The organism is Lysobacter sp. S4-A87, assembly GCF_022637455.1.
Lineage (GTDB): Bacteria > Pseudomonadota > Gammaproteobacteria > Xanthomonadales > Xanthomonadaceae > Lysobacter_J.
On the sequence record NZ_CP093341.1, the window covers coordinates 3,136,419 to 3,192,686 of the forward strand.

Below are 56,268 nucleotides of genomic sequence, written 5' to 3' on the forward strand. Positions count from 1 at the left end.
TCCCACTACATGGGTAACCGTCGTGGCGTCCCAGCCCTCAGAGAGCATCGCGACGGAAATGATGCAGCGCACATCGCGGCCGGGTGGAACACTCGCATCTATAGTGACCAACCCGTTGTCGTCGTCTTCGAGTGCCTTGTGATTGTGCTTGTCAACTAGAGCCGCGTACTCCTCCGGTACCTGATGGCCCGGCCAAGCGGTCTTGCCAATAGTCTCTAGTACGAACCTGAGGCGTCGAGCTTCGTCATTCTTGCCACCACCTTCGGCGATGTCCTCGGCGACCTTGCTGTCCACGCGCACCGTCCATTCGCGTCCCGGTGCACTGCGAAACTGCTCCGGTGCAGCGCCGTAGAGGCTGTTGCCATTGGCTAGCCAGTCGTGCAGTTCTTTCGCCAAGGCCGTGTCTCGGCAAACAATGATGAAAACCGGCGGCACATTGGATTTGCGATGCCCTGCCGCGTACTGCGCTTCCCATTCCGCAGCAGTCTTGCGCCACTCATCCGCGAGCTGGGTGATGGGTTGGGTGGCGTAACGCATCAGTACATCTGGCGTCAGCTTTCCGCTATTGCCGTCACCCTCTGCCATCTCCTGCACCCAGCGCCAAACGTTGAAGTAGGCGGGGGTCTCGGTGCCGCCGATGTCTTGCGTCGGGAGCTGCGGAATCTTGACCAGTCCAGCCTCAATCGCCTCTAGCAGGCTGAAGTCAGAGACGACCCATGGGAATGGCTTGCCGACTTCATTGCCGCTGCCTTGGATATAAAAGGGCGTGGCGGACAGGTCAACGCAAAGGCGGATGCCATTCGTCTTTCCGCCTAGTGCCTTGTTGATGCGGTCCAAACCTTCAATCCAGACAGTGGCCTCTCGGGCGTCTGCTTCTGCGGTCTCCTCATCGATGGCGAACGCGTCGTCAGCGTCCTGCTTGCCACGTCGGTAGGCATGATGGGCCTCGTCATTCATCACGAGGATGGATGTGCTGCGGCCCTTACGATTGCCAAGTACACGGCGCAGGAACGCAGCGTCGCTCTCGAAATAGCGAGTCTCGCGAACATCGAAGCCGACCAGCTTGCCCTTTGGGTCCCGTAGCTCGCTGACAATCTCAAACGCGCCGGTGACACTCTGTTGCCTCACATCGGCTTCGGACAGGTTGAGCTTCCCACCCAGCTTGATGGTACGGACCCTTTCGACCGGAACGCCACGCTTGACTACTCTCGCGGTAACGCCGTTGACGTCGCCCAGTTCGCGACGCTCAAGGTTGTGCCAATTGGTAATGAAGACTTCACCGCGGCGCAGGTCAGGCATGCGGTGCAGCGGTACCAGTTGACGAGTTCGGTAGAGGCTGAGTTCATCAAGATTGGGGTCGAGTTCCCGCAGCCGGTCACGAATGGTGACGTTGGGGCAGACAATCAGGATGGTGTCCGAGTATGCGGCTGCCTGAGGTTGCGAGACCTTGTTGAGAATGGACCACGCAGCGAGCATGCCCATAACTGTGGTTTTGCCGCTGCCTGTCGCCATCTTGAGCGCGTACCTGACAAAGGCTTTATATCCTTCGGCCTTTGCGTCGTCCCCCGGCTGGTCCATGGGAACCGCAACGCCCTGCTTCAGGTCTTCAGGACCTTCAACCAGAAATAGCACCGACTCGACCGCTTCAAGCTGTGCGAAAAAGAGTCGCTGCGAACGGTCCGGGGAGTGCCATAAGTCCAGCAACTCACGAGTCACTTTGGTGGCACCGGAGTAGTCTCTCTCCCGCCATTCCTTCAGGCGCAGGCGAATCAGATTCGCTAGGTCGAGTAGGTACTCGTTTCCTTTCGATGCATCCTCGAAGAGCGCAGCTTGCTGCTTACCCTTACGGCCACGGGCGGCGCGGTCGGGGACGCGAAAGAAGTAGGACGCTGCGCGTCGGCCGACGCGCTTCTCCGGCTGCTTGGCTTCCTCGATGTGCCAGTGGTGCTTTGGCTCATCGTAGGGCGAGTTGATGATGGGCGCTTCTACCGCGTTGATTTGGCTCATGCGGCGACCTTTTCCGGACTCGTCACATTCTCGGGATTCACGGTCTTGTTGCAGATTTCCCAAATCTTTTCCGCACGCGAATCACGGAAGGTCCGATAAGTCACTGGGTCGAACGCCATGGTGCTAGGGGCGGCCGAGTAGGAGTCTACGAGGAGGTGCTTCTCGATTGGGGTTCCTGCGGTCTTCAGTCGGCCAAAGTAGTCCGCAGGAAGCTCCGCCCGCTTGCGGATGTTGTCGGTAGCGCCAACGAACCGGAAGTTACCAATAGTATTCACTTCACTGCTGGGAAGACCGAGCTTCGTGAGCAGGGCATGACGGGGATAGATGTGGTCGATATGAGGCTCGTTGCCTTTGAATTTCACATCAAACGGCGAGCCGCCCATCTGGTCTACATAGACTAGGTTGAGAAGGATGTAGCGAAGCCTGCTCGTGTGGAGGTGAGTGTCCCTAAGCTCCGTTTCGTTCCCCCGGCTACGGAAGAACGTCTTGACTTCACCCATGGGAAAGCCGATGGGGCAGGCGATTCCGACAATGGAATGGAGTCCGTTGATAACGGAGTCCGTGCTCTGCGAGTACCACCCAAACATCTGCGCTTTGTAGTGATAGGCACGCATCAGCGCCTTGCTACGTTCGTTCGGCTTCGGGTTCGAGTACAGGTAGTCAAACAGGGGTATGAAGCTGTTGTAACTGCGAATGACCTTGTCTGCGTACACCTTGAGGTCTGACTTCAAGAAGTCGCGAAGCTCTTGAAACGCCTGCTCGGCTCGCTCCCAGCCTGCCTTCATTTCTTGTAGCAGCTTTGCGCCGTCTTCCCCGCTGAACTTCTCCGGCGAGGCTTCAGCACCACGCCCATGTACAACGAGCAGGCACTTCAGTGGGAACGATTTGTCGAACTCCAAGTTCGTGCTGTTGAGGAGTTCCGTCGTCTCCTCAATGGCCTCTTCAATCTCGTCCCAGCCTTCCTTCATGGCGGCAAACATGAGGTCAGATGCGTCCAGCTTGGTTCCGCCAGAATTCACGCGGACGAAGATGTCCAGCACTGTTCGGTATGGGTACTTGTTGGCAACGCCGTCAAGTTCTTGAACCCAAAAATGCTTCTCCTCGCGCAACAGGGAGACAAGTTGCGCGAAATTACGACGAACTAGTTTTTGGCGTGCCTTCTGCTCTTCGTCTGTTGGTCTCTGTGCTACTGGCAAGGCTGCGTCGAAGATGTCCAGCAAATCGTTGGCGCTTTCGGACAACTCCTCGGCGTTCTTCTGTGAGTCCTTCCCCAATAGGTCGGCGACTCGGTACCAAGGGGATGGCACCGGTGATGTCGAGAAGGTAAGTGAGTAGCGCAATCCTGAGTCGGCAACGACATCTCCGCTGGTGATGTCGAAATAAGCTTCAGCCCGTTCCTTGCCCTCGGGCTTGATTGCGCCAGCGAAAATCGCAAACAGCGTCTGTAGGCGCTGCTGACCATCTAGGACGAATACCTTTTCGTGCCCTTCTTTGCTCACGTTTGGCTCGTAGTGGTCGCTGAGGTCAGCGTCCCAGTCCACAACCTTCATAAACTGTCGCGCTTTGATTTCGTCCTTGGTGCGCCAGAAGAGAAGAGTTTGAATGGGGTAGTTCCGCATGAGACTGTCGAAGAGCTTCGCCATCTGCTCCTCTTCCCAGACGAATGGACGCTGAATATGCGGCAGGTACAACGATGAATTGATGTCTTCGATGAGGCGGAACAGCGTCTTCGCTTTGTAGCTCATGCTTCGACCTCCAACACGCGCATCAGTTCGTTGCCCCGTTCGTCGATGACCTTGATGGCTATGCGTCTCGAATCGCCGGGCACGAAAGACTCACTGACGGTGCCTGCGAGGTGTTGCCAGACGGACTCATCGAAATCCGCTTTGAGCGACTTCTTGAGGTTGTCCCACGCGGAGGTCTTCGGGAAGAACACCTGCGTGGCGTAAAAGCTCATTCCGTTGTAGTCCGTATCCAACATCCACGCGGGGAGGTTCTGGCCCTCGATGGCTTCCTGTTCCATCGTTGCCGGGTTGAAAATATCCAGTCCCTTGAGTTCCACTTCATAGAGGGGGCAATTGTCTTCGTTCTTCTTGCCTGTCTTTCGCGCCACCGCATCGGGAAGGCCAGTGATTGAGAAGATTTCACTTGCTCGGCTGGTCTTCAGTAGGTCACTCATGGCGACATCCGGAGTGACAGTCACGTAAGTGCAAGGAATTCGAAGCTTGGAACGGTCTTCGAGTAGTTCACGTGCCTTGGCCTGAATCGCAAAGCCAAAGAAGTACAAGTGGTCATACTTTAGGAAGTAAGCCTCACGTGCTCCCTCAAAAACGACCCCAGACGAAATTGCTCCGTCTTCTGGACCAAAGACGATAGCGATTCGATGTCCTTCTATATCCTGTCCTTCCGCATGGAGAATGTCGCTGTCCGCCATGCGTCGAATGTCTGCTAGCACCAGCTCTCGGTTTCCCGGAAGTCGTAGCGTCTTGGATTGGCGCAGCACTTGGGTCATTCGCTCGATGTGGGTAGCGGAGTCCCCATAGGCGGTAACGGGTTGTGCGATATGGTGGGCGTCATCGTCGCTATGTGGCGCTTGGGCGTCTTCCAGAATTTGGGCGGGCGCGACGGTTGCTTCGACAACGAACGGACCTGTGACACGCACAATGCCTGTATTTAAGTGCGGTCTATCAACCAAGACTTCCATTGCCGGTGAATCGTTATTGGCAATCGCCTTCAATGTGATGTGGGGTGCAAGCCCCCCAATCTCTTCCCCCTTTCGATTCTGCTTGCGCTGATAAACGAAGCCGCCCTGCGGGCCGGCCTGCTGGTCTTTAAGTTCATAGTACGGGTAGGTCGCCGTTAGCAGGCGCTGGCGAGCCAGTGCTATCGGTACGCGTGAGGTGTCGCAGGTAATCCAGCGCCGCCCCCATTGCTCAGCAACATATGCGGTTGTGCCCGAGCCGCAAGTTGGGTCAAGGACGAGGTCGCCCGGGTCGGTACACATCAGCATGCAGCGTTGGACGACTGTGGTTGCTGTTTGAACAACGTAGAGCAAGCCAGTACCAATCTGGACAGAATCCCATCGGTCGCTAATTGGAACGAATCCGAAGTCGTCGGCGTAGCGTTTGTACCGCAAGCGGGTACCTTCAATCACAACGCGCTTCTGCTTAACGAGCTGGTCTAAGCCATCCTTGCTTGTCTTCCAATGGCTGTTGCTCGCGCACGGGTAGTCTTTCCCTTGGAAGTGGTACGTAAAGCTTCCACGGTCGGAAGCGCCATCACTGAATAGGCTGGTTGGGCGGAAACGTCTGCCTTCTGGAATTTCGGCGTCGCCTCGGATTTGAGCGGCAGAGAGTCGCTTCACGCTGCCATCGAAAAGCTCGATGTGGTCGTATCGGTCGAGAGACTTGTCGCCTTGGACCCGGGGTGTATAAAGCTGCCGATACTTTAGCGTGCTTATGTCTTTTGCATACCACACGATGAAATCTAGTGTCGTTGCAAGTCGGGTACCTGCTTGGCTACCTGTTTTTTGCACAGCGATAATTGAACAGAAGTTAGCGGCGCCAAAAGTTTCGTCCAAGACGCTTCTGACATGATGTAGGTTCACGTCGGATATCTGCACAAAAACACTTCCGCTGGAATGAAGTAGTTCTTTCGCTAGTCGGAGGCGGTCGCGAAGATATGTCAGGTAGGAGTGGAGGCCAATTTCCCACGTATCTCGGTATGCCTTTACGGTTTCGGGTTCGCGGGTCATATACTCATCCCCGCCGTGCTTTACGTCTCGCTTGCGTACAAAAGGCTGAAAATTCGAGCCAAACTTCACGCCGTAGGGCGGGTCGATATAAATCATCTGGACTTGGCCGCCCAAACCCTCGAACTCCAACAGGGAGTTCATGATTTGAAGGCTGTCGCCCAACACCATGCGGTTTTGCCATGGACCCTTGTGCTGGTATGCGTCCAGCTTGTCGGTGACGTCTAGTTCAGCGTCGCCGAACATGTCCAACGTTGTGCCCTTCGCCTTGCGTTCCCTGATGCCATCGAGAATCGCCTTCGTTGAATGGCGCTCGTGAATGAACATCGGAACGGTGGGCACGTCAATCTCGTGCCGTTCCGCTTTGCCCGCCCAGTTCAAGAAAGGCTGGGACAGGGATTGCAGTAAGTTGGCGGCCGCTTGCAGAGATTGAACCCGTACGCTGCCGCCTGCCCAGACTTGGGCCTCAGCGAAAACTGCGTCACCTTCTGTAGCACATCGTTGCACCAAGCCGATGAGCCATTCGGCCAGCTCGCGGTCACGGTTCTCATCCCAGCTCAGTGCAGGGTCAAGGCTGCTGTCGAAGCGATACGTCTTAGGGGGCTTCCGCGCCTGAAACTGGTCTTGGACCCCGACGTCCGGACGTTGGGTCGCCTCTTGCTTGTGCAGGTAGTCGGTCGCTTGGTTGCGACTGGTCGCTTTCGTCCGCTTGGTAGCCAAAAAGTTCTCCTGCTTCCCCTATGCCATGCTTCGAGGATATCAGCGGACCTGAACGGAAGGCGGCCTGCTCGGCCAAAAGTTGATGGAACTTGATTTGCCCAAAGACCTGAGATACGCTCTCAGGATGGCTAAATCCCTACGCATAGATGCAGTGTCTGGGAAGATGCAGGAACGGGGCTGGACTCAGGCCCATCTAGCGCAGCAGATAGGCGTCAGCAGCCAAACCGTGACCAACTGGTTGAAGGGGCGTGACTTCCCTCGGCCGAATGCGTTGTTGAAGCTGGCTGTGACGTTGGGTCTTGGGTTCGAGAAGCTGGTTGATACTGGCGACCCCACTGAGCCGGTTATTGCCTTCCGTAAGAAGGCAGGCACAAAGACCACCGACCATCACATCAGCAAGGCCCGTGGCATGGGGCATTTGCTGAAGCCGTTGGTGCCTCTGCTTCCAGACACGAGACCGCTTCGCACACTCATTACATCGCCGGTTTGTGAGTACGGCCAATTGCGTAAGGCCGTCGAGCAGACCCGTGCAGAGCTTGGCATCGGTCAGCATGCGGTGCTCTCGTACAGCCACTTGATTGGCCAGTTCCTGCGGAACGCAGCCATCCTAGTGCCGGTACTGTGGGGCAAGAAGGACCGGCACGAGAACGCACTTCACATTCGTCTTCCTGAGGAGGATGTGACCTTCGTGTACCTCAATCTCGACGTGAGGTTGGAGGACTTCAAGTTCTGGATTGCGCATGAGCTGGCGCACGTCTATACGCCAGAACTGGCCGGAACCGATGAGGGGGAGGACTTCGCGGATGCATTTGCGGGTGCGCTTTTGTTTCCCCACGAGTGCGCGGAAGCTGCTTATCGCGAAGCAGTTGGTAAGCCGCGGAGTGGGCTTATCACGGCGTTGACCCGATATGCGCATCAGCATCAGGTTTCGCTCAACACAGTGCATCAGCAGGTCAAGCGTTATGCCAAGAATGCGGGCCTGCCGCTATTGTCCGTGGAAGACAGGACTATCCATCAAGTCCGCAACCGTGGAACGGGGGCAACGGTAAGCGAAGCCCTCTTCGACCCATTGCCTCCGGATGCAAAAAAATACATCTCTGTGGCTAGCTCGGTTTTCCAGTCCGAGTTTTTCATCGCGCTGGAAAGATTGGTCAAAGAGCGAGGCGTCGGAGCGGGCTACGTACAGCAGGTGCTGGATGTTCCCTTGAAGGACTCGGTGTCCATCCATAGGGCACTGGCCGTTTGACACTAGTTCTGCTCGACACAAACGCCTACTTGCGTCTGGCCAAGCGGGTCAGGCCGATGTTGGGCGTGGCGTTCGGCTCCAAGGCATACGTGCTGGCCGTGCTGAAGGATGTCGAGGACGAGGTTCACCGCAGCGCGACGCTCCGATTCAAGTTCCCTTGGTTCGATGAGCAGGTACTGGCCGAGGAGCGGCTTGCCGCGAGAATGCGGCTGACTTCTGAAGAGAAGGCCAGCATCGACGTGGCGGCGGGGGTGCTTCGGGCTTCTGTCTTGGCGGACCCGTTGCGGTTCATGGGAGGCGGCGGCTCCCCGCCCAGCCCAGTGGATTGCCGCGTATTGGCACATGGCTACGTCAGAGAGTGCATCGTCGCTACGGACGACCTGAGCATGCACAAGCTGGCAAGCGAGTTCGACATCCGCGTTTGGCACGGGTATGAGCTGCTGAAGGCATTGCTCAACGCTAAGGCGGTCGATACGGCGCTGGTCAAAGAAATCTATGACGCCTTGGAAGCCAATGGCGACCTGCCTGCAAGCTGGCGGGCGGCGCGGAATATCAAGTTCTCCAAGATATTCGGTGGCGCCAAGAAGTAGTCAGGCCCGCTTAGTCCTGCGTGGTCATCGGGGTATCCTTAGGTCAGCCGCGTCACACCTCCCCGGGTACTAAAGTAAAAACCGGGTACCTAATCGGGTATCAGCCCTAGGATTACCGACGGGCCTCTTTATAAATCAAGGGGTTGCGTAGCATATGCTGCTGATGATCGACAACTACGACAGCTTCACCTACAACCTCGTGCAGTACCTGCAGACGCTCGGGGCGGAAGTGAAGGTGGTCCGCAACGACGAGCTGAGCGTCGCCCAGATCGAGGCGCTGCAGCCGGAGCGGATCGTCGTTTCGCCTGGCCCGTGCACGCCCAACGAGGCCGGCGTGTCGGTGGACGTGATCCGCCAGCTCGGCCCGCGCATCCCGATCTTTGGCGTCTGCCTGGGCCACCAGAGCCTGGGCCAGGCCTATGGCGGCGATGTCATCCGCGCAAAGCGCATCATGCATGGCAAGACCTCGCGGATCCGCCACGAAGGCAAGGGCGTGTTCGCCGGCCTGCCCGACGGATACGAGGCCACCCGCTACCACTCGCTGGTGGTTTCGCGCGAGACCCTGCCCGACTGCCTCGAGATCACCGCCTGGAGCGAGAACTCCGACGACGCGTCCGGCGCGGTCGAGTTCGACGAGATCATGGGCCTGCGCCATCGCGAGTTTCCGGTCGAAGGCGTGCAGTTCCACCCCGAGTCGATCCTGACCGAGCACGGCCACGCGCTGCTGAAGAATTTCCTGGAGCGTTGACCGCCGGGCAACCGGTCCCTTTCAGTCCCACCGTTCCCGTCGCAACCGAGTATCTGGCAGCCCCCCATGCCCATCACCCCGCAAGAAGCCCTGCAGCGCACCATCGAGCATCGCGAGATCTTCCACGACGAGATGGTCGAGCTGATGCGCATGATCATGCGCGGCGAAGTCTCGCCGACGATGACCGCGGCGATCCTGACCGGCCTGCGGGTGAAGAAGGAAACGGTGGGCGAGATCGCCGGTGCCGCCACCGTGCTGCGCGAGTTCGCGCGACCGGTCGAGGTCGCCGATCGCACCGGCCTGGTCGACATTGTCGGCACCGGCGGCGATGGCGCACACACCTTCAACATCTCCACTGCCAGCATGTTCGTCGTCGCCGCGGCCGGGGCCAAGGTGGCAAAGCATGGCAACCGCAGCGTCTCGTCGAAGTCCGGCAGCGCCGACGTGCTCGAGGCGCTGGGAGCGGCGATCGAGCTGCAGCCCGATCAGGTCGCGCGCTGCATCGACCGCTGCGGCATCGGCTTCATGTTCGCCCCGGTGCACCACCCGGCGATGAAGGTGGTGGCGCCGGTGCGCAGCGAGATGGCGGTGCGCACGATCTTCAACATCCTCGGGCCGCTGACCAATCCGGCCGGCGCACCGAGCATCCTCATGGGCGTGTTCCACCCCGACCTGGTCGGCATCCAGGTGCGTGTGCTGCAGGAGCTCGGCGCCACGCGCGCGCTGGTGGTCTGGGGCCGCGACGGCATGGACGAGCTCTCGCTCGGCGCCGGCAGCCTGGTGGGCGAACTGCGCGACGGCGTGGTCCGCGAGTACGAAGTGCACCCGGAGGATTTCGGCATCGCCATGGCCGCCAGCCGCAACCTGCGCGTCAACGACGCCAACGAGTCGCGCGCGCTGGTCCTGCAGGCACTGCGCAATGAGAACGGATTGCCGCGCGAGATTGTCGCGCTCAACGCCGGCGCGGCGATCTATGCCGCCGGCGTGGCCGACAGCATCGCTGAAGGCATCGATTGCGCCCGCGCGGCGCTGGCTTCGGGTGCGGCCCACGCCAAGCTCGAGGAGTTCGTCACCGCAACGCGAGAGCTGGCCGGCCAGGCCGTGGAGGCCTGACATGGACGACGCGTTCGCCCGGTTGCCGCAACCCCCTTATTACGCCGTTATCTTCTCGTCCCGGCGCAACGGCGACGACGACGCCGGCTACGCCGAGGCGGCGCAGCGGATGGTCGAACTGGCCGCGCAGCAGCCGGGCTGCCTCGGCGTGGAGTCCACCCGCGGCGGCGACGGTTTCGGCATCACCGTGTCGTACTGGGAAAGCGAGGCGGCGATCGCCGCCTGGCGCCAGCACGCCGAGCACGCGGCGACCCGCGCCTACGGCCGCCAGCACTGGTACGAGCATTACGAATTGCGCGTGGCGAAAGTCGAGCGCGCCTACGGCAGCGCGAAGAGGGTGGACAGGAACGAGTAACCAGTCCCGGTCGGCGTCATTCCCCCATTCCTTCCGCTTTCTTCCTTGGTTTCCAGCTCATGAGCGACATCCTCAACACCATCCTCGCCCGCAAGGCCGAGGAGATCCAGCAACGCAGCCGCGTGCGTCCGCTCGCGGACATGCGTGCGCGCGCCCTGCAGCAGCCGCCCACGCGCGGCTTCGTCAACGCCATCCGCAGCCGCCATGCCGCCGGCGAGGCAGCCGTGATCGCCGAGGTGAAGAAGGCCAGCCCATCGAAGGGACTGATCCGCAAGGACTTCCATCCTGCGGACATCGCCCGCAGCTACGAGGCCGGCGGCGCCGCCTGCCTGTCGGTACTGACCGACGTCGACTTCTTCCAGGGCAGCAACCTGTTCCTCGGCGAGGCGCGCGGTGCCTGCTCGCTGCCGGTGCTGCGCAAGGACTTCACCATCGACCCGTACCAGGTCTATGAAGCGCGCGCGATCGGCGCCGACTGCATCCTGCTGATCGTCGCCGCGCTGGAGGACGGCCCGCTGGTGGAGATGGCCAACCTGGCGATGGAGCTGGAGATGGACGTGCTGGTGGAAGTGCATGACATCGACGAACTCGAACGCGCGCTGCAGACCGATTGCGAGCTGATCGGCGTCAACAACCGCAACCTGCGCACCTTCGAGGTGTCGCTGGACACCACGCTGGGCCTGCGCAACGCGGTGCCGCGCGACCGAACCCTGGTCACCGAAAGCGGCATCGCCACCCGCGACGACGTGACGACGATGCGCGAGGCCGGCGTGCAGACGTTCCTGGTCGGCGAATCGTTCATGCGCGAAGCCGACCCGGGCGCCGCGCTCCACAGGTTGTTCGCGGCATGAATACCGTGGCCGGGGCTGAACCTGGGCGGCCGTACTCGCCCCTGGTCGTGTTCGACTTCGACCACACGCTCTACGACGGCGATTCCGGCAGCCACCTGGTGTTGTGGCTGATCCAGCGCCACTGGGCGCGGGTGACCGCGGCGGTGCTGCTGTCGCCGCTGCTGCTGCCAATGATCGCCTGGCTGCCGACGCGGCGGCGGGCGATTTCGGCGTACCTGTGGATCGGCACGGTCGGCACCCGCAGCCGTGGCGACATGGACGACCTGATCGACCAGTACGTGCGGATCCACATGCGGCAGATCCGCGCGCGGCTGCTGCCGGTGGCGCTGAAAGTGCTGCAGCGCCACCGCGACGCCGGCGACCGCGTGATCATCGCCACCGGCGCATCACCGGAGCTGGCGCGCGCGATCCTGGACTTCGTCGCCCACGAGGACCTGCCCGTCATCGGCAGCATCAGCGGCCCGTTCCTGGGCGGCATGGTCACCGTCGAGCACTGCCACCACCGCAACAAGATGCGGATGATCTGGGATGCCGGCTATGACCAGATCGCCGTGGCCTATTCCGACAGCAGCGCCGACCTGCCGTTGCTGCAGGCGGCGCGCAAGCCGGTGGTGGTCAATCCCAAGCACAGCCGCATGGCGATGTTCCGGCGCGTGCTGCCGCCGGGTACGCCGATCCTCAACTGGGGTTGCAGGAGTCGCGGTGGCGAGCGGGTGGCCTGAGGCTGGGACGCCCCGGGTGCGCTTCGCTTACCCGGGCTACAGGCACCAAAACGCGTAGCCCGGGTAAGCGAAGCGCACCCGGGACCAGGGCACCGGATCGCGACCGAATCCACACCCGTAGCCCGGGTAAGCGAAGCGCACCCGGGACCCAACGCAGGATCCCCCGACCGGAACTACACCCGCTCCGGCGCGTCCATGTCCTGGAAGAACTCCAGCAGCGTGCGCTCGGCAAAATCGCGGAACTCGCCCGCGTCGTAGAAACGCCCGAAGCAGAAGCTGCAGCTCTCGAACCAGATGTGCGGCTGCTGCGGATCGACCATGCGTACCAGCTGGCTGTCCGCGCAGGTCGGGCACTTGATCCGGTCGACGTGGTTGTACTGCGCGCCGACGGCGGCGTCGCCGGTGTCGACGATCTCTGCCTGGGCCTTGAGCAGCCGTTCTTCACCCATGACCAGCCACAGGCCGCTGCAATGGGTGCAGCGCTGCGAGCGTGAGGAAAGAATGTCGATGGCCTGCATCGGCGAGCTGCACTTCGGGCACTGCATCGGCGGTCCTTGCTGGATTGCTTGCTGGATTGCTTGCTGGATTGCTTGCTGGGTGGGTTGAGTCAGGCAGGCCACGCAGGGTGGCGGGGGCCTAGTCGCCGAGCGCCTTGATGAAGCGCAGCGAGCCGTCAGCGTAGCCGCAATGGCGGTAAAAGGCGTGGGCTTCGGCGCGGCGGGCGTTGCTGGTGACTTCGATCCGGCGCACGCCGATGCGGCGGGAGATCTGCTCGACTTCGCGCAGCAGGCGCCGGCCGATGCCCTGGCCCTGGCAGCCGGCCTGCACCACCAGCCCGGTGATGCGCGCCAGTTCGTCGCCGTGGACGACGGAGTAGAGCGTGTACAGCGACACCAGGCCACAGGTGTCGCCCTCGATCTCGGCCAGCAGCAGGTGCTGGCGCGGGTCGTGGCGGACCACCGCTATCCGCTCGGCCGCCTCGTCGCGATTGCAGGGGTAGCCCAGTTCGCCGAGCAGGCGTGCGACGTCGCTGGCGTCGCCCAGTTCCGCGGACCGAACCCGGATCGAGGTGTCGGCGGAACCGGCGACGCGAGCCACTAGCGGGTGCCGTAGAGGACGACGGTCTTGCCGCGGGCGTGCAGCTTTTCGTCGGCCTGCAACTTCTTGAGCACGCGGCCGGCCATTTCGCGCGAGCAGCCGACCAGGCGCGACAGCTCCTGGCGGGACACCCGGATCTGGGTGCCCTGCGGATGGCTCATCGCCTCGGGTTCCTTGGCCAGGTCGTGCAGGGCACGGACAATGCGGTCGGTGACGTCGAGGAAGGCCAGGCGGCCGGCCTTGCGGCTGGTGTCGAGCAGGCGCCGCGAGATCTGCGCGCCGATGGCGTAGAGCAGCTTCGGGGCGTCCAGCGACAGGCGCGTCAGGAACAGGTCGTAGAGGCGCTCGTGGCCGATCTCGGCCAGCTCGCAGGTGCTGCGGGTGCGCAGGATCACCTCGCGCTGGTCGCTGGCGATGAACAGCCCCAGCTCGCCGACGAACTCGCCGGGGCCGAAGTAGCCCAGCACCAGTTCGCGACCGTCTTCTTCCTCGGTGATGATGCTGACCGAGCCGGAGACGATGTAATAGAGGGTGCTGGCCGGGTCACCGGGGCGGAACACGTCGGTGCGCGACGGGTAGCGGCGGCGGTGGCAATGGGCGAGAAAGCGCTCGATGGTAGCGCCGTCCGGCAGCAGTGGGCTGTTGGTTCGGCGCAGGGCAGGCGAGGTAACAACCGGATTGGCGGACATGGGCGTGAAGGTTTTGTGATGCGGCGAGCTTAGGCCGAACTAACGCTTTGGGCAAATATCCGCCGCAGAGCGTCACCCCGGCGGAGGCTGGACCTGTGACGAAGTGCCGGTTCAGGTTCGGTCCGCCCGGCGTGCCGCTGGAACACGGCGCGTTCCCCCGTCACAACAATTGCCTCATAATCTCGCCCCTCACAGCCGTACCGGGACCCCCCACCGTGGTCAAGCCGTTGCCTCGCCTGAGGTTGCAGGGTTTCAACAACCTCACCAAGGCCCTCTCGTTCAACATCTACGATGTCTGCTTCGCGGCATCCGAGGACGAGCGCCGTCGTTACATCGAGTATATCGACGAGGCCTACAACGCCGACCGACTGACGCAGATCCTGACGGATGTGGCGGAGATCATTGGCGCCAACATCCTCAACATCGCGCGCCAGGATTACGATCCGCAGGGCGCGTCGGTGACCATCCTCATTTCCGAGGAGCCGGTGATCGACAAGAAGGATGCCGGCAAGGAGTTGATCTCCGACGCCGTGGTCGCGCACATGGACAAGTCGCACATCACGGTGCACACCTATCCGGAGACGCATCCGGACAGCGGCATCGCGACGTTCCGTGCCGACATCGACGTGGCGACCTGCGGCGTGATTTCGCCGCTGAGGGCCCTGAACTACCTGATCGAGAGCCTTGAGTCCGACATCGTCATCATGGACTACCGGGTGCGCGGCTTCACCCGCGACATCAAGGGTCGCAAGCACTACATCGACCACAAGATCAATTCGATCCAGGACTACCTGGCCAAGAACATCAAGTCGCGCTACGAGATGCTCGACGTGAATGTCTACCAGGAAAACATCTTCCACACGAAGATGCACCTGAAGGAGTTCGACCTCGACAACTATCTGTTCGAGGAGAAGGCCAAGAACCTGTCGTTCAAGGAGCGCATGAAGATCGAGGCGCGCCTCAAGCGCGAGATCGAAGAGCTCTACCACGGGCGCAACCTGGCCGACTGAGGTCGGGAGTCTGCTTGATGAAAAAGGCCGGCAATGCCGGCCTTTTTCTGTTGTGGGGCTGAGGCGTGTGGGCGTGGGGCGTGAGACGTGAGGCGTGAGGTGTCGGGTCGGCGTCGTCCGCCGAGCCGGGGATTGCTCCGCCCCTTCGTCGGACATCCTGTCCGAAGGCGGGGCGTGGGCCATCCATGGCCCACTGCTGCGCAATCCCCGGCCCGGCGGACGACGCTCCAGCAATTCATTGCCCCGTCTTCGGTATTCGATTGTCATCCCCGCGAAGGCGGGGACCCAGCGTCACAGCCGGTAAGCAACCGCCTTCATCAGCTTCGATGCCGCCGCCATCAGGCTCGGCACCGGCATCGGCAGGATGCGCGCGCCAGCGGCCTCGGCGTTGTCGGCATGGCGGGCCTCGTCGGCCTTCATCACCTCCAGGATCGCGCGGCTGCGCGCGTCGGCGGCGGGCAGCGAGTCCAGATGCTCGTCGATGTGCGCCTCCACCTGGCGCTCGGTCTCGACCACGAAACCCAGGTTCCATCCGTCCCCACGCAGGCCGGCGAGCGCGCCGATCGCAAAGCTGCCGGCGTACCAGATCGGATTGAGCAGGCTCGGGCGACTGTCGAGCTCGCGCAGGCGGTCGGCGCACCAGGCCAGGTGATCGGTTTCTTCCTGCGCCGCCTCGAGCAGATGTTCGCGCGTCGCAGGATCGCGGGCGACCGCAGCCTGGCCGCAATACAGCGCCTGCGCACAGACCTCGCCGACATGATTGATGCGCATCAGCCCGGCCGAGTGCTGGCGCTCGTCGTCGTCGAGTTCGATCTGGGCGACCTCGGACGAAGGGTTGGCGCGCAGCGCTGCAGGTGCACCGAACACGGTGTCCAGCGCACGCTGGGTGTCGGCAAGGAAACGGTCGAGTTGCGTGAGTTCGCGTGTCGTGTCCATGGCCGAAGTTTACCCGGACGCCGCGGGAGGGACCGATGAAGGTGCCACCTCGACCAGTCCGGCAAGGAACTCGAGCGGGTGCTGCACCGGGACGGACGCCGCGGCGGCCAGGTGCAGGCGACAGCCGATGTTGGCGCTGAGCAGGCGAGTCGCACCAATTTCACTCAGCTGCTGCAGCAGCGGCGCACGGAATTCCCCGGCGCGCTGCGGGTCGCCCAGCATCTGCACGCCGGCGGCGCCGCAACAGCCCAGGCCGCGGTCGAGTTCGATCACCTGCAGGCCCGGTACCGCCGCAAGCAGGCGCCGCAGCGACGCGACCGAGCGCACGACATTGCGCTGCGTGCACGGCAGGTGCAGGGCGACGCGCTCGTCGCAGCGGCGCCAGCGCAGGTCCGGTGCACGGGCGCGAACCTGTTCCTCGAGGTATTCGATCGCATCGACCACCCGCGATTGCCCGTCGAGCGAGGTGGCCACCGATTCGTGGCAACCACTGGCAAGCGTCAGCACCGTGTCGGCACCGGCGAAGGCATCGCGGTTCTTCCGGGCCAGTGCCGACGCGGCAGCTTCGTTGCCGGCATGGGCATGCAGGCTGCCGCAGCAGGTCTGCGCGGTCGGCTCGGCGATTTCGACGCCAAGCGCTGCGAAACAGTCGATCAGGCCCCGGCGCAAAGCGGATTCATAGGGGCGGGCCACGCAACCGGCAAACAGGGCGACGGAAGTTTCCGCGTGCGGTCGGGCTTCGCGATGGAGCGCAGGCGGCGGTGCTGGCAGTCGGCGCAAGCGTGCCGGCAGCCATGGATGGGCGAGGCGATAGAAGTCCAGCAACCCCTCCAGCAACCGCGGCCGACCGGCCAGGGCTTCGATCCAGCGCTGCTGCCATGCCGGCGCGCGACGCTGCCGCTGCCGGGCGCGCGCCTGCGTGAGCAATTGGCCATACTGCACGCCCGCCGGACACACCGACTCGCAGCTGCGGCACCCCAGGCAGTGGTCCAGATGGGCTTCACCGCTGTCGGTCGCCTCGATCGTGCCGACGGCCCAGGCCCTGACCAGGGCGATACGGCCCCGCGGCGACTCGCTCTCTATGCGGGCCTGTCCATAAGTGGGGCAGGCCGGCAGGCACAGGCCGCATTGCACGCAGCGGTCAGCCAATGCCACCAGAGGGTCGGCCTGGCGCAGGGCAGGGGGCGGGAAGGCGGCTGGCATCGGGGAAATGCTAGCACCCGGGTCATTTTGTTCAGTCCGGTGGTTGCGCGGCCCCGCCTGGCCCGTTATCATCCCGCTTCTTTCACAGCGCGTGGCGAAATTCCGCGGTTCGGCCCAGCCGGATTGCCTGCGGAATCAGCCCGACAACGCACCTACCAGACACGTCATGAAGACTTTTACCGCCAAAAACGAGACCGTCCAGCGTGACTGGTACGTGGTCAACGCCGAGGGCAAGACCCTGGGCCGCCTGGCCTCCGAGCTCGCCCGCCGCCTGCGCGGCAAGCACAAGCCGGTTTTCACCCCGCACGTCGATACGGGTGACTACCTCATTGTGATCAACGCCGAAAAGATTGCCGTCACCGGCAACAAGCTCGCCGACAAGCAGTACCACCGCTTCACCGGCTACATCGGCAACCTGAAGACCGAGACCCTCGCCCAGGCGCTTGAGCGCCACCCCGAGCGCGTCATCGAGACCGCCGTCAAGGGCATGCTGCCGAAGAATCCGCTCGGCCGTGCCATGTACCGCAAGCTCAAGGTCTACAAGGGCTCCGAGCATCCGCACGCCGCCCAGCAGCCGCAGCAGCTGGATATCTAAGAGACATCACATGGCAATCCAGCAGAACTACGGCACCGGCCGCCGCAAGTCCTCCACCGCCCGCGTGTTCCTGCGCAAGGGTGCTGGCAACATCACCGTCAACCAGCGCCCGCTGGATGAGTTCTTCGGTCGCGAGACCGCGCGCATGATCGTGCGCCAGCCGCTTGAGCTGACCCAGTCGACCGACAAGTTCGACATCGTGGTCACCGTGGCCGGCGGCGGCATCACCGGCCAGGCCGGTGCGATCCGCTTGGGCATCTCGCGCGCCCTGGTCGAGTACGACGACACCCTGAAGTCCGAGCTGCGCAAGGCTGGCTTCATGACCCGCGACGCCCGTGAAGTCGAGCGTAAGAAGGTCGGCCTGCACAAGGCACGTCGCGCAAGCCAGTTCTCCAAGCGCTAATTTCTGCGCTAAAATTGATTGCATAGCCCCGTCGCCAAGCGGTAAGGCACCTGACTCTGACTCAGGCATTCGGTGGTTCGAATCCATCCGGGGCTGCCATATCGAACAAGAAACCCGCCGCAAGGCGGGTTTTTTGTTGCCTGCGAAGAGGGCTGCGCGCCCGTCTATGTGTCCTGGTTGCAGGGCCGACTTACGTACTGGTGCTGGTAACGGGGACGCGTGGAATGGTCCAGCGGCGGGCAGCCGGCTCCTACAATCAGCTGCACCATCGCGTCGCGCACCGCGAGGCGGTTACAATTGAAACTAATGCGCCCTCGCGCTCGAATCTGGAGTTTCGATGAAGCTTGGTTCCCTGAAGGAAGGCGGTCGTGACGGCACGCTGGTCGTGGTTTCGCGCGATCTGACGCGCGCCGTGCGTGCCACCGGCATCGCCGCGACGATGCAGCGTGCGCTCGAGGACTGGTCCAACACCGCCCCGCGCCTGAACGCCCTTTACGACGACCTCAATGCCGGCAATGCCGAAAGCGCCTTCGACGTCGACCTGGCCGCGCTGGCCGCACCGTTGCCGCGCGCCTACGAGTTCGTCGATGGCTCGGCCTACCTGCCGCACGTCGAGCGCGTCCGCCGCGCCCGCGGCGCCGAGGTGCCGGAAAGTTTTTACAGCGACCCGCTGATGTACCAGGCGGTCAGCGCCGGCTTCTACGGTCCGCGCGATCCGGTGCGCGTGCCGAGCGAGGACTACGGCATCGACCTGGAAGCCGAAGTGGTGGTCGTGACCGATGACGTCCCGATGGCGGCGACGCCTGCGCAGGCCGCCGCGCACATCCAGCTGGTCGGCCTGGTCAATGACGTCTCGCTGCGCAACCTGATCCCGAACGAGCTCGCCAAGGGCTTCGGCTTCCTGCAGTCCAAGCCGCGTTCGGCGTTGAGCCCGGTGTTCGTCACTCCCGACGAGCTCGGCCAGGCCTGGCAGGACAGCAAGGTGCACCTGGCGCTGACCACGCACATCAATGGCGAATGGTTCGGTGCGCCGGAGGCAGGCGTGGACATGCAGTTCAGTTTTGCCCAGCTGGTCGCGCACGCTGCCAAGACCCGTCCGCTGTCGGCCGGCACCATCGTCGGCTCCGGCACGGTCGCCAACGAGGACACGTCCCTGGGTGCGTCGTGCTTCGCCGAGAAGCGCACTGTCGAAACGCTCGAGCATGGCAAGCCGCTGACGCCGTTCATGAGCTTCGGCGACGTGGTCCGCATCGAGATGTTCTCGCGTGATGGCGAAAGCGTGTTCGGCGCGATCGAGCAGCGCATCGAGCGCGCCGGCTGATCCAATGCAGCAAGCGCAGCGGGCCATCCCGCTGCGCCGAAGTCGACCAGCGCCGGACGAGGCGAGGAGAGGGGACGTGGCAGAGCAACTGCGGCTGTATTCGTACTGGCGCTCCAGCGCGGCCTATCGCGTCCGGATCGGCCTCAACCTGAAAGGGCTCGCCTACGACACCGTGCCCGTGCACCTGCTGCGCGAAGGCGGCGAACAACACACGGCGGCCTTCCGCGAGGCCAATCCGCAGGGGCTGGTGCCGGTGCTGCAGCATGGCGATCGCCTGATGCGGCAGTCGGTGGCAATCCTGGAATACCTCGACGAAACCTGGCCGCAGCCACCGCTGCTGCCGGCGTCGGCGCGCGACCGCCAGCGCGTGCGCGCACTGGCGCAGCTGGTCGCCTGCGACATCCATCCGCTCAACAACCTGCGCGTGCTGCGCTATTTCGACCGCAGCTGGCACGTGCCGCAGCCGGAGCGCGACAACTGGGTGCTGCACTGGATCGAAGAAGGGTTCACCGCGCTGGAGGCGATGCTGGCCGACCATCCGTCGACCGGACGCTTCTGCGAAGGCGATCTGCCGACCCTGGCCGACTGCTGCCTGGTGCCACAGGTCTACAACGCGCGCCGATTCGGCGTGGACCTGGCGAAGTACCCGACGATTGTGCGGATCGAGCAGGCCTGCCTGGCGCTACCGGCGTTCGACGAGGCCAGGCCGGAACGGCAGCCCGATGCGCCGGAGGAAGTGGTGGCGTAAGCACCGTGCGGGAGCCAGCGAACTGGCCCCCGCTGCTGGCGCGGCTTACTGCGTGACCGCGTCGTAGACCTCGGCGTACGGGTCATGTTCGCCCGTGGCGCCTTCGGACAGGCGGAACTTCAGCGACAGGCCTTCGCGCGAGTCGGCGGCCTTGAGCGCTTCTTCCATGTCGATCCGGCCTTCCTTGTGGAGGCGGAACAGGCACTGGTCGAACGACTCCATGCCTTCCTCCAGCGAAGCCTCCATCGCCTGCTTGATCTCGTGCACCTGGCCACGGCGCATCAGGTCGCGCACGTGCGGGGTGTTGATCAGCACTTCCGACGCCGGCAGGCGGCGGCCGTCGCTGCCGACCACCAGGCGCTGGCTGACCACCGCGCGCAGGTTCAGCGCCAGGTTCATCAGCACGTTCTTGTGCGCAGCCTCGGGGAAGAAGTTGAGGATGCGCTCGAGCGTCTGGTCGGCGTTGTTGGAGTGCAGCGTGGCCAGGCAAAGGTGACCGGTTTCGGCGAAGGCGATCGCCGCTTCCATCGTGGTCGCGTCGAGGATTTCGCCGATCAGGATCACGTCCGGTGCTTCACGCATCGCGTTCTTGAGCGCGTTGTGGAAGGCGTGCGTGTCGAGGCCGACTTCGCGCTGGTTGACGATCGACTTTTTGTGCTTGTGCAGGTACTCGATCGGATCCTCGATGGTGAGGATGTGCCCCGAGATATTGCTGTTGCGGTAGTCGATCATCGACGCCAGCGTGGTCGACTTGCCCGAGCCGGTGGAGCCGACGATCAGCACCAGGCCGCGCGGGGCCATGATGATGTCCTTGAGCACCTGCGGCAGCTGCAATTCCTCGATCGAGGGAATCACGCTGCGGATGGCACGGATCACCATGCCGACTTCGCCGCGCTGCTTGAACACGTTGATGCGGAAGCGGCCGGCTTCGGGCAGGGCCAGGGCCATGTTGAGTTCGAGGTCCCGCTCGAACAGCGGCACCTGCCCCTCGTCCATCAGCGAGTAGGCGATCTTCTTGACCATGCCCGGAGGCAGGCCGGTATTGCCCAGCGGGTACAGGCGGCCTTCGACCTTGATGTACACCGGCGCGCCGGTCGTCAGGAACATGTCTGACGCATTCTTTTCCGTCATCAGCTTCAGGAAATAGCCGATGTCCATACTGCAACCCCTTTTGTGTCCCGCGACTCGCCGCCGGCGTGTACCGTTGCAACCTCGCCAGCGGCTTCCGACAATGGCCGGGCATCAAACCACAAGGCACGGCCTCCCCAATGCGCCCAAGCTTCGCACAAATCCGATTTCATCTGCTGGCAGCAGTTCTCGCTTCCGCACTCTCCGCCTGCGCTTCGTTGCCGCCGCCGACCAGCGAGCTGGCCGCCGCCCGCCAGGCGGTGACCCGGGCCGAGGGCGCCGACGCCGATCAGTACGCCCCGCAGGACCTGGGGGTTGCCCGTAACGGCCTGTCCCAGGCCCAGGCGGCGATGAGCTCCGGCGACGAGGATGCGGCGCGCAGGTTCGCGCTGGCGGCCGCGGCCGATGCCGACCTGGCCTACGCCAGGAGCCGGGAGGCAATGGCCACGGCCGAGCTCAACCAGCGCAAGGGCGAAGTAACTCAATTGCGCCAGCGCCTGCAGGGAGAGCAGCCATGAGCCGCCTGTCCGTGCTGGGCCTGGCCCTGGTCGTCGCCCTGGCCGCCGTGCCGGCCGCCGCCGCCGACAACCCCGACGCCGCCCGCCTGTCGCAGCGCCTGACCGCGCTCGATGCCGATCCGGTGCTCAACCCGTTTGCCGCCTACGAGCGGCTGACCGCCCGGCAGGCGGTCGACACCCTGGGCCAGGCCTCCAGTCGCGAACGCGCCGCCGCCCTGTACGTGGCCGAGCGCCGCGTCCAGGTCGCCGAAACGATCGCCCGCAGCGATGCGATGCAGCGCGAGATCGACCGGCTCGACCGCGAGCGCAGCGAACTGCTGGTGGAAGCCAGCCGCCAGGACGCCGCCCGCGCCCGAGCCGAGACCGAACGCCTGCGCCTGCAGGCGCAGATGCAGGCCGAGGAAGCCGAGCGCCTGCGGGTGCAGAGCGAAGCCGACGCTGCGTCGCTGCAGGACGTGGAGACCGCGCTCAAGGGCGTGGCCGGTGCCCAGACCGCGCGCCTCAACGCCGCCCGCGATCGCGAGGCCAAGCTGGCCCGTGAAGAGGCCGAGCTGACCACCGGCGGCAAGCTGCCCAGCGCCAAGCGCGACAGCCGCGGCGAGGTGTTCGCCTTGTCGAAGGACAGCTTTGCCTCGGGCAAGGCGACGCTGAGTGGCAACGGTGACAGCACCGTGCGGACCGTGGCCGCCTACGCGCAGGCGTCGTCGTCGCCGGCGGTGAAGGTCGAGGCCACTGGCAGTGACGCCAAACTGGCCCAGCGCCGGGCCGATGCGGTGCGCGATGCACTGGTCGCCGGCGGCCTCCCGGCCGGCAAGGTCCAGGCGACCGGTCGCAGCGGCAAGGGTGACCGGGTCGACGTCGTGGTGCAGTCCAGGTAACCCGGCGAACTAACGGAAATTCAACGGCTTGGCGCCTGCCCACAGGCGCCGGATGGCCCCGTCGAAGCTGACTGCGACGGGGTGCGCGAAGTCGCCAGATTCAGGCTCGTTGAGGCCTTGCCGACCGCAATCGGGAGGAGTAGGGTCGGTTATCCAAGCGGTCCTGTTTTCCGCTTGGCGATGAGCCAGGTCGATGACGCCAACAGCCCTTGCGCAGGATCCAGCCGCCCCACGCTCCATGGTGGTCGGCCTGTGTGAAGCCGGCCCGGTCTTTGACCCGAACGCACTCGACCCGACCGCTCCCGAAACAACCGCTGTCGAAACGATTGCACCCCACGACCCCGCTGCGCCCTGGTCCCACGACCGGGGCGTTTTCGTTTGCGGGGCCTTCCGCATGGTCCGTGGCCGCCCGGCCACGGGATCCCGAAACCGCTGAAGGAGGCTTTACATGTTCGAAGAACGACCGCAGCCAGAGATCGACGCGCTGATGAAGAGCAACCCGGAATTCAAGCAGCTTTATCAGCGCCACAAGGATCTCGACAAGAAGGTGATGGACGCCGAACTGGGCGTGCTGCCTATCGATGACATGACGCTTGCGCAGATGAAGCGCGAAAAGCTGGCTGCGAAGGACCGCCTGGTCCGCCTGTACGACACCCAACATCACTGAGCTTCCTCACCTCACCCACTTCCTCGCCGCGGGTGGCGACTTCCTCGTCGGTCTCTCCATCCGCGTCTCCCGGAACCGGGGCGGCTGCTGGCAACGGCAGCCGCCCCGGTGCGAAGGAAAGCGGGGAGTCTTAAACTCCCCGCATGACCATCCATCAATCCGTGCTCGAACTGGTCGGCGCCACGCCGATCATCAAGGCGCAGCGCCTGGACACCGGCGTCTGCGAGCTCTTCCTCAAGCTTGAATCGCAGAACCCCGGCGGGTCGATCAAGGACCGCATCGGCCTGTCGATGATCGAGGCGGCGGAGAAGGCCGGCCGCATCAAGCCTGGCGACACCCTGGTCGAAGGCACTGCCGGCAACACCGGCATCGGCCTGGCACTGGTCGCCCAGCAGAAGGGCTACAAGCTGATCCTGGTGGTCCCGGACAAGATGAGCCGGGAGAAGATCTTCAACCTCAAGGCGATGGGCGCCCAGGTCGTGCTGACCCGCTCGGATGTCGCCAAGGGCCACCCGGACTACTACCAGGACCTGGCCGAACGGCTGGCCCGCGAAACCCCCGGCGCGTACTTCATCAACCAGTTCGGCAATCCGGACAATCCGGCCGCACACGAGTTCGGCACCGGCCCGGAGATCCTGGCGCAGATGGTCGACGTCGGCGGTGTCGATGCGGTCGTGTTCGGCTGCGGCAGCTCGGGAACCATGACCGGCCTGTCGCGCTGCTTCGCCGAAAAGTCGCCGCAGACCGAACTGGTGCTGGCCGACCCGGTCGGCTCGATCCTCGAGGAGTACATCAACCGCGGCACGATCTCGGAGAAGTCGGCCAGCTGGATGGTCGAGGGCATCGGCGAGGACTTCCTGCCGCCGATCTCCGACTTCACCCGGGTCAAGAAGGCCTACGCGATCACCGACAAGGAGAGCTTCCTCACCGCGCGCGAGCTGCTGGAGAAGGAAGGCATCCTCGGCGGTTCCTCGACCGGCACGCTGCTGGCCGCGGCGCTGAAGTACTGCCGCGAGCAGACCACGCCGAAGAAGGTGCTGGTGTTCGTCTGCGACACCGGCAACAAGTACCTGTCGAAGATGTACAACGACTACTGGATGCTCGACAACGGCTTCCTCGCACGGCAGTCGAGCGGCGACCTGCGCGACCTGATCCTGCGCCCGTATTCGCAGCGCGACACGGTCGTGGTCGGTCCCAACGACCTGCTGGTCACCGCGTACCAGCGCATGAAGCTGTACGACGTTTCGCAGCTGCCGGTGATGGATGGCGACAACATCGTCGGCATCGTCGACGAGAGCGACGTGCTGCTGCACGTGTACGGCGATGAAGCGCGCTTCCGCGATCCGGTGTCGACGGCGATGGTGAGCAAGCTCGACAAGATCGACGTCAGTTCGCCGATCGAAACGCTGCTGCCGGTATTCGACCGCGGCCACGTCGCGATCGTCGTCGATGGCGAGAAGTTCCTCGGCCTGATCACCCGCATCGACCTGCTCAACTACCTGCGCCGGCGCGTGCAATGAACCATGCGGCCGCGGCGGCGAGCGGGCACTGGCTGCCAGGTGACCGCCTGCCCGACGTCCGCCTGCGCGGGCGGGACGGCAGCGGCCGGGCCCTGCACGCCGAGTTCGCCGGTGCGCCGTTGTGGCTGGCGACGCCGGCCGACGAGACCGCCGCGCGCGCGCTGCCGGCGCCGCCTGCCGGAGTGGTGGCGCTGTGCGTGGGCGAGGTGGCCCCTGTCGCCGCGCCGGCGCCGTGGCAGGCGTTTTCGGCCGACCCGCGCTGGTGCGCCGCGCTGGGCCCCGGTTTGCTATGGCAGGCCGACCCGAATCTGCGGCTGCAGGCGTCCCTGACTTTGCCGATTGTGTCGGCTTTGGCGCCGCCCGACCCGCTTCCGGAGTCGCCGATCGGCATGATCGCACCGGTACTGCAGGTGCCTGGCGTGTTCGAGCCGGAGCTGTGCGCGGCGCTGATCCGCCACCTCGAAATCGATTGCGGCGGCGGCGACGTCTCGGCCGTGCTGGTGCTCGAAGGTGGCCAGCAGCGCCTGCAGGTCGATCCGTCGATCAAGCAGCGCCGTGAAGTCATCACGCGCGACCCCGTGCTCGATGCACGCATGCACGAGCGGTTGATGCGGCGGGCCCTGCCGGAGATCGCGCGGGTGTTCAATTTCGAGGTCAAGCGGCGCGATCCGTTCAAGCTGCTGGCCTATCCGGAAGCGGCCGGCTATTTCCGCGCGCACCGCGACAACGAGACGCCCGATGTCGCATACCGCCGCTTCGCGCTGTCGGTGAACCTCAATCACGGCGACTACGAAGGTGGGCAGTTCCGCTATCCGGAGTTCGGCCTGCAGCGCTTTTCGCCCGCAACCGGGACGGCGCTGGTGTTCTCATGCTCGATGCTGCACGAAGTGCTGCCGGTCGAGCGCGGCACGCGCTATGCGATGACGACGTTCCTGGCCTGAGTGCAGCGCTCCCACGCGTTGTTGCGTGCTGTGCCAGGTGCCAGGTGCGATGAGAGGTCAGGCTTGCGGGCGCAGCCGTTGTGCCAGTGCCTGCGCATCGGGATGGGCGCGTGCCATCTGCGCGATGCTCCGCCCGGCCCAGTCCATCCCTCCGGCAATGTCGCCGGCATGGCGCGTCGCTGCTGCGGCCAGTTCGCGCCGGCGTTCGTGGGCATCGAAACCCACCGACTCGTCCTTCGCATAACGGCCGAGCAGGCCGGAGGCCTGGATGCGTTGCGCCCAGTCGTGGGGAACGGCCAGGCCGTAGTGCGCGGCCAGTCGTGCGCTGGCGCCGGCGGGGTCAGCCAGGAAGCCGGCGAAGTCGAGGTCGAGCAGGCGCGATGACAGGCCGGGATCGCCGGCCAGGCGCTGCCAGCGAAGCTGCTCGGCCAGCCAGGCGCGGGCCAGGCGCTCGCCGTCGGACGTCGCGGGCAGGTCGAGCTCGAGTGACTCCAGTCGCAGCGACTCGCTGTCGAGGACGCCGGACTTGAGCTCCTCATCGCGCAGCATCGTCGCCAGCCAGGTCTGCAGGTCGACCCACAGCAGGCAGGCCTTGCCACCGCCCGCCAGCAGCCCCGGCGCCAGGGTCGTGACGAGGCTGGTCGGCTTCACCACGACTGCACGGGTGTCGGCGAATCCGCGGGCGAGCAGGGTCAGCACAGGTGACCGCCATTGCTCCGTGGCGGCATCGTCGCGGCCATGGGCAAGCGCCAGCAGCGGCAGGGGTTCACGCAGGCCCAGCACTCCGGGCAGGAGGTCGAGGGTCCTGCTGACCAGTGACGAGCCGCAATGGCCGATATGGAACAGCCAGTGCAGGGGCAGGGCAGCGGCGGGGTCGGTTGCAGCCTCCAGTTCGACCCGGGAAACGACCCAGCCGGAGACGTCACGATGTTGCGTCGCCCGGCGGTCGAGAAAGCTGGCGCGCCGGTAGTCCTGCGGCTCGAAATGCAGCACCCAGGCCTGATCCTGAACCGGATCAAAGGCGAACAGCGGGTAGGCTGCACTGCGACTGAAGTCGCTTGGCAGGCGCCTGGGAGCGGTCATGGGCGATGTTAGAATCGGCGGCCGCCCATGCTAGCGGAACTGGAAGGAATAGATGACCGACAAACACGCCGGAGGCGGGGCCCGCAAGCCCGGTCTGGGAACCCTTGCGATCCATGCCGGCCAATCGCCGGACCCGAGCACGGGCGCGGTCATGACGCCGATCTACGCCACCTCGACCTATGCACAGTCGAGCCCGGGCGTGCATCAGGGTTTTGAGTATTCGCGCAGCCACAACCCGACCCGCTTTGCCTACGAGCGCTGCGTCGCCGGCCTGGAAGGCGGCAGCCGTGGCTTTGCCTTCGCCTCGGGCCTGGCCGCGACCTCGACCATCCTCGAGTTGCTCGACTCTCGCAGCCATGTCATCGCCATGGACGACGTTTACGGCGGCACCTACCGCCTGTTCGAACGCGTGCGTCGCCGCTCGGCCGGGCTGGATTTCAGCTGGGTCAACCTGACCGACGTAGCCGCCTTCGAGGCGGCGATCCGTCCCGAAACGAAAATGGTCTGGATCGAGACCCCGACCAATCCGCTGCTGAAGCTGGTCGACATCGCCCAGATCGCGGCGATCGCGCGCAAGCGCGGCCTGATCGTCGTGGTCGACAACACGTTCAGCTCGCCGATCCTGCAGCGCCCGCTCGAGCTGGGCGCGCACATCGTCATGCACTCGGCGACCAAGTACCTCAACGGCCACTCCGACATCGTCGGTGGCATGGCCGTTGTGGGCGACGACGCCGAGATCGCCGAGCAGATGGGCTTTTTGCAGAACGCCATCGGCGGCGTGCAGGGACCGTTTGACAGCTTCCTGGCACTGCGTGGATTGAAGACGCTGCATCTGCGGATGGAGGCGCATTGCGAGAATGCGCAGGCCTTGGCGGAGTGGCTTGAGCAGCATCCGGCGGTGGAGAAGGTGCTCTACCCGGGGCTGAAGTCGCATCCGCAGCATGAGCTGGCGAAGCGGCAGATGGACGGGTTTGGCGGGATGGTCAGCATCTACCTGAAGGGTGGACTGGAAGCAGCCACGCGCTTGTGCGAAAGGACCGAACTGTTCGCCCTGGCCGAGTCGCTCGGTGGCGTGGAGAGCCTGGTCAACCATCCGGCAGTGATGACGCACGCGTCGATTCCGCCCGACCGGCGCGCCGCGCTGGGCATCGGTGACAACCTGGTGCGGTTGAGCGTGGGAATCGAGGATGTGGCGGACCTGCGCGATGACCTCAGCGCAGCGCTTGGCGCATGACTTCAATCGATTTGAGAGTCATCCGATGAGCATCCTTTCCGCGTTTGGTAGCAACCGCTCGCTCGTCTTCGAGCTGACGCGGCGTGAGATCCTCGGCCGTTACCGCGGCGCAAGTTTCGGGCTGTTGTGGTCGCTGATCAGTCCCTTCCTGATGTTGATGGTCTATACGCTGGCCTTCGGATTCATCATGAAGAGCCGTTGGCCGGGAACGACAGGAACGACCACCGAATTCGCCTTGATCCTGTTCGTCGGCCTGACGGTGCACGGATTCTTCGCCGAGTGCGTGAACCGTGCCCCCAGCCTCATTGTCGGCAACACCAGTTACGTCAAGCGGGTCGTGTTCCCACTCGACCTGCTGGTCTGGAGCATGACGTTCTCGGCACTGTTTCACCTGCTGATGAACACGGTGGTCTTGCTGCTGCTGCAATTGCTCTGGAACGGCCAGATCCACGCCACGACGCTGCTGTTTCCCCTCGTGGTGCTGCCGTTGATCATCCTCACCGTTGGCGTGGGCTGGATCGTGTCGGCCCTTGGCGTCTTCCTGCGCGACATCGGCCAGGTTGTGGGCGTGGTTACCGCTGCAATGCTGTTCCTGTCATCGGCCATCGTGCCCGTGGACTCCGTCCCGGAACACTATCGCTGGGTGTTCATGGCCAATCCGCTCACATTCATCATCAATGAAGCGCGCCAGGTCGTTATCTGGGGAAATGCGCCCAACTGGCTTGGGCTGGGCATCTATTTCGTGATTGCCATTGCCGTGGCCTCCTTTGGTCACATGCTCTTCCAGAAGCTTCGAAAAGGGTTTGCCGATGTCCTCTGACGCCGCTTACGTCGTGACTGAGCAACCGGCTTCAGACCCGGGCAAGGGCAAGCCTGTCATTTCCATCCGTGGTGCCGGCAAGGCATACGCGATGTACGACAGCCCGGCCCATCGCCTGTGGCAGGGAATCCTTGGTCGGCGCAAGAAGTTCTTCCGTGAGTTCTGGGCACTCCGGGGGGTCAACCTCGACGTCCATCGCGGCGAGACGGTGGGAATTGTCGGTCGCAATGGCTCGGGCAAATCAACCCTGCTACAGATGATCGCGGGCACGCTGACTCCCACCGAGGGCACCATCGAGGTGAACGGCCGCGTAGCCGCGCTGCTCGAATTGGGCAGCGGCTTCAACCCGGAGTTCACTGGCCGAGAGAACGTCTACCTCAATGCCGCGATCCTCGGACTCAAGCGCCACGAGATCGATGCGCGCCTGAACAGCATCCTTGAGTTTGCCGACATCGGCGAGTTCATCGACCAGCCGGTCCGCAGCTACTCCAGCGGCATGGTCGTGCGTCTGGCCTTTGCCGTCATCGTCCACGTAGACGCGGACATCCTCATCATCGATGAGGCGCTGGCGGTAGGTGATGCCTTCTTCTCGCAAAAGTGCATGCGCTTCCTGCGTGGTTTCCAGGAACACGGGACGCTGTTGTTCGTCAGCCATGACGCTGCTGCCGTGACCAACTTGTGCGAACGCGCACTCTGGCTGAGTGCGGGCGAACCAAAGATGGTCGGCAGTTCCCAGGAGATCGTCGAGTCGTACATGGCGCAGGAGCACGCGGTGGGGCGGGGGAAAGCCACCGGAGAAGTCGTCAAGGTCGAAAGCGCTCGCAAGCGAAGCGGTCGCGACGAGGATCCGTCCCTGGCCCTGCAGCCGGACTTCCGCGCCGCACGTCTGACAGACGCCGGGTTCGTGAACCGGATGAGGGCTTTCGAGTTCACTCCGGACAATGTCGGAATACAGTTCGGTGCGCGCAACGCCGTCGTCGAGAACGTTGAGTTGCGGGCGCAAGGGGAGGCCGTGCACCTTCTGCGTGGTGGCGAGGTCGTTGAGTTGCGGATTTCCGTGAGGCTCGAGCAGGCCCTGGACAACGTGATCATCGGGTTCTTCGTGAAGGACCGGCTCGGACAGCGCCTGTTCGGCGACAACACGTACTTTGCGTGCATGCACCAGCCTCCCGGCGGCGAATCTGGTCAAGTGCTTCGCGCAACGTTCAAATTCAGGATGCCGGTGCTGCCGGTGGGTTCATACATGATTGATGCTGCGGTCGCCACAGGCGACCAGCAGGACCACACGCAGCAGCATTGGATCCACGATGCGCTGGAGTTCCGTGCGCTCGATGACGTCATGTGTTTTGGTCTGGTTGGATTGCCCATGCTGGACATTGCTGTAGAGAACGAGGGAAGTGCCTGATGGATTTCAGCGGTGAACGCTTCATTCCCACCGAGCTGGGGGAGCTGAGCCTCGAGCACTGGCACCGGTACGCCTGGTGCAGGAATGCGATGAAGGGCCTGCGCGTGCTCGATGTCGCCTGCGGTGAAGGCTATGGTTCGGCGTTGCTGGCTTCGGTTGCCGAGTCGGTCGTCGGCGCGGATATCTCCGAGGAAGCCGTTGCGCACGCGCGCGCGCACTACCCGCTGGACAACGTCGAGTTCGTCCAGGCGAGCGCGACCGCGCTGCCGTTCGCTGACGCCCAGTTCGATGCCGTCGTTTCGTTCGAGACGTTGGAGCACCTGAGCGAGCAGGAGGAAATGCTCACCCAGATCCGCAGGGTGCTGAAGCCGGGTGGCTTCTTCATCGTTTCCTCCCCGAACAAGGAGGTCTATTCGGATCGGCGCGGGTTCAAGAACGAGTTCCACGTCAAGGAACTCTATGCGGACGAGTTGAGCGCGTTGCTCGGTCGCCACTTCGGCGCTGTCCAGTACTTCGGCCAGCGAATGGAGTCTGCATCGGTTCTGCTGCCGGTCTCCGGCCATCGTTCATCGTACGAGGCCTGGAGCGGCAGTGAGAGCGGCGTCGAGAACACCACCAGCGAAGTCAAGGACATCATGTATTTCCTTGCCGTTTGCTGTGCGACTCCGGATTTGATGCCGGAGATGCCGGCATCGTTGTTCTCCGATGCCCGTGTCGATCTGTATGCCCGTCATGAGGACATTTCCCGGTGGGCGCTGTCGCTGGATGCGGAGCTCAAAGAGCTGGGGAGTCGTTATCGGTCCCTCGAAGCGGAGTTCGAAGAGCGGACGCAGTGGGCATTGTCGCTCGATGCGGAACTTTCGCGCGCACGGTCCGGCGGGGAAGGTTCCGGCGCGGTACCGCTGGATGAGGAGCGACGCAATCGCGAGCGCGTGCAGCAGTTGCTCGAAGAGCTGGCCGAACTTCGCACGCTTTCCGACCAGTCGGTTAAACGCATCGCCGAACTTCGAAAGCTTGGCGACCAGTCAATCGATCGCATTGCCGAACTTGAGTGCGAAGTCGAACAGGCAAGGCAGCGCTACTCGACCCTTGCAGCCCGGCACAAGGAAGCGGAACTGCAGCACGCGGCCGAGCTCGGACGCGACGCCCAGAACGAGCGGGTCATGACGGCTCGGATGGCCGATCTCGAACGCGAAAGCGGCGAGCTGGCAACCAGCCTCGCGCAAGTACTCAATTCGGCCTCCTGGCGCGTGACGCGGCCCCTGCGGTTCGTCGCACGAGTCCTGCGTGGTGACTGGCGTGCCGTCGTCGGTTCGCTGCGCGGATCGGGGCTCGCCCAGCACCCGTCCATCGCGTTGCTGCGTTCGCCGCTAAAGCGATGGCTGCTCAAGCGCGCCGAGGCTTCTCCTGCCCCGGAACCACTGGAACTGACCCAGATCATCGACAGCCGCGACCGCGTCCTGGGAAGGCTGCGATTCCAGACCCATGACGAACCGCTGGTATCGATCGTCATCCCGACCTACGGCGGCCTCAACCATACCCTCGCCTGCCTGAAGTCAATTTCGGAGCATACGCGCGGCACGTACGAGGTGATCGTCGCCGAGGACGCCTCGGGCGACGAGCAGATCCACGAGATCGGCTCGATCCCCGGCGTCCGGTATCACGTCAACGAGCAGAACCTCGGGTTCATCCGTTCCTGCAATTTGGCGGCGTCGCTGGCGCGCGGCCACTACATCTGCTTCCTCAACAACGACACGGAAGTGACCGAAGGCTGGCTGGACGGGATGCTCGACGTCTTTGCGACGCATGCCGACGCCGGCATGGTCGGGTCCAAGCTGGTTTATCCGGACGGCCGCCTGCAAGAGGCGGGAGGCATCGTCTGGAAGGATGCGTCGGCGTGGAACTTCGGTCGCCTGCAGGATCCGGACGCTTCCGAGTTCAACTATGTGCGTCATGCCGACTACTGCTCCGGCGCGAGCCTGCTGGTGCCGGCGGAACTGTTCAAGACCCTGGGCGGCTTCGACACGCTGTACGTCCCCGCCTACTGCGAAGACTCCGATCTGGCGTTCAAGGTCCGCAGCACGGGCCGCGAGGTGTACTACACGCCATTTTCGAAGGTCATCCACCACGAAGGCGTTTCGCACGGCACCGATACGGGGCAGGGCATCAAGGCCTACCAGCCGGTGAACCAGAAGAAGTTCCATGACCGGTGGAGTGCTGAACTGGCGGAGCATTACCCCAACGGTGAGCACGTGATGCGCGCCCGTGACCGGTCGAAGCGTCGCCCTGTGGTGCTGATCGTGGACCACTACGTTCCGCAACCGGATCGCGATGCCGGGTCACGGACCATGGTCGCTTTCATTGACCGGCTGCTGGAGCTGGGCTGCTCGGTGAAGTTCTGGCCTGAGAACCTGTACTACGACCCGATCTACACACCCCCGCTGCAGAAGAAGGGCGTCGAAGTGATGTACGGCGCCAACTGGGTAGGACGCATCGGAAACTACCTCGAGCAGAACGGCAAGGAACTCACCGCAGTGCTCCTGTCCCGGCCCCACGTGGCTACGCCGTGGCTCGATGCCGTGCGGCGCCACAGCGACGCCCGGGTGGTGTACTACGGGCACGACCTGCACTTCCGCAGGGCGGCGCTCGAGGCCAAGGTGCGCGGAGGCGACGCCGGCAACGTCGAGGCCGAGATCGCGAAGCTGGAGCGGATGGAGCGCGACATCTGGCGCAAGTCCGATGTAGTGCTGTATCCGTCCAACTGCGAAGCATCCGATGTCCGGGAACTCGAGCCCGGTGTGGACGCGCGCGCAATCACTCCGTACGCATTCACCCGGTTCGAGACGCCGGACGCGCCGCAGGGGCGCGTCGACCTGCTGTTCGTCGCAGGCTTCGCCCACCCACCGAATGTGGATGCCGCGAGCTGGCTGGTCAACGAGATCATGCCAAGGGTCTGGCGTGAAGCACCGGACGTGCGACTGGCGCTTGTGGGCTCCAATCCCACCCAGGACGTTCGCGCGCTTGCCGGGGCCCAGGTTGAAGTAACCGGCTATGTGACCGACGAAGAACTGCTGCGGCGCTATCGCACTTCGCGCGTGGCAGTGGTGCCCCTGCGATTTGGTGCAGGCGTCAAGAGCAAAGTTGTCGAGGCGCTGCAGCAGGGCACTCCGCTCGTCACCACGCACGTGGGCGCGCAAGGCCTGATCGGCGTCGACGAAGTATGCGAGGTGCATGACGATCCCGATGCCCTCGCCGACGCGATCGTCTCGGTGCTGAAGGATGACGCCCATTGGCAGCGGCTGGCGCATGCGGGTGCCAGCTATGCAAAGCGGGAGTTCTCGCGCGACGCGATGCGCGATGCGCTGGTCGAAGCGCTCGGGTTGCCAGAAGGAGCTGCTGAATGATCGTCCGATCCCGCGCGCCCCTGCGCCTCGGCCTGGCCGGCGGTGGAACCGACGTATCGCCGTTCTGCGACATCCATGGGGGATTCGTGATGAACGTTACGATCGACAAGTACGCCTATGCGACCCTCGATCCGGCTCCCAGTGGACTGGTTGAGTTCCACGCGCTCGATGCGGATGTCTCGCAGGCGTGCGCCCCGGGTGAAGTGGATCTCGGTTCGGGTCCGCTGCAGCTGATGAAGGGTGTCTACTCGACCATCGTCAATGACTACCTGGATGGTCGCCCCGCCCCGGCAATCCGCATTCGCGCCGCCTCCGATGCGCCTCCTGGCTCGGGGCTGGGCTCCTCGTCGACGATGGTGGTCGCCCTTGTCGCGGCGTTTGCCGAGTACTTCGGTCTGGCGCTGGGTGAATACGAGATCGCGCAACTGGCCTACCGCATCGAGCGCAATGAACTCGGCCTTGCGGGGGGCAAGCAGGACCAGTACGCAGCCGCCTTTGGCGGCTTCAACTTCATGGAGTTCTACGACGGCGACCGGGTCGTGGTCAACCCGCTTCGCGTGAAGGACTGGATCTGGTCGGAACTGGAGGCCAGCCTGGTCCTGTACTTCACCGGCGTGTCGCGGGCGTCGGCGAAGATCATCGACGAGCAGTCGCGCAATGTGCGCGATGGCCGCAGCGATTCGATCGACGCCATGCAGCGTCTCAAGGTCGAAGCGGTGCAGATGAAGGAAGCATTGTTGCGGGGCGATTTCGTGCGCCTGGCCTCGGTGATGCAGTCGGGCTGGCAGGCCAAGAAGCAGAGCGCGACCAGCATCACCAACCCCATGATCGACGAGCTCGAAGCCCTGGCGTTCGCAAATGGCGCACGGGCCACCAAGGTGTCCGGCGCCGGTGGTGGCGGTTTCATGATGTTCATTTGCGACCCCGCCGATCGCGTCGGGCTGGTGCGCGCGCTGCGCGGCGCAGGCGGCACTGTTTACGACACCCACTTCACGCATCAGGGAGCCAGCGCGTGGAAAATCGGATGAATGACTTCGTACAGGCTGAGTTCGACAAGAGCCTGCTCAACTTCCAGCGCATGTCGGAGGACGCCGGACTGCGCCAGCAGATCACCCAGGCCGTGGCGCTATGCGTGGATTCGCTGCGAGCCGATGGCAAGATCCTGTTTGCGGGCAACGGCGGCAGCGCCGCCGATGCCCAGCACTGGGCTGGCGAACTGGTGTCGCGCTTCTACTACGACCGCCCGGGCCTGGCCGCCATCGCGCTGACCACCGATAGCTCGATCCTGACCGCCATCGGCAACGATTACGGCTACGACTACACGTTCGCCCGGCAGGTCGAAGCACTGGGTCGGCGCGGTGACGTGCTGGTGGTCATTTCGACTTCCGGCAACTCACCCAACATACTGCGTGCCGCGCAGGCCGCGGCCGAGCGTGGAGTCCGCGTGATCGGATTCACCGGGCAGGCCGGTGGCAAGCTGGCGGCCATGTGCGACATCTGTTTCCGCGTCCCGTCCGACGAGACGCCGCGTATCCAGGAAGGCCACGAGTTCATCGGTCATCTGTTGTGCGCGCTCATCGAGGCGCAGATGTACCCCAAGGCATGAGCGCGACCGAGGCCATCGTCCTGGCCGGAGGGTTCGGCACGCGCTTGCGCCCAGTCGTCGATCAACTGCCGAAGCCGCTGGCGCCAGTCGCCGGCCGGCCCTTCGTCGCATGGGTGTTGGATCACCTTGCCGAGCAAGGGATCGAGCGCGTCGTAATGGCTACCGGCTACCTTGCCGAGATGATCGAGGCCGAGCTGGGCGACTCATGGCACGGGATGGGTCTGGCGTATTCGGTGGAGGTTGAACCGCTGGGTACTGGCGGCGCCATCGCCCTGGCACGGACGAAAGTGACAGGGGAGGGCGTGCACGTCGTCAATGGCGACACCTATTTGCGCTACTCACCACGAGCAATCGCCGAACTGGTCGTTGCCACCGGTGCCGATATGGCAATGGCCCTCGCCGAGGTCGAAGACGTCAGTCGCTATGGCGCCGTGACGAGCGCCGCAGGCCGCGTAACTGCGTTCAGTGAGAAGGGCCAGTCCGGCCCCGGCCACATCAATGCCGGCTGCTATTACCTCGGCGCGGCCACGCTGGCCGCCCTCCCGGCGGGCCACAGGTTCTCGTTCGAGAATGACGTGCTGATGCCAGGCGCCCACGATCACCGCGTCGCGGCCTATACGGAAACCAGTGGGTTCATAGACATCGGCGTGCCCGAAGACTTCCACCGCGCACAGGACATCTTCCGGTGAGTGCAGGCCCGCCTGCCGTGCGCGATCCATTCCGCGACCCTTCCGCATCGGGGCAGCGCGCACAGCCAGCCGATGCAACGGCGCGGGCCCTTTTTCTGGACCGCGACGGCATCATCAACATCGACCACGGTTACGTTCATCGACCGGAGCGTACCGAACTGGTGCCGGGCATATTTGAGCTGGTGGCCTCTGCCCGCGAGCTGGGATACCTCCCGATCGTGGTAACGAACCAGGCAGGCATTGGTCGCGGGCTATACACCGAACAAGAGTTTCTCGCCTACACCGCGTGGCTTCACCAGCAATTCCGTGATCAGGGGGCGCCGTTGGTGGCAACTTACTATTGCCCGCATCACCCGATCGCCGGCCGCGGTGAGTTCCTGGTTCGATGCACCTGCAGGAAGCCCGCGCCCGGGATGTTCCTGAGGGCTATATCGGACTACTCGCTTGATGCCCGGACTTCGGCGATGATCGGCGACAAGGAAAGTGACATCGAGGCGGCCCGTGCTGCCGGAGTCGAGAGTGTGTTGCTGGCCAGCAGCAAAGACGTCAAAGATATTTCCCTGGCAAGGTTGGCCGGGATCAAAGGGGGCAAGTAAGTGGATATCGAAGAGATTGTCGAGTGGTTCAATCGGGAACGCAGACCTGCGATGAATCCGGGCGACGTGCAGGAACTGTATTTCCAACTGCATCCGCGCACTGCGTTCCTGAAGAATCTCCCCGAAAACGCCCGTGTCGTCGACATCGGTGCCGGTGACGGCTCCCTGTCAGTATTCAAGGGTTGGCCGCGTCCGGTGCGGCAGGATCTGAAGATGTTCGCCTACTCGATCGAGAAGGGCGAGCACTTTGACCAGTTCGAAGGGTACGAGATAAGTGACTGGAACGTGGCGCAGCCGAGTTTCGATGGAATCGAGTTCGATGCGCTCGTCTCGGCCCATTTCATCGAGCACATTGCGGATCCGACCTCGCTGGCCGACTGGATGCAACGCAAGTTGCGCCCGAATGGCCGCGCCTACATCGAATGGCCATCCGAGGCATCGCTGTCCCTCCCCGGAATTGATGAAGTGAAGCGCCGCGGGGTTGATCTGATGATCACTCGATTCGACGACGACGACACGCATCAGAGGCTTCCGGCGCGCGACCTCATGCGAAGCGCGCTGTTGGCACAAGGCTTCGAAATCGAACAGGAGGGTGTGATTCGCCTTCCCTGGATCGAGAATCAGCTGATGGCAGGCTTCCGCGATGCGGACGATGTGTTCTGCCGCCAAGCCGCATTCTGGCTCGCGGCCGGGTGGTCACAGTTCATTGTGGCCCGACGCCGATGACGTATCCGCCGTGCCCTGAATCGGGCCCGACGGCCAGCTGGGAGCGTTGCCGCTACTGAACGGGCGGCCATGGTGGCGACCGGAGTCGAGGCTTGATAAAACCGTCTGACGACGTCCGTCCGGCGGTCTGCGCCAGGACTCCGGAAGATGGTTCCAGGACGAGGCACGTGGCTAAGCCAAGGCGGGCGCGAGCAGGAAAAGGGGTCTTGCCATGGCGGGTCGCTTGAGCGGTGAATTGCCAATCTGGGGAGGAGCATGGCAACAACGACGGAGCAGGACCTGGAGTTCTACGAATTCGACAGCTTTCAGGTGCGCGACGGCAATGAGGAGTTGTCGCTCCTGTGGCAGACCGATGCCCATGAAGCGCGCCGTATCGACTGGAGACAGCGCCATGGCTACTGCCCCGCTTGTCGCGGCCTTCAACCCCTGAGTTACTGGGAAGGGGCCGACCTCGAAAACGTGAACCTGCGCGAGCACCTGATCTGTACAGGGTGCGGCATGAACTCACGCCTGCGAGCGGCCTATGCGCTCTACACCGGAGCTCCGCGCGCACGACCCGACCGGAAGATATACATCACCGAACAAGTAACTCCGACCTTCGTATGGTTGCAAAAGCACCTGGACTGCAAGGTGATCGGAAGCGAGTTCGAAAGCGATCCGGAGAAACGCAAGGTCATGACAGCCTATCTACAGCAGCTCGGTGGCGATGGTGATGTCAGGTTTGATGACGTGACGCGCCTGAGCTTCTGGTGGCGCAGGAGCCTCGATGCGGTGCTCTCCTTCGACGTTTTGGAGCATGTACCCGACTATCGGCGAGCACTCAAGGAGTTTGCGCGTGTGCTGCGTCCTGGCGGCCACTTGATCGCCACTTTCCCATTCCTCGATCAGCAGCGGACCGTAACGCGGGCGCGACTTGACGGTAGGGGCGGCATCGAGCACTTGCTGGAACCGGAATACCACGGCGATCCGATCAGTGGCGGCGTGCTGTGCTTTTATCACTTCGGCTGGGATGTGCTGGATGAATGCCGGGCGGCGGGTTTTCGGAATGCCCGGTTCGTGATGCCGCATTCACGCGATTCCGGCCTGCTCTATGGCTTGTGGACCCTAGTGGCTACCAAGTGAGGCAGCGCGCCGTCAGTTGAATTTCAACGCCAGTTGCCACGATCCGACCCTGTGGTCGCGGGATGGCGGAGCGACCCATCGCCTGCACCCTGCATGGGGTAAGGATTGACTCGGCAGCCGCCAATCCTGGACCCCATCCAGACACGCTTTAGTAAGTCAAGAACAGGATAGTGCTTGCATGAAAAACCCGATCGCGCTGCTGGGGAAGGTTGCGACCGTCCTTTTGGCCCTGTTCTTCCTGGTGGTGCCGATCAACTCTTTCCTGGGCAAGGGGCCGTTCGACTGGCATATCGAGCAGGCCGAAGCCTGGCAGGGGGGAAGCGAGGTCCTTGGGCTGTGCGTACTTTTCTTCGGATCGCTGTCGCTACCCTGGAAGCGGGCACGAATTGCACTGGTACTGCTGTTCGGCTGGTTGTATGCACGCCGACACGGTGTCGATCTGTCCATCATGGCCTGGTATCTCTGCGCCGAGGCAATGCTGGCGCTGGGTTGGTCACTGTTGCCGCGTATCGGCATGACCCGGATTCCCCGCCATTCGAATCTGTTGATCGCCGGATTGGTGGGCGTCGTCGTCTGGTCGCTGGTGATCTGGACGAGTTCGGCAGCAGGGCTTGGTGCCGCACCTGCCGTCACCCTGATTGCAGTTGCCGTCCTCGGGATGGCACTCGTCCTGGGGCGCGGCCCACGGCTGGGCGCCGTGCTATTGCGGTCCATGCATCGGAAGAGTGTGCTGGAAAGGCTGTTCTGCGCGTTGATCGCATCGTTCTTCCTCGCACTGTTTGCCAAGGCTTCGGTGGTCGTCGACTCCGATTCACTCTGGTACGGCCTGCAAGCCGAAAAGTTTCTGGTAGGGGATGGTGGCCTCTACTCCGGACAAGGTCTTGTCGCCGTTGTCCACTACTACCCGAAGCTGTACGAGGCGCTGCAGCTGCCGTTTGCCGGGCTGGGTAGCGTTTCGCTGATCTACGGGAGCGGAATTTTCAGCGCGCTCCTGGTCGCGCTTACCTGCGCGGCCATCCTGCGCGAGTATCGAGTGCGGCCGGAATTCCGCTGCGCGGGGATGGCGATTGTCATGACCATGCCGGCACTGGCCAACATCGCCGTGACGGCCAAGGGCGACGCGTTTTCGTCCTGGCTCCTGCTGCTGGGCGTGCTGGCATTGGTACGCTTCAGGAAGGGCTTGAGCGGAGCTTGGCTCTGGATATCGGTGACATCGCTGGCGCTGGCGATTCTGGCGCGCCTGTCGAATCTTCCGTACGCGGCATTGCTGTTCGTGCTGCTGGTTGCGAGCGCCGTGCAGCGTAGCTTGGCCGTTGGCAACGTTGCATGGCTCGCCAACCGCGGGGCATGGCTTGCGATGGCCGGCGCACTGCTGAGCGCCATGGTCCTGGCCAGAACCTATCTGCTGGCAGGCGTATTTCTGGTGGCACCGGTTTCTGTCGTCGAGTTGCAAGGTGCCCTGGGCCTGACGCTGAAGTACCCGGTTGGCTCACTTCCGGTCAGCGACCAGCTACCGCGTTTCCCCGTGATCGCGGGCTTGCGCAGCGTGCTCTTCGACCCGGCTTCGTTGCCGCACATCATCATCGGCTGGACCGGAAACGTATGGGCGTTCCTGCCGCTCGCAGCATTGCTGCTTTGGCCGAGGCAGGGGCAACCAAAGCTTGGGGCGTGGCCCATGCTGGTATTGGGCCTGAGCTACTTCGTGGTCCTGTTCGGCTATAGGTTCCTGGTCCCGGGCGGTGACGGGAACTACTTCATCGTGCCGATTGTTTGCCTGACGATTTGGGGCGTGGTCCAGTCGAGACGCTTGACTGACTCAAGTGGTCGCCTGCTCGCGATGGTGCTGTTCTTCTTTGCGCTGGTTTCGGCGGCGATCTCGTTTGTGACCGGCTCGTGGGGTCCGGGGACTCGCGCACTTGACGTGGTGAGCACCCGCCTGCCCTTCGAGCTCGATCGCGCCCACTCACCGAACATCGCCGCCGCCAAACTGGGCGACGTCGACAAGTTCTTCAATGGAATGCCTCCTTCGACGCGTGTTCTGGGTGTGGAGGCTGCCGGTCTGAGTCCCGACGCCACCACCGGATTCTGGCTGCCCGTGCGCTACGAGCCCGCAGAAGTCATAGGGTGGTCTCGGCCAGAACTATGGCGCGACAGCAACACGGTCGTGGCCCTGCTGGCGCAAACCCAGATCGAGTATGTCGTCATGCCGGTGCAGTCAACCGGCAAATGGGTTGAGATTCAGCTGAAAGCAGCGCTGTCGTTCCTGCACGGCAGGGGCCAGGCCAAGCGCGTTCACCAGGACGGCACCTACGAGATCTGGCAATTGGCACGAGCCAGCGTCGCTCGTGCAGAGCTCGAGGGTGGTGGCTACGCCACGGTCGAAATTTCTCCGGAATTGCTTTGCCAGGGCCATGGCGTGGCCACGGTGGAATGGTCAGCGGCCAGCCCCGTCGTTGCCATCGAGGTCGAAGGCGAAGGTGGCGACGCTCCCTCGCTATGGGCAGAAGCAGGTCGAGCTGGACGCCTGGACACTGGTCCATGGGTTGCGCCATACACGCGCTTCATCTTCAAGCGCGGGCGCCAGGGTGAAGTGCTGGGAAGCGTCGAACTGAATCCGAACTGTCATTGAGCGACAAGCGAGAATGGCCAAAGGGCCGCCCGAACCTGTCGAGCCGGCCCTAGGGGCTTGCAGCATTCCCCCCTACGCGCATGACCCATCGTGACATCACGAAGGTCAGGGGAAGGGGGATCAGCACGGAAATCGCAAATGCCAGTTCTTCGCGAATGCCGAAACTTTCGACCGACAGTTTCAGCAACACAAGTCCGAAGAGGAACTGAACCAGATAGACGACCGGAAAGATCAATGCTGACGCGCGCCGCATGGGCTGCTTGAAGACAAACAGGGCGCTACTTACGTATGCAAGCGCGATCCCCAGAAGATAGGAGACGACATAGGCTGCTTCGTAGCGGAGCCATACAAGCAACAGAATGTAACACGCGTAGCTGAGCAATGTGCAAACGGTACGGATGATGACGAAGCTGGCAAACTGACGGATCATTGATGTGGATATGCGATTGCTGGCAAAGGAGTACGGAACGGCGGTTTGAACTTGCATTTCGGTGTCACGGTGAGGCATGCACGAAATACTGGGCACCCAACGGCAGCCATCCCAGGCTTGGCTCAACTGGTCTGAGCATCGAAAGGAAGCGCGGAAAGAAGACAATGTACCTGGATGTCGTCGAGCTGAACCCGGCGCGGCGTGCCAGTGACAGTAGCTCCGCGCGAGGTAGCAGGATGGCGTCGTCGTCGAACGGACAATCCCTGACTGCCTTCATCGTCAGCGGATTGAGCATGTTGTGCTCAAATATGAACGCGTGGCCGTCGGGCCGCAGGACCCGACGTATTTCTCCCATCCAGGCGGCGCGCTCTTCCACAGGAATGTGGTGGAAAACGCAGCCAACGAGGACGACGTCGAACTGGGCATCCTCGAAACCCAGTCGAGTACCTTCGATGACGGAGAACCCGGCCGAGGATCCGAAGTTCTCTTCGGCCATCCTGACGCTCTCAGGCGAGGGGTCGGCGCCGTGAATGGTCGCAGCAGGGAAGGCATTGCGGATATGCGGAATGGATCCGCCGACACCACAGCCGAAGTCCAATACGCGCAGCCCTGGAGTCCCGGCCGCCGCTCCCAACCAGCTGGCCATCACATTGGCCTTGTAAGCAGCGAAATACTCCGGATCTTCACCACTGGCGCGCGTGCTTGCCTTGTGCAACTCTTCGTACTTGCCAGCATACTGATCGAACTTTGGACGTTTACCAGGCATGCTCATCGCTGTTTCCTCGAGGGAGATGGGCCCAGGCGCACTACGCTCGCTCTGTCTGTGTCGTTGCTTCCACGGAATACATCGGCTTTCGAATTGTCGCACCCATCAGCCTTCCGACGTATTCGCCCAGCATGCCAAGGATCACAAGCTGGACGCCGCAGGCGAACAACACTACCGACATCAAGGACGTGTAACCGGGACTCGTGATGGTGCCCGCAATTCGGCCGTAAAGGATATAAAGCAGGTACAGGAAGCTCATGGAGGCCAATGCCGCCCCGCCGTAGGTGGCGACCCGCAACGGCAGCTGCGAGAACGTCACGAAGATGTTCACGGCGTGCGAAATCAGGCGCTTCATCGTGTAGGCGCTTTCGCCGTGCTGGCGCTCGCCGTGCGAGACCTCGACGGTAGCGACGCTGGTGGTGATCCAGGACAGGATGCCATCGATATACGGGCGGCTCATGCTGAAGCTGGTCAACTCCCGTGCGAGTGATGCGCGCATCACGCGATAGGATGTGTAGCTGTCGTTGAGGTCAGGGAATGCTTTTTTGAGCGTCCACCGCATCAATTCGGAAGTGATGTTCCGATAGCGTGCATGTGTCCTGACCGGGAACACGCCATAGACCAGCGGGTGGTCCTCGTCGCAGGCGTGCACCAGCTTTGGGATCGCCTCAGGCGGATGCTCCAGGTCGTCATCCATCGTAACCACCCATTCGCCCCGTGCATGGGCAATTCCGCAGGCGGTGGCTGCGTGCTGGCCGAAGTTGCGGCCGAGTCGGATGCCGCGGACCTCTGGGCGGGACCGGGCAATCTCGCAGATCATCGGCCATGCGCGCGGGTCGCCACGATCGTCCACCAGTATCAGTTCGTGGGTGAGGCCGGCAGTGGACATGCTCGTTGCTGTGCGCTGCGCGAGTTCGGCGAGCGCCGAAGCTCCCGCATAAACCGGGACGACGACCGAGACCGCGACTGGATCATTCTGGCCCATAGTATTTCCTGATCACGCTTTCCAAGTATCCCGGACCCATGTCGATTTCGAGCTGACCAGCTACCTTCTGGGCCAATTCAGTATCCAGCTCCAACGGATCGCCCCGATCATCCAGCTGATAATTGCCCTTGATTCCGAGGACGCGCTCGAAGGCCTCGACGATCAGCAGCATGGGCGTTGAATGCGGCGCAGCAATCGAGATTGCCGATGGCGCCTCCGGGGGCGCGAGGATGATCCGGGTGCCGATTGCAGCGACATCGTCGATGTCGATCAGGTTGCGCTGGGCGGTCTTCCAGACGGTGAAGCGCCGACCGTGGACGATACAGTCATAAATGAAGTTGGTCAGGGTCTTCGGGTTGCCTGTGCGCCCCACTACCTGCGGGAGGCGCAGCACCAGGCCGCCGGCTTCAATCACCAGCATCTCCATCCGCTGCTTGTGCAACAAGTAGGGGGTCATGTGGGAGTGCGGGTCGGCCAGTGCACAACTGCTGAAATAGACCCGTCGCCGCGCGGTGGATTCTGCAAGCGTCGTTTCGAGCAGGTAGCGCTCGCGGTCAAAACTGTTCGAGTCCTGGCAAGTCGAGTCTGAAACGCCCGCGGCGTAGATCAGTACCGACGGTTCATCCTCAAAATTTGGCCTGAATGCGTTTGCGAGCAGACCGTTCCCTACGATCATCGTAAACCTTCCGTGATGTGACAACGCTGCTGGCACATCAATATACCCCGTTGGCCGGTGTCTTCAGCCGGTGCTGTTTGAATCCCCTGCGCCGGCGCGAGCTTCATGCAACTAGATTCATGCTCACCAGATCGAGCAGGCAGCTGCAGATTGTCGCCTGCAGCGCCTGATTCACGGCCCGGATTAGCCCAGCGCCCGCTCCAACTCCGGCAGCAAGGCAAACAGATCCCCCACCAGCCCAATATCCGCAATCTCGAAGATCGGCGCATCGCCGTCCTTGTTGATGGCCACGATCGTACCGGCATCCTTGATGCCGGTCAGGTGCTGGATCGCGCCGGAGATACCGACGGCGATGTACAGCTCCGGGGCGATGATCTTGCCGGTCTGGCCGACCTGCAGTTCGTTGGGCACGTAGCCGGCATCAACAGCGGCGCGAGAAGCGCCAACGGCGGCCCCGAGCTTGTCGGCCAGGTCGTAGACGACCTTGAAGTTCTCGGCCGAGCCGACGCCGCGTCCGCCAGAGACCACTCGCTTGGCGCTCTGCAAGTCCGGGCGGTCCGACTTGCCCGCGGCCAGGCCGACGAAGCGGGTGTGTGCTGGCAGCGTGGTCTCGACGGCCAGCGGTTCAACCGGAGCGCTGCCGCCGTTGGCAGCTTCCGGCCAGGAGGCGGTGCGCACCGTGGCGACGACAGTATGGTCGCTGGGGGCTTCGACGGTGATGATCGCGTTGCCGGCGTAGATCGGGCGCTTGAACGTGTGGCTGCCTTCCACCGCCATCACGTCCGACACCTGGGCCACGCCGAGCAGGGCGGCCACGCACGGCATCAGGTCCTTGCCGAAGGTGGTGCTCGGGCCAAGCACATGGCTGTAGCCCGCGGCGGCCTTGGCGATCTGCGGTGCCAGCACCTGGGCGATGGCATGGGCGTTGGCGGCGTTGGCGATGGTCAGGACCTTGCCCACGCCAGCGATCTGCGCGGCCTGCGCGGCGACGGCGGCCGGGTCGGCGGCCAGCACGACGACGTCAACGGATTCGGGCTTGAGTGCCTGCGCAGCGGACACGCACTTGGCGGTGGAAGCGTTGAGCTTGCCGTCCAGGTGTTCGGCGACGATCAGAACCTTGCTCATTACAGCAGCCCCTTTTGCTTGAGTGCGGCGACCAGTTCGGCCGCATCCTTCACCATCACGCCCTTGCTGCGCTTGGCCGGCGCGGCGAAATGGGTGGTCTTGAGGGTGTCACCGGTGTCGATGCCGAGGTCGGCGAAGGCGATGGACTCCAGCGGCTTGCTCTTGGCCTTCATGATGTCGGGCAGCTTGATGAAGCGCGGCTCGTTCAGGCGCAGGTCGGTGGTGACCACGGCCGGCAGGTCGACTTCCAGCGTTTCCAGGCCGGCGTCGACCTCGCGGGTGACCGTTGCCTTGCCGTCTGCGACCTCAAGCTTGGAAGCGAAGGTCGCCTGCGGACGGCCCCACAGCGTGGCCAGCATCTGGCCGGTCTGGTTGGCGTCGTCGTCGATGGCCTGCTTGCCCAGGATCACCAGGTCCGGCTGTTCCTTCTCGATCAGCTTGAGCAGGGTTCGGGCCGCGGTCAGGGGCTGGATCGGGGCATCGCTGACCACGTGGATGGCGCGGTTGGCGCCCATGGCCAGGCCGTTGCGCAGGTGCGCCTGAGCGTCGGCCGGGGCGATCGTGGCGACCACGACCTCGGTGGCGATGCCCTTGTCACGCAGGCGCAGGGCCTCTTCCAGGGCGATTTCGTCAAAGGGGTTCGGCGACAGCTTGACGCCGTCGGTGACCACGCCGGAGCCGTCCGGCTTGACCTGGATGCGGACGTTGAAGTCCACCACGCGCTTGTAACCGACGAGAATCTTCATCGTGCGGGAGTTCCTGTGGGGTTGCGCGGCCGACAGGGGCCGAGAACCCCCAATTCTAGCCGAGAGCGGGTGCCATACGCAGGCGCACGTTTCGGATCCGATCGAGGGTGTCGGGCGGGCCAAGCGCTGGATTGCGTTAACTGAGTTGGGAGTTCCGGCGTCCGGGCAGGGCCATTCCCGGCGCGATCCGCTACCCTGCTGCCCGCAAATCCCACGCGGAGTCGAAATGCTTCATCCGGTCATTCTCAGCGGCGGCAGTGGGACCCGGCTGTGGCCGCTGTCGCGCCAGAACCAACCCAAGCAGTTCCTGGCCCTGATCGGCGATCACTCGCTGTACCAGGAGACCGTCCTGCGGGCGAGCAAGCTCCCCGGGGCGCAGCCGCCGGTGACGGTGTGCAGCGAGGACCACCGTTTCATGGTCGGCGAGCAGCTGCAGGAGATAGGCATTGCCAGCGGTGGCATCCTGCTCGAGCCAGTCGCGCGCAGTACCGCGCCGGCCATCGCCCTGGCCGCGCTGCATGCGTTGCGGCGGGACCCCGAGGCGACCTTGCTGGTGATGCCAGCCGATCATCTGATCGAGGACGAGGGCTCGTTCCGCACCGCGGTCGAGGCCGCCACCGCACTGGCCGGCGAGGGCTGGCTGGTGACCTTCGGCATCACCCCGGACTACGCCGAGACCGGCTACGGCTACATCCTGCGCGGCGCATCGCTCGGCAAGGGCGGCTACCAGGTGCACCGGTTCGTCGAGAAGCCCGATCTGGCCACCGCCGAGTCGTATGTCGCTGAAGGCACGTACGCCTGGAACTCCGGCATGTTCCTGTTTGGCGCGCAGCGCTATCTCGACGAGCTGGCCCGGCACGCGCCGGCGATCATCGAAGCAGCGCAAGCCGCGATGGCCAGCTCGACGACCGACCTGGATTTCATCCGCATCGATCACGATGCCTTCGCCGCCAGTCCCAGCGATTCGATCGACTACGCGGTGATGGAGAAGACCGATCGCGCCGCGGTGGTGCCGGTGAGTTGTGGCTGGAGCGACATCGGGTCGTGGTCGTCGCTGTGGTCGGTGGCGCAGCGCGACGATGAAGGCAACCGTTACGAGGGCGACGTCATCGCCGTCGACACCCGCGACAGTCTCGTGCGTGCGTCGGAGCGGCGGCTGATCGCCACCATAGGCGTCGAGGACCTGGTCATCATCGACACGCCCGACGCCACGCTGGTGGCGAGAAAGGATCGCGTGCAGGACGTCAAGGCGGTGGTCGACAAGCTCAAGAGCGCCGGGCGCCAGGAGCACCTGTTCCATCGCAAGGTCTACCGCCCCTGGGGCAGCTATGACTCGATCGGCGTCGGTCCGCGATTCCAGGTGAAGCGGATCGTGGTCAAGCCCGGCGCCGCACTGAGCCTGCAGAAGCATGCGCACCGTGCCGAGCATTGGGTGGTGGTGTCCGGCGTCGCCGAGGTCACCTGCGACGACAAGGTGTTCGACCTGCACGAGAATGAGAGCACCTACATCCCGCTGGGCAGCGTGCATCGCCTGCGCAACCGCGGGACCGAGCCGGTCGAGCTGATCGAGGTGCAATCTGGCAGCTATCTTGGCGAGGACGACATCGTCCGCCTTGAAGACGTCTACGGCCGCTCCTGACCGGTCAGACAGGCGCGCCGCGACGCAGCGTGTCAGCCAACAGCGCGGCAAAGCGGTCGGCGCTGCCGGGTGCGTGCAGGAAGAACAGCGAGGGCTCGCACAGTTCCAGTTCGAGCAGGCGCGGGCTGCCATCGTCGTCGCGGATCAGGTCGACTCGCGCATACGTCAGGGGTGATTGCAGGTGCAGGCATTCGGCCGCGACGGCCAGGACGCGCGTGGCCAGTGCCAGCTCGTCCTGGCCCGGGATGCGGGCGGTGATCTCCTCGGCCGCGAACAAATGCTCGGTCGGTCCTTCGTCACGCTGCAGCAGCGGTCCTTTGCGGATGGCATGGCTGAAGCGGCCTTCAAAGAACATCAGTGCGGTTTCGCCGTCGCGATCCACAGATGCCAGATACGGCTGCAACATTGCGCTGCGATCGGCTTCGAGCAGGCGGGCGATGTGGTTGGCCGCGGCGAACTCCTGGTCGCGCGAGTAGCGCTGCGCGTCGCGTGAACCGGCGCCGACGGCGGGCTTGACCACGAACTCGGCCGCCAGCGCGTGCTCGACCAGGAACGCCTGCAGGATCGGCAGGGGTTCCATGTCCGGCTCGACGAAGCGCGTTGCCACCACGGGTACCGATCGCTCCGCGAGCGCGGCGAGATAGTGCTTGTCGGTGTTCCAGCGCACCACCGGCAACGGATTGAGCAGGTGGCTGCGCGTGGATACATGCCCGCACCAGTCGAGGAACTCGCCCAGGCGCTCGGTGTAGTCCCATGGCGAGCGCAGCAGGACCGCATCGAAACGCGACCAGGTAACGGATGGATCGTCCCAGGCGCGGACCTGCGTGGCGATGCCGGCCCGTGCACAGGCATCGAGCAGCGGAACGAGGTCGTCGTCCAGAGCGGCGGCGGCGATCGCGGTGACGAGGGCAAGGCGTGGCATGGATCGAAGTCTAAAGGCAGGGCTGGGCTGGCGGGTCGGTTGCGGGATTGTTGCGGGATTGTTGCGGGCATTATCAGACCCCAGGCCCTCCGGATGGTTCGTCGACCATGCCCGAAGGTACGGTGGCCGCATGGGTGCGGCGGGGTAAACTGCTGGAATTCGCAGACCCGAACCGGAGTCCCCCATGGCCGCGACACAAGCCGGCGCCAGCAACAAGAGCAAGGTATTTCCTGACGCCCGTACCGCACTGGCAGGTGTCGTCGCCAATGACCAGACCCTTGCCGTCGGCGGCTTTGGCCTGTGCGGCATTCCCGAAGCGCTGATCGAGGCCCTGCGCGACAGCGGGGTCAAGGGCTTGACCGCGATCTCCAACAACGCCGGCGTCGATGGCTTCGGCCTCGGCCTGCTGCTGACGACCCGGCAGATCAGAAAGATGATTTCGTCGTACGTCGGCGAGAACAAGGAATTCGAGCGCCAGTTCCTGTCCGGCGAGCTCGAGCTCGAGTTCAACCCGCAGGGCACGCTGGCCGAACGCCTGCGTGCAGGCGGCGCCGGCATTCCGGCGTTCTTCACCCGTACCGGCTACGGCACGATCGTGGCCGACGGCAAGGAAACGCGCGAATTCGACGGCCAGCATTACGTCATGGAAACCGCGCTCAGGGCCGATGTGTCGCTGGTGAAGGCGTGGAAGGCCGACAAGTCCGGCAACCTGGTGTTCCGCAAGACCGCGCGCAACTTCAATCCGGCCTGCGCGATGGCGGGCAAGGTCTGCATCGTCGAAGTGGAACAGCTCGTCGAGGTTGGCGAGATCGATCCCGACCAGGTCCACCTGCCGGGCATCTACGTGGACCGCATCGTCCACAACCCGAATCCCGAAAAGCGGATCGAGCAGCGCACCGTGCGCGCCGGCTGACACCAGAACTGACAAGGACCCGAACCCATGGCCTGGACCCGCGACCAGATGGCGCAACGCGCCGCGCAGGAACTCACCGACGGTGCATACGTCAACCTCGGCATCGGCTTGCCGACGCTGGTGGCCAACTTCATCCCCGACGGGATGGACGTATGGCTGCAGAGCGAGAACGGTCTGCTCGGCATCGGTCCGTTCCCGACCGAAGCCGAAGTCGACGCCGACCTGATCAATGCCGGCAAGCAGACCGTGACGGCACGTCCGGGTGCGAGCTACTTCGGCAGCCACGACTCGTTCGCGATGATCCGCGGCGGCCACATCGACCTGGCGATCCTCGGCGCCATGCAGGTCACCGACCAGGGCGACCTGGCCAACTGGATGGTGCCGGGCAAGATGGTCAAGGGCATGGGCGGCGCGATGGACCTGGTCGCCGGCGTCAAGCGCGTCGTGGTGCTGATGGAGCACACGGCCAAGAGCGGCGAGCACAAGATCCTGCCGCAGTGCACCCTGCCGCTGACCGGCGTGGGCGTGGTCAATCGCATCATCACCGAACTGGCGGTGATGGACGTGACGGCCGAGGGGCTGAAGCTGATCGAGTTGGCGCCTGACGTGGAACTTGAAGAGCTGAGGCAGAAGACCGGAGTCGTGCTTCAAGCCTGATTCGTTTGTTTGCGGAACACGACAATGTCGTGCCGCCTTGAAAGAGGTTGTATAGAGTTGATGAAACAACGCGCGTTTGCCAGACCGGTGGAGTCACTGGCCGGGCTCGATGAAATTGCCCCTTGTGCAGTCTGCGGACACCGCGGCTACCGCCATCAAGATGTCCTGTGGGATGGCCTGGTTTCGGAGTGGGCGTTATCCGAAGCCGAAACTGCCTACATCAACCGGCAGCAGGGAACGCAATGCCTCGGATGTGGCTGCAACATTCGATCCATCGCTCTTGCGAAGGCAATCTGCGCCAGCGCAGGATTCGAAGGGACGCTGACCGAGCTGATTGCAACAGCGCCCTCGGAGCGTATGTTGGAAGTGAATGAGGCTGGCACGCTGAACCCTTGGTTGCGCCAGTTCCCCGGGCACGTGTTTGGCAGCTATCCGCAGGTCGATCTACAGAAGCTTTCGCTGGCCGATGCCAGCGTGGACCTGATCATCCACTCCGATACGCTCGAGCATGTGCCTGACCCGATGAAGGCACTTGCCGAGATGAAGCGCGTACTCGTCCCCAATGGTCGTGCGGTATTTACGGTGCCCATCATCCTGGGGCGAATGAGCCAATCCCGGGACGGGCTTGCCTCCAGCTACCACGGTGCCCCCGGAGGCTCCGAGTCCGATCTGGTCGTTCACAGCGAATTCGGCGCCGATTTCTGGGCAATGGTGATGCAGGCGGGATTTACCCGCTGCGAGATGATCTCTTTCGACTACCCTGCCGGAATCGCAATCGTCGCCAGGCGTTGAGCCTGGTTCGTGGCCACGACCGGCGCTGGCGCCGGTCGTCAAGCGTCACAGGTTCTGGTAATTCGGCCCCGAGCCGCCTTCCGGCGTCACCCAGTCGATGATCTCGTACGGGTCCTTGATATCACAGGTCTTGCAGTGCACGCAGTTGGCCGCATTGATCTGCAGGCGCTTGCCCACGCTTCCGTCGGCATGAACGTCCTGCACGATCTCGTAGACATTGGCCGGGCAGAAGCGCGTGCACGGGTTGTCGTACTCCTCGGCGCAGCGGGTAATGCAGATCGAGGTGTCGCGCACCTTCAGGTGCACCGGCTGGTCCTCGTCGTGTTCGGTCGCGGCGTAGTACACGCTCTGCAGGCGGTCGCGCGGGGCGAGCGTGCGGTCGACGTAGTCGCGGCCGCCGTGATCGGTACGCGGTGATTCGTGATCGGCAACCTTGTCCAGCGTCGACCAGTCGGCCTTGACCTTCAGCGTCCACGGCGAAAGCCCGGCGGTGATGGTTTCCCAGGCGGAATTTAGGATGCCGAACCAGAGGCCACGCTTGAAGCCGGGCTTGATGTTGCGGACCTTCTTCAGCTCGGCCATCGCCTCGGATGCGCGCAGCTTCGCGTCGAAGCCCTGCGGCGCCAGTTGCGAGGCGGCCAGGTGCTCGGCCGCGAGCATGCCCGAGCGGATCGCCTGGTGGGTGCCCTTGATCTTGGGCACGTTGAGCAGGCCGGCGGTATCGCCGATCAGCAGCGCGCCCGGCATCTCGACCTTCGGCAGCGACTGCCAGCCGCCGCAGACGATCGCGCGCGCACCGGCGGAGAGGATGTTGCCGCCTTCCAGCAGCGGCTTGACCGAGGGATGGTTCTTCCACTGCTGGAAGGCCTCCCATGGCTTGTATTCCGGATCCTGGTAGTCGAGGCCGCTGACGTAGCCCAGGGCGATGCGGCCCTTGTCCAGGTGGTACAGGAAGCTGCCACCGTAAGTCTGGTTGTCGGCCGGCCAGCCGAAGCTGTGGACGATCTTGCCCGGCTCGACGCGATCTTCCGGCACCTGCCACAGTTCCTTCAGGCCGATCGAGTAGCACTGCGGATCGCTGTCGGCGTCGAGCTTGAACTGCTTGACCAGGCGCTTGGTCAGGTGGCCGCGCGCACCCTCGGCCAACACGGTGACCTTGGCGCGGATGTTGATGCCGGCGGTGAAGCCGGGCTTGTGCGAACCGTCCTTGGCCACGCCCATGTCGCCGATGCGCACGCCGATGACGGTGCCGTCGGCATCGTGCAGGGTCTCGGAAGCAGCGAAGCCGGGGTAGATCTCCACGCCCAGCGCTTCGGCCTGCGGCGCCAGCCAGGCGCACATCGCGCCGAGGCTGACGATGAAGTTGCCGCGGTTGTGCATGCCCGGCGGGATCGGCAGCGGGGTGTGGCCGGTCTTGCTGAGCAGCCAGAATTCGTCCTTGACCGCCGGCACGCAGATCGGCGGCGGGTTGTCGCGCCAGCCCGGCAACAGGGCGTCGAGCGGGCCGGGCTCGATCACCGCGCCGGAGATGATCTGGGCGCCAATGGTCGAAGCCTTCTCGATCACGCACACCGAGATGTCGGGGTTGAGCTGTTTGAGGCGGATCGCGAACGCCAGGCCGGACGGACCGGCGCCGACGGTGACGACGTCGTACTCCATCACGTCGCGCTCGACCGTGTCGGCAGTGGTGTCGTGTTGGCTCATGCTGGCGGCTCCGCGTGCGGCTGGCTTTACAACCGTGGATTGTCGCGGTTTTGCGCAGGGGCGGGCAAATCGCCGTGCTAGCGTTGCTGCATGCCCCTGTCGCCGTTGCCCCTGGCCGATGCCGAACTTCGCCTGGACCGGCACTGGCTGGACCCGGGCCAGGCCGATGCGCTGCTGGCGGCGCTGCGCGAGGAGGTGGCCTGGGAAGTGCACCGGATCCGCCTGTTCGGCCGCGAGGTCGATTCGCCGCGCCTGAGCTGCTGGATCGGCGATCCCGGAACCGGCTACCGCTACTCCGGCGTCCGTTTCGAGCCCCGGCCATGGCCGGCGGCGCTGCGGCCGGTGCGCGAGCGGCTGTGCGCGGAGATGGGCCTGGACTTCAACAGCGTGCTGGCCAATCTGTACCGCGATGGCCACGACGCCATGGGCTGGCACAGCGACGCCGAGCCCGAACTGGGCCCGGCCCCGGTCATTGCCTCGGTCAGCCTCGGGGCAGCGCGGCGCTTTTCGCTGAAGTCGCGCGCCCAGCCGCCACAGCGACTGACGCTGGAACTGCCCCATGGCAGCCTGCTGGTGATGTCCGGCCCGACCCAGCGCAACTATCGGCACGCGCTGCCGCGCACGGCCCGGCCGGTCGGCGCGCGCATCAACCTGACGTTCCGGCAGATCCTGTCAGCCGGGTAGCGCGCTGGTAAAAGCGCGCCAGATGCTTCAGGAGCGGCTCGCAGGCTTGTAGTCCTGGCCGCTGACCAGGGTCCAGCCGGCGATGTCGTGGCCGACGACGACCAGCGACTGCTCGAACGCGCGGGCGACGTCGGCGACCGCGGTGCTCGTCGCCGGCTGCGCCTGCAGGAACGTGCGCGAAGCGACGATCTTCTGGTCGCGGGTGTGCAGCAGCTTCGCCGCGACCTCGATGGTCGCCGATGGCACCGCCTGCCCGGCGTAGTCCGATTCGAAGCGGCGAATCTCCAGCACCAGCTTGAAGTCGGCGGCGATGCCGCTGCCCTGGCGGGCGACGGCGGCGATGCGTCCGGAGTCCTCGAAGGTCCGCAGCAACGTGTCCTGCAGCATCTCCGATGGCGGTCGCGCCCATTGCGCGCCGCTGTAGATCTGGATCTCGCCCGGAGTCGGCCGCACTGCGATGCGCAGGCTGTCGATCACGCGCGCGCCCACCGGGGGCGTCAGCGCAAGCTGCCAGGTCACCGTCGGCCAGCTCGGGTCCGGCTGCACGCGCGGCTCGGGGGCGTAGATGGTCGAGGTGCTGTGCGGCTTGTCGCTCAGGATCGAGCAGCCGGAGAGCAGGGCCAGGACGAGGGCCAGTCCCAGGGCAGGCGCCGTGTTCGCTCGCGTCGTCATTTGGGTTCGAACTCCTTGGGCGCGTCGCGGCCAAGCAGGTAGCGGGTCGGGTTGTTGTCGAGGCGGTCGGAGATGCGGCGCAGGTCGCGCACCAGCAGCCGCAGTTCGCCCAGGGTCGGCCCCAGCTGGGCCAGGCCGTCGTTGGCGAAGCTGTTGATCGCGTTGCGGTTGTCGGCGAGCACGCCGTTGGCGTTGTTGGCCGCCGAGTCCAGGCGCGAGAGCGTGCTGTCGAGCTTGGCGATCAGGCCAGGAAGTTTGGCGACGAGCTCGCGGTCGACGCTCTCGACGGCGCGGTTGGTGGTCGTCAGCGTCACCGACAGCTGTTCGCTGGATTTGCGCGCGCTGGTGATCAGTGTGCGCAGGTCCTCGCGCTGGTCGGCAATCGCACTGGTGGCCGACTCGATATTGGCCAGCGTGTTGGATACGCGCTTGACGTTCTCGTCGCTCAGCACCTGGTCCATGCGCGCGACCAGGCGGTTGGCGGTGTCGGCGATGTTCTGCAGCGCCGAGGCCTCGGTCTGGATCACCGGCGTTTCACGACGGTCGACATCGGCCAGTGCCGGGCTGCCGGGGTTGCCGCCGGTGAGCTGGATGAAGGGGCTGCCGGTGATGCCCTGGATCGACAGCTTGGCGCGGGTGTCGGTCTTGATCGGCGCGCTGGCCTGCAGGCGCAGCAACGCGATCACGCGGCGCGGGTCGTCCGGCGCCAGGCGCAGGGTTTCGACCGTGCCGACGGAAATGCCGTTGTATTGCACCGGGCTGCCTTCGGTCAGGCCCGTCACCGGTTCGGTGAAAAGCACGGCGTAGTTACGCCAGTCCTTCTCCGAGGTGTACTTGGCCGCCCACAAGGCGAACAACAGCAACAGCAACGTCACCACGATGGTGAACGCGCCGATGAGGACGTAGTTGGCCTTGGTTTCCATGTCAGGCCTGCCGGTCCGGGGTGTCGTGCGTGGCGTTCATCGGATTCCGATCTCCAGATCGCGGTGCCGGGTCTTCTGCGCGGCGCGCGCGCGTGGCCCGTGGAAGTACTCCCGCACCCACGGGTGGTCCATCTGTTCGACTTCCGCCAGCGGCGCGCAGGCGATCACCTTGCGATCGGCAATCACCGCGATCCGGTCACAGATAGCGTAAAGGGTGTCGAGGTCGTGTGTGATCAGGAAGACCGTCAGGCCCAGCGCCTGCTGCAGCGTCCGGATCAGCCGGTCGAAAGCAGCCGCACCGATCGGGTCCAGGCCGGCGGTGGGTTCGTCGAGGAACAGCAGCGGCGGGTCCAGTGCCAGCGCCCGCGCCAGTCCGGCGCGCTTGCGCATGCCGCCGGAAAGCTGCGACGGCAGCTTGTTGAGCGCGTCGGCGGGCAGGCCGGCAAGCTTGACCTTGAGCAGTGCCAGTTCGTAGCGCAGCGAGTCGGGCAATTCGCTGTGGTACTCCTTGAGCGGCACCTGCACGTTCTCGCCGACGGTCAGCGACGAGAACAGTGCGCCGTCCTGGAACAGCACGCCGGTGTTGCGCTCGATGGCACGGCGCAGGTCGGGGTCTTCGCTGCGCGCATCCAGGCCGAGCACTTCGATTTCGCCGGCATCGGGCCGGCGCAGGCCCAGGATCGAACGCATCAGCACTGACTTGCCCGTGCCCGAACCGCCGACCACGCCCAGGATCTCGCCGGGGAGGACTTCAAGGTCGAGGTCCTCGTGCACCACCTGCTCGCCGAAGCGGTTGGTCAGGCCGCGCACGCGCACGATCGGCTCTTTGTGGTCGGGCAGGCAGTGGATGGTCTGCGCCATGATCAGATGCCCATTTCCATGAACCAGATGGCGAAGAACGCATCGAGCACGATCACCATCGAGATCGACTGCACGACGCTGGAGGTGGTGCGTTCGCCGACCGACTGCGCGGTGCCTTCGACCTGCAGCCCCTCCAGGCAGCCGATGAGGCTGATCAGCAGGGCGAACACCGGCGCCTTGGCCAGGCCGACGAGGAAATGCCGCAGTTCCATCGTCTCGTGCATGCGCGCCAGGTATTGCTGCGGCGGGATGTCCAGGTTGTAGGCGCCGACCGTGAGGCCGCCGATCAGGCCGAAGACCATCGCGATGAAGGTCAGCAGCGGCAGCATCACCAGCAGCGCCAGCATGCGCGGGATCACCAGCAGGTCGACCGGGTCCATGCCTAGCGTGCGGATCGCGTCGACTTCCTCGCGGCTGACCATCGCGCCGATCTGCGCGGTGAAGGCGCTGGCGGTGCGGCCGGCGAGGACGATCGCGGTCAGCAGCACGCCGAACTCGCGAAGGAACGAGATGCTGACCAGTTCGACGACGAAGATCTGCGCGCCGAAGTCGGCCAGGATGTTGGCGCCGAGGAAGGCGACGACGGCGCCGACCAGGAAGCACAGCAGGGCGATCAGCGGCACCGCGTCCAGGCCGACCTGCTCCATGTGGTGCACGGTGGCCGTGGGGCGGAAGCGCGTGGGCTCCTTGAACATGCGCAG

At 64.1% G+C, this 56,268-nt stretch carries 55 protein-coding genes and 1 tRNA gene (2 of these 56 running past the window's edge); 34 read left to right on the top strand and 22 right to left on the bottom strand.

The features are described 5' to 3' along the window. The 3 genes in view from MNR01_RS14055 to MNR01_RS14065 are tightly spaced (each overlapping or abutting the next) and all read right to left on the bottom strand, a layout consistent with a single transcriptional unit that may run on beyond the window. Positions 1-2,007, bottom strand: partial view of a DEAD/DEAH box helicase family protein gene (locus MNR01_RS14055; RefSeq protein WP_241918389.1) — the 5' portion only. Its footprint begins 1,158 nt before the window's first position; the window shows 2,007 of its 3,165 coding nt (coding positions 1-2,007); its start codon is at positions 2,005-2,007; the stop codon falls past the left edge of the window. Beyond that, complete coding sequence (locus MNR01_RS14060) at positions 2,004-3,752, bottom strand: DUF262 domain-containing protein (protein ID WP_241918390.1); 1,749 nt, start codon at positions 3,750-3,752, stop codon at positions 2,004-2,006. Before MNR01_RS14060 ends, MNR01_RS14055 begins: the two co-directional genes overlap by 4 nt. Next, positions 3,749-6,478, bottom strand: coding sequence for a site-specific DNA-methyltransferase (locus tag MNR01_RS14065; protein WP_241918391.1), 2,730 nt, complete (start codon positions 6,476-6,478; stop codon positions 3,749-3,751). The genes MNR01_RS14060 and MNR01_RS14065 overlap by 4 nt, the downstream gene beginning before the upstream one ends. A gap of 163 nt (positions 6,479-6,641) precedes the next feature. Here MNR01_RS14065 and MNR01_RS14070 point away from each other — a divergent pair, with 163 nt between their 5' ends. The 7 genes from MNR01_RS14070 (at position 6,642) to MNR01_RS14100 (ending at position 12,103) form a co-directional block, all read left to right on the top strand. Beyond that, the gene (locus MNR01_RS14070; protein ID WP_241920635.1) at positions 6,642-7,724 is read left to right on the top strand and encodes an XRE family transcriptional regulator; all 1,083 of its coding nucleotides are present in this window, start codon (positions 6,642-6,644) and stop codon (positions 7,722-7,724) included. Between the two features lie 29 nt (positions 7,725-7,753). After that, entirely contained in the window at positions 7,754-8,314 is a 561-nt protein-coding gene (locus MNR01_RS14075; RefSeq protein ID WP_241918392.1) for a hypothetical protein, read from the top strand. Between the two features lie 154 nt (positions 8,315-8,468). Then, the gene (locus MNR01_RS14080; RefSeq protein ID WP_241918393.1) at positions 8,469-9,062 is read left to right on the top strand and encodes an aminodeoxychorismate/anthranilate synthase component II; all 594 of its coding nucleotides are present in this window, start codon (positions 8,469-8,471) and stop codon (positions 9,060-9,062) included. A 66-nt stretch (positions 9,063-9,128) separates the two neighbouring features. Further along, on the top strand, positions 9,129-10,175 hold the full coding sequence (gene trpD / locus MNR01_RS14085) for an anthranilate phosphoribosyltransferase (RefSeq protein ID WP_241918394.1): 1,047 nt from the start codon (positions 9,129-9,131) through the stop codon (positions 10,173-10,175). A gap of 1 nt (position 10,176) precedes the next feature. Continuing rightward, positions 10,177-10,530: an antibiotic biosynthesis monooxygenase gene (locus tag MNR01_RS14090; protein ID WP_241918395.1), complete on the top strand. Its 354-nt coding sequence runs from the start codon at positions 10,177-10,179 to the stop codon at positions 10,528-10,530. Between the two features lie 59 nt (positions 10,531-10,589). Next, on the top strand, positions 10,590-11,381 hold the full coding sequence (gene trpC, locus MNR01_RS14095) for an indole-3-glycerol phosphate synthase TrpC (protein WP_241918396.1): 792 nt from the start codon (positions 10,590-10,592) through the stop codon (positions 11,379-11,381). Further along, entirely contained in the window at positions 11,378-12,103 is a 726-nt protein-coding gene (locus MNR01_RS14100; RefSeq protein WP_241918397.1) for a haloacid dehalogenase-like hydrolase, read from the top strand. The genes trpC and MNR01_RS14100 overlap by 4 nt, the downstream gene beginning before the upstream one ends. A gap of 173 nt (positions 12,104-12,276) precedes the next feature. On the opposite strand, the gene MNR01_RS14105 is transcribed toward MNR01_RS14100, so the two are convergent. From MNR01_RS14105 to crp, 3 genes are all read right to left on the bottom strand, one after another. Beyond that, positions 12,277-12,648 (bottom strand): zf-TFIIB domain-containing protein, encoded by a 372-nt coding sequence (locus MNR01_RS14105; RefSeq protein ID WP_256451845.1) that lies wholly within the window; start codon positions 12,646-12,648, stop codon positions 12,277-12,279. A gap of 91 nt (positions 12,649-12,739) precedes the next feature. Continuing rightward, a complete protein-coding gene (locus MNR01_RS14110; protein ID WP_241918399.1) occupies positions 12,740-13,201 on the bottom strand; it encodes a GNAT family N-acetyltransferase in 462 nt (153 codons plus the stop codon). After that, positions 13,201-13,890, bottom strand: a complete 690-nt coding sequence (gene crp / locus MNR01_RS14115) for a cAMP-activated global transcriptional regulator CRP (protein WP_241918400.1) — start codon at positions 13,888-13,890, stop codon at positions 13,201-13,203. Before crp ends, MNR01_RS14110 begins: the two co-directional genes overlap by 1 nt. 215 nt (positions 13,891-14,105) lie before the next feature. On the opposite strand from crp, the gene speD reads away from it, so the two are divergent. Further along, positions 14,106-14,900, top strand: coding sequence for an adenosylmethionine decarboxylase (speD, locus tag MNR01_RS14120; RefSeq protein WP_241918401.1), 795 nt, complete (start codon positions 14,106-14,108; stop codon positions 14,898-14,900). Positions 14,901-15,191: 291 nt separating this feature from the next. Here speD and coq7 read toward each other — a convergent pair whose 3' ends face one another. Both coq7 and MNR01_RS14130 read right to left on the bottom strand, forming a co-directional pair. Next, complete coding sequence (gene coq7 / locus MNR01_RS14125) at positions 15,192-15,836, bottom strand: 2-polyprenyl-3-methyl-6-methoxy-1,4-benzoquinone monooxygenase (protein ID WP_241918402.1); 645 nt, start codon at positions 15,834-15,836, stop codon at positions 15,192-15,194. A gap of 9 nt (positions 15,837-15,845) precedes the next feature. After that, positions 15,846-17,039: a (Fe-S)-binding protein gene (locus tag MNR01_RS14130; protein ID WP_241918403.1), complete on the bottom strand. Its 1,194-nt coding sequence runs from the start codon at positions 17,037-17,039 to the stop codon at positions 15,846-15,848. A gap of 166 nt (positions 17,040-17,205) precedes the next feature. Here MNR01_RS14130 and rplM point away from each other — a divergent pair, with 166 nt between their 5' ends. The 5 genes from rplM (at position 17,206) to maiA (ending at position 20,106) form a co-directional block, all read left to right on the top strand. Then, positions 17,206-17,634, top strand: coding sequence for a 50S ribosomal protein L13 (rplM, locus tag MNR01_RS14135; RefSeq protein WP_158733500.1), 429 nt, complete (start codon positions 17,206-17,208; stop codon positions 17,632-17,634). 10 nt (positions 17,635-17,644) lie between these two features. After that, positions 17,645-18,037, top strand: a complete 393-nt coding sequence (rpsI, locus tag MNR01_RS14140; RefSeq protein ID WP_241918404.1) for a 30S ribosomal protein S9 — start codon at positions 17,645-17,647, stop codon at positions 18,035-18,037. Between the two features lie 24 nt (positions 18,038-18,061). Next, positions 18,062-18,136 (top strand) — tRNA-Gln (locus MNR01_RS14145). 238 nt (positions 18,137-18,374) lie between these two features. Beyond that, complete coding sequence (locus MNR01_RS14150) at positions 18,375-19,358, top strand: fumarylacetoacetate hydrolase family protein (RefSeq protein WP_241918405.1); 984 nt, start codon at positions 18,375-18,377, stop codon at positions 19,356-19,358. Between the two features lie 76 nt (positions 19,359-19,434). Continuing rightward, positions 19,435-20,106, top strand: coding sequence for a maleylacetoacetate isomerase (gene maiA / locus MNR01_RS14155; RefSeq protein WP_241918406.1), 672 nt, complete (start codon positions 19,435-19,437; stop codon positions 20,104-20,106). Between the two features lie 45 nt (positions 20,107-20,151). Here maiA and MNR01_RS14160 read toward each other — a convergent pair whose 3' ends face one another. Beyond that, complete coding sequence (locus MNR01_RS14160) at positions 20,152-21,264, bottom strand: PilT/PilU family type 4a pilus ATPase (protein ID WP_241918407.1); 1,113 nt, start codon at positions 21,262-21,264, stop codon at positions 20,152-20,154. A gap of 188 nt (positions 21,265-21,452) precedes the next feature. On the opposite strand from MNR01_RS14160, the gene MNR01_RS14165 reads away from it, so the two are divergent. From MNR01_RS14165 to MNR01_RS14185, 5 genes are all read left to right on the top strand, one after another. Next, positions 21,453-21,752 (top strand): DUF4398 domain-containing protein, encoded by a 300-nt coding sequence (locus MNR01_RS14165; protein WP_241918408.1) that lies wholly within the window; start codon positions 21,453-21,455, stop codon positions 21,750-21,752. Beyond that, positions 21,749-22,630: an OmpA family protein gene (locus MNR01_RS14170; protein WP_241918409.1), complete on the top strand. Its 882-nt coding sequence runs from the start codon at positions 21,749-21,751 to the stop codon at positions 22,628-22,630. The genes MNR01_RS14165 and MNR01_RS14170 overlap by 4 nt, the downstream gene beginning before the upstream one ends. 448 nt (positions 22,631-23,078) lie before the next feature. Next, positions 23,079-23,297 carry a YdcH family protein gene (locus tag MNR01_RS14175; RefSeq protein WP_158733494.1) on the top strand — a complete coding sequence of 73 codons (219 nt, stop codon included), beginning with the start codon at positions 23,079-23,081 and terminating at the stop codon, positions 23,295-23,297. A 143-nt stretch (positions 23,298-23,440) separates the two neighbouring features. After that, complete coding sequence (locus MNR01_RS14180) at positions 23,441-24,817, top strand: pyridoxal-phosphate dependent enzyme (protein WP_241918410.1); 1,377 nt, start codon at positions 23,441-23,443, stop codon at positions 24,815-24,817. Next, complete coding sequence (locus tag MNR01_RS14185) at positions 24,814-25,758, top strand: 2OG-Fe(II) oxygenase (protein WP_241918411.1); 945 nt, start codon at positions 24,814-24,816, stop codon at positions 25,756-25,758. Before MNR01_RS14180 ends, MNR01_RS14185 begins: the two co-directional genes overlap by 4 nt. Positions 25,759-25,815: 57 nt before the next feature. Here the strand turns inward: MNR01_RS14185 and MNR01_RS14190 are convergent, their stop codons facing one another. After that, entirely contained in the window at positions 25,816-26,841 is a 1,026-nt protein-coding gene (locus MNR01_RS14190; protein ID WP_241918412.1) for a hypothetical protein, read from the bottom strand. A gap of 52 nt (positions 26,842-26,893) precedes the next feature. Between MNR01_RS14190 and MNR01_RS14195 the strand changes: the two genes are divergently transcribed. The 11 genes from MNR01_RS14195 to MNR01_RS14245 all read left to right on the top strand — a co-directional run bounded on the left by MNR01_RS14195 (position 26,894) and on the right by MNR01_RS14245 (position 41,072). After that, a complete protein-coding gene (locus tag MNR01_RS14195) occupies positions 26,894-28,075 on the top strand; it encodes a cystathionine gamma-synthase (RefSeq protein ID WP_241918413.1) in 1,182 nt (393 codons plus the stop codon). Between the two features lie 25 nt (positions 28,076-28,100). After that, the gene (locus tag MNR01_RS14200) at positions 28,101-28,895 is read left to right on the top strand and encodes an ABC transporter permease (protein ID WP_241918414.1); all 795 of its coding nucleotides are present in this window, start codon (positions 28,101-28,103) and stop codon (positions 28,893-28,895) included. Next, positions 28,885-30,300: an ABC transporter ATP-binding protein gene (locus MNR01_RS14205; protein ID WP_345779015.1), complete on the top strand. Its 1,416-nt coding sequence runs from the start codon at positions 28,885-28,887 to the stop codon at positions 30,298-30,300. Before MNR01_RS14200 ends, MNR01_RS14205 begins: the two co-directional genes overlap by 11 nt. After that, a complete protein-coding gene (locus MNR01_RS14210) occupies positions 30,300-33,704 on the top strand; it encodes a methyltransferase domain-containing protein (RefSeq protein ID WP_241918415.1) in 3,405 nt (1,134 codons plus the stop codon). The genes MNR01_RS14205 and MNR01_RS14210 overlap by 1 nt, the downstream gene beginning before the upstream one ends. After that, on the top strand, positions 33,701-34,732 hold the full coding sequence (locus MNR01_RS14215; RefSeq protein ID WP_241918416.1) for a dehydrogenase: 1,032 nt from the start codon (positions 33,701-33,703) through the stop codon (positions 34,730-34,732). Before MNR01_RS14210 ends, MNR01_RS14215 begins: the two co-directional genes overlap by 4 nt. Next, the gene (locus tag MNR01_RS14220; protein WP_305852241.1) at positions 34,729-35,310 is read left to right on the top strand and encodes a D-sedoheptulose 7-phosphate isomerase; all 582 of its coding nucleotides are present in this window, start codon (positions 34,729-34,731) and stop codon (positions 35,308-35,310) included. The genes MNR01_RS14215 and MNR01_RS14220 overlap by 4 nt, the downstream gene beginning before the upstream one ends. Then, entirely contained in the window at positions 35,307-35,999 is a 693-nt protein-coding gene (locus tag MNR01_RS14225; protein ID WP_241918417.1) for a nucleotidyltransferase family protein, read from the top strand. The genes MNR01_RS14220 and MNR01_RS14225 overlap by 4 nt, the downstream gene beginning before the upstream one ends. Before the next feature lie 17 nt (positions 36,000-36,016). After that, the gene (locus MNR01_RS14230) at positions 36,017-36,595 is read left to right on the top strand and encodes an HAD family hydrolase (protein ID WP_241918418.1); all 579 of its coding nucleotides are present in this window, start codon (positions 36,017-36,019) and stop codon (positions 36,593-36,595) included. Further along, positions 36,596-37,321, top strand: coding sequence for a methyltransferase domain-containing protein (locus MNR01_RS14235; protein ID WP_241918419.1), 726 nt, complete (start codon positions 36,596-36,598; stop codon positions 37,319-37,321). A gap of 255 nt (positions 37,322-37,576) precedes the next feature. Then, a complete protein-coding gene (locus MNR01_RS14240; protein WP_305852242.1) occupies positions 37,577-38,443 on the top strand; it encodes a class I SAM-dependent methyltransferase in 867 nt (288 codons plus the stop codon). Positions 38,444-38,621: 178 nt separating this feature from the next. Next, positions 38,622-41,072, top strand: coding sequence for a hypothetical protein (locus tag MNR01_RS14245; protein ID WP_241918420.1), 2,451 nt, complete (start codon positions 38,622-38,624; stop codon positions 41,070-41,072). A 49-nt stretch (positions 41,073-41,121) separates the two neighbouring features. Here the strand turns inward: MNR01_RS14245 and MNR01_RS14250 are convergent, their stop codons facing one another. From MNR01_RS14250 to MNR01_RS14275, 6 genes are all read right to left on the bottom strand, one after another. Continuing rightward, on the bottom strand, positions 41,122-41,580 hold the full coding sequence (locus MNR01_RS14250; protein WP_241918421.1) for a GtrA family protein: 459 nt from the start codon (positions 41,578-41,580) through the stop codon (positions 41,122-41,124). Beyond that, positions 41,567-42,274 carry a class I SAM-dependent methyltransferase gene (locus MNR01_RS14255; RefSeq protein WP_241918422.1) on the bottom strand — a complete coding sequence of 236 codons (708 nt, stop codon included), beginning with the start codon at positions 42,272-42,274 and terminating at the stop codon, positions 41,567-41,569. Before MNR01_RS14255 ends, MNR01_RS14250 begins: the two co-directional genes overlap by 14 nt. Positions 42,275-42,308: 34 nt before the next feature. Beyond that, the gene (locus tag MNR01_RS14260) at positions 42,309-43,253 is read right to left on the bottom strand and encodes a glycosyltransferase family 2 protein (RefSeq protein WP_241918423.1); all 945 of its coding nucleotides are present in this window, start codon (positions 43,251-43,253) and stop codon (positions 42,309-42,311) included. Next, positions 43,240-43,929 (bottom strand): NAD-dependent epimerase/dehydratase family protein, encoded by a 690-nt coding sequence (locus MNR01_RS14265; protein ID WP_241918424.1) that lies wholly within the window; start codon positions 43,927-43,929, stop codon positions 43,240-43,242. The genes MNR01_RS14260 and MNR01_RS14265 overlap by 14 nt, the downstream gene beginning before the upstream one ends. Before the next feature lie 183 nt (positions 43,930-44,112). Continuing rightward, positions 44,113-45,054: an electron transfer flavoprotein subunit alpha/FixB family protein gene (locus tag MNR01_RS14270; RefSeq protein ID WP_241918425.1), complete on the bottom strand. Its 942-nt coding sequence runs from the start codon at positions 45,052-45,054 to the stop codon at positions 44,113-44,115. Further along, entirely contained in the window at positions 45,054-45,800 is a 747-nt protein-coding gene (locus MNR01_RS14275) for an electron transfer flavoprotein subunit beta/FixA family protein (RefSeq protein WP_241918426.1), read from the bottom strand. The genes MNR01_RS14270 and MNR01_RS14275 overlap by 1 nt, the downstream gene beginning before the upstream one ends. A gap of 226 nt (positions 45,801-46,026) precedes the next feature. Here MNR01_RS14275 and MNR01_RS14280 point away from each other — a divergent pair, with 226 nt between their 5' ends. Continuing rightward, positions 46,027-47,439, top strand: a complete 1,413-nt coding sequence (locus MNR01_RS14280) for a mannose-1-phosphate guanylyltransferase/mannose-6-phosphate isomerase (RefSeq protein WP_241918427.1) — start codon at positions 46,027-46,029, stop codon at positions 47,437-47,439. 4 nt (positions 47,440-47,443) lie between these two features. On the opposite strand, the gene MNR01_RS14285 is transcribed toward MNR01_RS14280, so the two are convergent. Further along, positions 47,444-48,361 carry a hypothetical protein gene (locus tag MNR01_RS14285; protein ID WP_241918428.1) on the bottom strand — a complete coding sequence of 306 codons (918 nt, stop codon included), beginning with the start codon at positions 48,359-48,361 and terminating at the stop codon, positions 47,444-47,446. Positions 48,362-48,545: 184 nt separating this feature from the next. Between MNR01_RS14285 and MNR01_RS14290 the strand changes: the two genes are divergently transcribed. The 3 genes from MNR01_RS14290 to MNR01_RS14300 are packed head-to-tail and all read left to right on the top strand — an operon-like array spanning position 48,546 to position 50,723. Further along, positions 48,546-49,274 (top strand): CoA transferase subunit A, encoded by a 729-nt coding sequence (locus MNR01_RS14290; RefSeq protein ID WP_241918429.1) that lies wholly within the window; start codon positions 48,546-48,548, stop codon positions 49,272-49,274. A 27-nt stretch (positions 49,275-49,301) separates the two neighbouring features. Next, a complete protein-coding gene (locus MNR01_RS14295) occupies positions 49,302-49,931 on the top strand; it encodes a CoA transferase subunit B (protein ID WP_241918430.1) in 630 nt (209 codons plus the stop codon). Between the two features lie 60 nt (positions 49,932-49,991). Next, positions 49,992-50,723, top strand: coding sequence for a methyltransferase domain-containing protein (locus tag MNR01_RS14300; RefSeq protein WP_241918431.1), 732 nt, complete (start codon positions 49,992-49,994; stop codon positions 50,721-50,723). 45 nt (positions 50,724-50,768) lie between these two features. Here the strand turns inward: MNR01_RS14300 and MNR01_RS14305 are convergent, their stop codons facing one another. Then, a complete protein-coding gene (locus tag MNR01_RS14305; protein ID WP_241918432.1) occupies positions 50,769-52,427 on the bottom strand; it encodes an electron transfer flavoprotein-ubiquinone oxidoreductase in 1,659 nt (552 codons plus the stop codon). 90 nt (positions 52,428-52,517) lie between these two features. Between MNR01_RS14305 and MNR01_RS14310 the strand changes: the two genes are divergently transcribed. Continuing rightward, positions 52,518-53,111: an alpha-ketoglutarate-dependent dioxygenase AlkB gene (locus tag MNR01_RS14310; protein WP_241918433.1), complete on the top strand. Its 594-nt coding sequence runs from the start codon at positions 52,518-52,520 to the stop codon at positions 53,109-53,111. A gap of 27 nt (positions 53,112-53,138) precedes the next feature. Here the strand turns inward: MNR01_RS14310 and MNR01_RS14315 are convergent, their stop codons facing one another. The 4 genes in view from MNR01_RS14315 to MNR01_RS14330 are tightly spaced (at most 36 nt apart) and all read right to left on the bottom strand, a layout consistent with a single transcriptional unit that may run on beyond the window. Further along, on the bottom strand, positions 53,139-53,783 hold the full coding sequence (locus tag MNR01_RS14315; protein WP_241918434.1) for an ABC-type transport auxiliary lipoprotein family protein: 645 nt from the start codon (positions 53,781-53,783) through the stop codon (positions 53,139-53,141). Continuing rightward, positions 53,780-54,706, bottom strand: a complete 927-nt coding sequence (locus MNR01_RS14320; RefSeq protein WP_241918435.1) for an MlaD family protein — start codon at positions 54,704-54,706, stop codon at positions 53,780-53,782. Before MNR01_RS14320 ends, MNR01_RS14315 begins: the two co-directional genes overlap by 4 nt. 36 nt (positions 54,707-54,742) lie before the next feature. Next, on the bottom strand, positions 54,743-55,567 hold the full coding sequence (locus tag MNR01_RS14325; protein ID WP_241918436.1) for an ABC transporter ATP-binding protein: 825 nt from the start codon (positions 55,565-55,567) through the stop codon (positions 54,743-54,745). 2 nt (positions 55,568-55,569) lie between these two features. Further along, positions 55,570-56,268: the 3' portion of an ABC transporter permease gene (locus MNR01_RS14330; protein ID WP_241918437.1), read on the bottom strand. It continues 420 nt past the right edge of the window; only the last 699 of its 1,119 coding nucleotides appear in the window; its start codon lies off the right edge, out of view; the stop codon is at positions 55,570-55,572.

Coding starts and splice junctions, on each gene's coding strand:
- MNR01_RS14225 (WP_241918417.1), top strand. CDS start 35,307: ATGAGCGCGACCGAGGCCATCGTCCTGGCCGGAGGGTTCGGCACGCGC.
- MNR01_RS14130 (WP_241918403.1), bottom strand. CDS start 17,039: ATGCCAGCCGCCTTCCCGCCCCCTGCCCTGCGCCAGGCCGACCCTCTG.
- MNR01_RS14250 (WP_241918421.1), bottom strand. CDS start 41,580: ATGCCTCACCGTGACACCGAAATGCAAGTTCAAACCGCCGTTCCGTAC.
- trpD (WP_241918394.1), top strand. CDS start 9,129: ATGCCCATCACCCCGCAAGAAGCCCTGCAGCGCACCATCGAGCATCGC.
- MNR01_RS14265 (WP_241918424.1), bottom strand. CDS start 43,929: ATGATCGTAGGGAACGGTCTGCTCGCAAACGCATTCAGGCCAAATTTT.
- MNR01_RS14210 (WP_241918415.1), top strand. CDS start 30,300: ATGGATTTCAGCGGTGAACGCTTCATTCCCACCGAGCTGGGGGAGCTG.
- MNR01_RS14080 (WP_241918393.1), top strand. CDS start 8,469: ATGCTGCTGATGATCGACAACTACGACAGCTTCACCTACAACCTCGTG.
- MNR01_RS14280 (WP_241918427.1), top strand. CDS start 46,027: ATGCTTCATCCGGTCATTCTCAGCGGCGGCAGTGGGACCCGGCTGTGG.
- MNR01_RS14260 (WP_241918423.1), bottom strand. CDS start 43,253: ATGGGCCAGAATGATCCAGTCGCGGTCTCGGTCGTCGTCCCGGTTTAT.
- MNR01_RS14060 (WP_241918390.1), bottom strand. CDS start 3,752: ATGAGCTACAAAGCGAAGACGCTGTTCCGCCTCATCGAAGACATCAAT.
- MNR01_RS14270 (WP_241918425.1), bottom strand. CDS start 45,054: ATGAGCAAGGTTCTGATCGTCGCCGAACACCTGGACGGCAAGCTCAAC.
- MNR01_RS14180 (WP_241918410.1), top strand. CDS start 23,441: ATGACCATCCATCAATCCGTGCTCGAACTGGTCGGCGCCACGCCGATC.
- rplM (WP_158733500.1), top strand. CDS start 17,206: ATGAAGACTTTTACCGCCAAAAACGAGACCGTCCAGCGTGACTGGTAC.
- MNR01_RS14175 (WP_158733494.1), top strand. CDS start 23,079: ATGTTCGAAGAACGACCGCAGCCAGAGATCGACGCGCTGATGAAGAGC.
- MNR01_RS14195 (WP_241918413.1), top strand. CDS start 26,894: ATGACCGACAAACACGCCGGAGGCGGGGCCCGCAAGCCCGGTCTGGGA.
- MNR01_RS14090 (WP_241918395.1), top strand. CDS start 10,177: ATGGACGACGCGTTCGCCCGGTTGCCGCAACCCCCTTATTACGCCGTT.
- MNR01_RS14100 (WP_241918397.1), top strand. CDS start 11,378: ATGAATACCGTGGCCGGGGCTGAACCTGGGCGGCCGTACTCGCCCCTG.
- MNR01_RS14310 (WP_241918433.1), top strand. CDS start 52,518: ATGCCCCTGTCGCCGTTGCCCCTGGCCGATGCCGAACTTCGCCTGGAC.
- MNR01_RS14170 (WP_241918409.1), top strand. CDS start 21,749: ATGAGCCGCCTGTCCGTGCTGGGCCTGGCCCTGGTCGTCGCCCTGGCC.
- MNR01_RS14070 (WP_241920635.1), top strand. CDS start 6,642: ATGCAGGAACGGGGCTGGACTCAGGCCCATCTAGCGCAGCAGATAGGC.
- MNR01_RS14285 (WP_241918428.1), bottom strand. CDS start 48,361: ATGCCACGCCTTGCCCTCGTCACCGCGATCGCCGCCGCCGCTCTGGAC.
- MNR01_RS14200 (WP_241918414.1), top strand. CDS start 28,101: ATGAGCATCCTTTCCGCGTTTGGTAGCAACCGCTCGCTCGTCTTCGAG.
- MNR01_RS14240 (WP_305852242.1), top strand. CDS start 37,577: ATGGCAACAACGACGGAGCAGGACCTGGAGTTCTACGAATTCGACAGC.
- crp (WP_241918400.1), bottom strand. CDS start 13,890: ATGTCCGCCAATCCGGTTGTTACCTCGCCTGCCCTGCGCCGAACCAAC.
- MNR01_RS14315 (WP_241918434.1), bottom strand. CDS start 53,783: ATGACGACGCGAGCGAACACGGCGCCTGCCCTGGGACTGGCCCTCGTC.
- MNR01_RS14275 (WP_241918426.1), bottom strand. CDS start 45,800: ATGAAGATTCTCGTCGGTTACAAGCGCGTGGTGGACTTCAACGTCCGC.
- coq7 (WP_241918402.1), bottom strand. CDS start 15,836: ATGGACACGACACGCGAACTCACGCAACTCGACCGTTTCCTTGCCGAC.
- MNR01_RS14245 (WP_241918420.1), top strand. CDS start 38,622: ATGAAAAACCCGATCGCGCTGCTGGGGAAGGTTGCGACCGTCCTTTTG.
- MNR01_RS14295 (WP_241918430.1), top strand. CDS start 49,302: ATGGCCTGGACCCGCGACCAGATGGCGCAACGCGCCGCGCAGGAACTC.
- MNR01_RS14300 (WP_241918431.1), top strand. CDS start 49,992: ATGAAACAACGCGCGTTTGCCAGACCGGTGGAGTCACTGGCCGGGCTC.
- MNR01_RS14185 (WP_241918411.1), top strand. CDS start 24,814: ATGAACCATGCGGCCGCGGCGGCGAGCGGGCACTGGCTGCCAGGTGAC.
- MNR01_RS14325 (WP_241918436.1), bottom strand. CDS start 55,567: ATGGCGCAGACCATCCACTGCCTGCCCGACCACAAAGAGCCGATCGTG.
- MNR01_RS14215 (WP_241918416.1), top strand. CDS start 33,701: ATGATCGTCCGATCCCGCGCGCCCCTGCGCCTCGGCCTGGCCGGCGGT.
- MNR01_RS14150 (WP_241918405.1), top strand. CDS start 18,375: ATGAAGCTTGGTTCCCTGAAGGAAGGCGGTCGTGACGGCACGCTGGTC.
- rpsI (WP_241918404.1), top strand. CDS start 17,645: ATGGCAATCCAGCAGAACTACGGCACCGGCCGCCGCAAGTCCTCCACC.
- MNR01_RS14290 (WP_241918429.1), top strand. CDS start 48,546: ATGGCCGCGACACAAGCCGGCGCCAGCAACAAGAGCAAGGTATTTCCT.
- trpC (WP_241918396.1), top strand. CDS start 10,590: ATGAGCGACATCCTCAACACCATCCTCGCCCGCAAGGCCGAGGAGATC.
- MNR01_RS14205 (WP_345779015.1), top strand. CDS start 28,885: ATGTCCTCTGACGCCGCTTACGTCGTGACTGAGCAACCGGCTTCAGAC.
- MNR01_RS14190 (WP_241918412.1), bottom strand. CDS start 26,841: ATGACCGCTCCCAGGCGCCTGCCAAGCGACTTCAGTCGCAGTGCAGCC.
- MNR01_RS14105 (WP_256451845.1), bottom strand. CDS start 12,648: ATGCAGTGCCCGAAGTGCAGCTCGCCGATGCAGGCCATCGACATTCTT.
- MNR01_RS14320 (WP_241918435.1), bottom strand. CDS start 54,706: ATGGAAACCAAGGCCAACTACGTCCTCATCGGCGCGTTCACCATCGTG.
- MNR01_RS14255 (WP_241918422.1), bottom strand. CDS start 42,274: ATGAGCATGCCTGGTAAACGTCCAAAGTTCGATCAGTATGCTGGCAAG.
- MNR01_RS14160 (WP_241918407.1), bottom strand. CDS start 21,264: ATGGACATCGGCTATTTCCTGAAGCTGATGACGGAAAAGAATGCGTCA.
- MNR01_RS14220 (WP_305852241.1), top strand. CDS start 34,729: ATGAATGACTTCGTACAGGCTGAGTTCGACAAGAGCCTGCTCAACTTC.
- MNR01_RS14305 (WP_241918432.1), bottom strand. CDS start 52,427: ATGAGCCAACACGACACCACTGCCGACACGGTCGAGCGCGACGTGATG.